This is a genomic window from Cupriavidus sp. 05N39 (assembly GCF_056397325.1).
Genome location: NZ_JBFTNE010000064.1, coordinates 1 through 42,720, shown reverse-complemented (window position 1 = coordinate 42,720; position 42,720 = coordinate 1). Strand labels below are relative to the sequence as shown.

The 42,720-nt window shown below is 64.6% G+C and carries 37 protein-coding genes and 1 pseudogene; 28 read left to right on the top strand and 10 right to left on the bottom strand.

Going from position 1 to position 42,720, the window contains the following annotated elements; all coding sequences use genetic code 11:
- The 3 genes from AC1DN0_RS26975 to AC1DN0_RS26965 all read left to right on the top strand — a co-directional run.
- A partial coding sequence (locus AC1DN0_RS26975; protein WP_477146142.1) for a tripartite tricarboxylate transporter substrate-binding protein occupies positions 1 to 460 on the top strand: 460 nt, incomplete at its 5' end.
- Entirely contained in the window at positions 457 to 1,764 is a 1,308-nt protein-coding gene (locus AC1DN0_RS26970; protein WP_441626096.1) for a 3-isopropylmalate dehydratase large subunit, read from the top strand. The genes AC1DN0_RS26975 and AC1DN0_RS26970, both read left to right, overlap by 4 nt.
- Positions 1,761 to 2,273 carry a LeuD/DmdB family oxidoreductase small subunit gene (locus AC1DN0_RS26965; protein WP_477146141.1) on the top strand — a complete coding sequence of 171 codons (513 nt, stop codon included), beginning with the start codon at positions 1,761 to 1,763 and terminating at the stop codon, positions 2,271 to 2,273. The genes AC1DN0_RS26970 and AC1DN0_RS26965 overlap by 4 nt, the downstream gene beginning before the upstream one ends.
- Positions 2,274 to 2,291: 18 nt before the next feature.
- On the opposite strand, the gene AC1DN0_RS26960 is transcribed toward AC1DN0_RS26965, so the two are convergent.
- A complete protein-coding gene (locus AC1DN0_RS26960) occupies positions 2,292 to 2,987 on the bottom strand; it encodes a phosphoribosyltransferase (protein ID WP_441626248.1) in 696 nt (231 codons plus the stop codon).
- A 563-nt stretch (positions 2,988 to 3,550) separates the two neighbouring features.
- On the opposite strand from AC1DN0_RS26960, the gene AC1DN0_RS26955 reads away from it, so the two are divergent.
- A complete protein-coding gene (locus AC1DN0_RS26955; protein WP_035875250.1) occupies positions 3,551 to 3,733 on the top strand; it encodes a hypothetical protein in 183 nt (60 codons plus the stop codon).
- A gap of 59 nt (positions 3,734 to 3,792) precedes the next feature.
- Here the strand turns inward: AC1DN0_RS26955 and AC1DN0_RS26950 are convergent, their stop codons facing one another.
- The 3 genes from AC1DN0_RS26950 to AC1DN0_RS26940 all read right to left on the bottom strand — a co-directional run bounded on the left by AC1DN0_RS26950 (position 3,793) and on the right by AC1DN0_RS26940 (position 8,067).
- On the bottom strand, positions 3,793 to 3,969 hold the full coding sequence (locus AC1DN0_RS26950; protein ID WP_477102853.1) for a CsbD family protein: 177 nt from the start codon (positions 3,967 to 3,969) through the stop codon (positions 3,793 to 3,795).
- A gap of 400 nt (positions 3,970 to 4,369) precedes the next feature.
- Positions 4,370 to 6,016: an EAL domain-containing protein gene (locus tag AC1DN0_RS26945; RefSeq protein WP_441626103.1), complete on the bottom strand. Its 1,647-nt coding sequence runs from the start codon at positions 6,014 to 6,016 to the stop codon at positions 4,370 to 4,372.
- Positions 6,013 to 8,067: an ATP-binding protein gene (locus tag AC1DN0_RS26940; RefSeq protein WP_477111414.1), complete on the bottom strand. Its 2,055-nt coding sequence runs from the start codon at positions 8,065 to 8,067 to the stop codon at positions 6,013 to 6,015. The genes AC1DN0_RS26945 and AC1DN0_RS26940 overlap by 4 nt, the downstream gene beginning before the upstream one ends.
- Positions 8,068 to 8,446: 379 nt before the next feature.
- On the opposite strand from AC1DN0_RS26940, the gene AC1DN0_RS26935 reads away from it, so the two are divergent.
- The gene (locus tag AC1DN0_RS26935) at positions 8,447 to 9,040 is read left to right on the top strand and encodes a response regulator (RefSeq protein ID WP_441626107.1); all 594 of its coding nucleotides are present in this window, start codon (positions 8,447 to 8,449) and stop codon (positions 9,038 to 9,040) included.
- Between the two features lie 142 nt (positions 9,041 to 9,182).
- Positions 9,183 to 9,626: a nucleoside deaminase gene (locus AC1DN0_RS26930; protein WP_276286936.1), complete on the top strand. Its 444-nt coding sequence runs from the start codon at positions 9,183 to 9,185 to the stop codon at positions 9,624 to 9,626.
- Between the two features lie 272 nt (positions 9,627 to 9,898).
- Here AC1DN0_RS26930 and cynS read toward each other — a convergent pair whose 3' ends face one another.
- Together cynS and AC1DN0_RS26920 are read right to left on the bottom strand one after the other, a co-directional pair.
- The gene (gene cynS / locus AC1DN0_RS26925) at positions 9,899 to 10,342 is read right to left on the bottom strand and encodes a cyanase (RefSeq protein ID WP_035875095.1); all 444 of its coding nucleotides are present in this window, start codon (positions 10,340 to 10,342) and stop codon (positions 9,899 to 9,901) included.
- A gap of 63 nt (positions 10,343 to 10,405) precedes the next feature.
- Positions 10,406 to 10,534, bottom strand: coding sequence for a hypothetical protein (locus tag AC1DN0_RS26920; protein WP_255350710.1), 129 nt, complete (start codon positions 10,532 to 10,534; stop codon positions 10,406 to 10,408).
- A gap of 511 nt (positions 10,535 to 11,045) precedes the next feature.
- Here AC1DN0_RS26920 and AC1DN0_RS26915 point away from each other — a divergent pair.
- From AC1DN0_RS26915 to AC1DN0_RS26830, 18 genes are all read left to right on the top strand, one after another.
- Positions 11,046 to 11,237, top strand: a complete 192-nt coding sequence (locus AC1DN0_RS26915; RefSeq protein WP_441626110.1) for an AtzG-like protein — start codon at positions 11,046 to 11,048, stop codon at positions 11,235 to 11,237.
- Positions 11,234 to 12,646, top strand: coding sequence for an AtzE family amidohydrolase (locus AC1DN0_RS26910; RefSeq protein WP_441626112.1), 1,413 nt, complete (start codon positions 11,234 to 11,236; stop codon positions 12,644 to 12,646). The genes AC1DN0_RS26915 and AC1DN0_RS26910 overlap by 4 nt, the downstream gene beginning before the upstream one ends.
- Positions 12,643 to 13,350 (top strand): GntR family transcriptional regulator, encoded by a 708-nt coding sequence (locus AC1DN0_RS26905; protein ID WP_441626114.1) that lies wholly within the window; start codon positions 12,643 to 12,645, stop codon positions 13,348 to 13,350. The genes AC1DN0_RS26910 and AC1DN0_RS26905 overlap by 4 nt, the downstream gene beginning before the upstream one ends.
- A gap of 659 nt (positions 13,351 to 14,009) precedes the next feature.
- Positions 14,010 to 14,342 (top strand): hypothetical protein, encoded by a 333-nt coding sequence (locus tag AC1DN0_RS26900; protein WP_441626116.1) that lies wholly within the window; start codon positions 14,010 to 14,012, stop codon positions 14,340 to 14,342.
- 319 nt (positions 14,343 to 14,661) lie between these two features.
- A complete protein-coding gene (locus AC1DN0_RS26895) occupies positions 14,662 to 15,699 on the top strand; it encodes a GDP-L-fucose synthase family protein (protein WP_477146140.1) in 1,038 nt (345 codons plus the stop codon).
- A 1-nt stretch (position 15,700) separates the two neighbouring features.
- Complete coding sequence (locus AC1DN0_RS26890) at positions 15,701 to 16,762, top strand: glycosyltransferase (RefSeq protein WP_441626120.1); 1,062 nt, start codon at positions 15,701 to 15,703, stop codon at positions 16,760 to 16,762.
- 38 nt (positions 16,763 to 16,800) lie between these two features.
- Positions 16,801 to 18,063 (top strand): glycosyltransferase WbuB, encoded by a 1,263-nt coding sequence (locus tag AC1DN0_RS26885; RefSeq protein WP_441626122.1) that lies wholly within the window; start codon positions 16,801 to 16,803, stop codon positions 18,061 to 18,063.
- An 832-nt stretch (positions 18,064 to 18,895) separates the two neighbouring features.
- Complete coding sequence (locus tag AC1DN0_RS26880) at positions 18,896 to 19,795, top strand: response regulator transcription factor (RefSeq protein WP_477146139.1); 900 nt, start codon at positions 18,896 to 18,898, stop codon at positions 19,793 to 19,795.
- Between the two features lie 211 nt (positions 19,796 to 20,006).
- Positions 20,007 to 20,939, top strand: coding sequence for a glycosyltransferase family 2 protein (locus tag AC1DN0_RS26875; protein ID WP_441626126.1), 933 nt, complete (start codon positions 20,007 to 20,009; stop codon positions 20,937 to 20,939).
- A gap of 265 nt (positions 20,940 to 21,204) precedes the next feature.
- Positions 21,205 to 22,413: a GDP-mannose 4,6-dehydratase gene (gmd, locus tag AC1DN0_RS26870; RefSeq protein ID WP_441626128.1), complete on the top strand. Its 1,209-nt coding sequence runs from the start codon at positions 21,205 to 21,207 to the stop codon at positions 22,411 to 22,413.
- Positions 22,406 to 23,398, top strand: a complete 993-nt coding sequence (locus tag AC1DN0_RS26865; protein WP_441626130.1) for a GDP-L-fucose synthase family protein — start codon at positions 22,406 to 22,408, stop codon at positions 23,396 to 23,398. Before gmd ends, AC1DN0_RS26865 begins: the two co-directional genes overlap by 8 nt.
- 49 nt (positions 23,399 to 23,447) lie before the next feature.
- Complete coding sequence (locus tag AC1DN0_RS26860) at positions 23,448 to 24,026, top strand: putative colanic acid biosynthesis acetyltransferase (protein ID WP_441626132.1); 579 nt, start codon at positions 23,448 to 23,450, stop codon at positions 24,024 to 24,026.
- A 277-nt stretch (positions 24,027 to 24,303) separates the two neighbouring features.
- Positions 24,304 to 25,566 (top strand): class I SAM-dependent methyltransferase, encoded by a 1,263-nt coding sequence (locus AC1DN0_RS26855; RefSeq protein WP_441626134.1) that lies wholly within the window; start codon positions 24,304 to 24,306, stop codon positions 25,564 to 25,566.
- Between the two features lie 255 nt (positions 25,567 to 25,821).
- Entirely contained in the window at positions 25,822 to 27,231 is a 1,410-nt protein-coding gene (locus AC1DN0_RS26850; protein ID WP_441626136.1) for a hypothetical protein, read from the top strand.
- 334 nt (positions 27,232 to 27,565) lie between these two features.
- Entirely contained in the window at positions 27,566 to 28,711 is a 1,146-nt protein-coding gene (locus AC1DN0_RS26845; RefSeq protein ID WP_477143656.1) for a glycosyltransferase, read from the top strand.
- A 133-nt stretch (positions 28,712 to 28,844) separates the two neighbouring features.
- Positions 28,845 to 29,933 carry a glycosyltransferase family 4 protein gene (locus tag AC1DN0_RS26840; protein ID WP_441626140.1) on the top strand — a complete coding sequence of 363 codons (1,089 nt, stop codon included), beginning with the start codon at positions 28,845 to 28,847 and terminating at the stop codon, positions 29,931 to 29,933.
- Between the two features lie 410 nt (positions 29,934 to 30,343).
- Positions 30,344 to 31,645 carry a glycosyltransferase gene (locus AC1DN0_RS26835; protein WP_477146138.1) on the top strand — a complete coding sequence of 434 codons (1,302 nt, stop codon included), beginning with the start codon at positions 30,344 to 30,346 and terminating at the stop codon, positions 31,643 to 31,645.
- A gap of 51 nt (positions 31,646 to 31,696) precedes the next feature.
- Positions 31,697 to 32,839, top strand: coding sequence for a glycosyltransferase (locus AC1DN0_RS26830; RefSeq protein WP_441626144.1), 1,143 nt, complete (start codon positions 31,697 to 31,699; stop codon positions 32,837 to 32,839).
- A gap of 188 nt (positions 32,840 to 33,027) precedes the next feature.
- On the opposite strand, the gene AC1DN0_RS26825 is transcribed toward AC1DN0_RS26830, so the two are convergent.
- From AC1DN0_RS26825 to AC1DN0_RS26815, 3 genes are all read right to left on the bottom strand, one after another.
- Entirely contained in the window at positions 33,028 to 33,732 is a 705-nt protein-coding gene (locus AC1DN0_RS26825) for a glycosyltransferase family 2 protein (protein WP_441626146.1), read from the bottom strand.
- A gap of 164 nt (positions 33,733 to 33,896) precedes the next feature.
- Entirely contained in the window at positions 33,897 to 35,252 is a 1,356-nt protein-coding gene (locus AC1DN0_RS26820; protein ID WP_477146137.1) for a lipopolysaccharide biosynthesis protein, read from the bottom strand.
- Positions 35,253 to 35,436: 184 nt separating this feature from the next.
- Positions 35,437 to 36,432 (bottom strand): ChbG/HpnK family deacetylase, encoded by a 996-nt coding sequence (locus AC1DN0_RS26815; protein ID WP_441626150.1) that lies wholly within the window; start codon positions 36,430 to 36,432, stop codon positions 35,437 to 35,439.
- Between the two features lie 32 nt (positions 36,433 to 36,464).
- Here AC1DN0_RS26815 and AC1DN0_RS26810 point away from each other — a divergent pair, with 32 nt between their 5' ends.
- From AC1DN0_RS26810 to AC1DN0_RS26800, 3 genes are read left to right on the top strand one after another with little or no spacing between them, the layout of a single operon-like run.
- Entirely contained in the window at positions 36,465 to 37,643 is a 1,179-nt protein-coding gene (locus tag AC1DN0_RS26810) for a polysaccharide biosynthesis/export family protein (RefSeq protein WP_441626152.1), read from the top strand.
- 11 nt (positions 37,644 to 37,654) lie between these two features.
- Positions 37,655 to 38,119 (top strand): low molecular weight protein-tyrosine-phosphatase, encoded by a 465-nt coding sequence (locus tag AC1DN0_RS26805; RefSeq protein WP_441626154.1) that lies wholly within the window; start codon positions 37,655 to 37,657, stop codon positions 38,117 to 38,119.
- Positions 38,116 to 40,377 carry a polysaccharide biosynthesis tyrosine autokinase gene (locus AC1DN0_RS26800; protein WP_441626156.1) on the top strand — a complete coding sequence of 754 codons (2,262 nt, stop codon included), beginning with the start codon at positions 38,116 to 38,118 and terminating at the stop codon, positions 40,375 to 40,377. Before AC1DN0_RS26805 ends, AC1DN0_RS26800 begins: the two co-directional genes overlap by 4 nt.
- Positions 40,378 to 40,560: 183 nt before the next feature.
- On the opposite strand, the gene AC1DN0_RS26795 is transcribed toward AC1DN0_RS26800, so the two are convergent.
- Positions 40,561 to 42,423: a serine aminopeptidase domain-containing protein gene (locus AC1DN0_RS26795; protein WP_441626158.1), complete on the bottom strand. Its 1,863-nt coding sequence runs from the start codon at positions 42,421 to 42,423 to the stop codon at positions 40,561 to 40,563.
- Between the two features lie 143 nt (positions 42,424 to 42,566).
- On the opposite strand from AC1DN0_RS26795, the pseudogene AC1DN0_RS26790 reads away from it, so the two are divergent.
- A pseudogene (locus tag AC1DN0_RS26790) lies at positions 42,567 to 42,720 on the top strand (nucleotide-binding protein); the annotation flags it as partial.

Below are 42,720 nucleotides of genomic sequence, written 5' to 3'. Positions count from 1 at the left end.
GTTCAAGATGATGACTGGCACCTATATCGTCAACATTCCTTACAAGGGCACCGCGCCCGCCATCACCGACCTGCTATCTGGCCATGTCGACCTGATGTTCGCAAGTACCTTCAATGTGCTGCCGCATGTCAAGACCGGCAAGCTCAAGGTGCTGGGCGTGACCAGCGCCGCGCCGCTGCCGCAGTTCCCCGGCGTGGCGCCGATCGGTGCCACCGTCAAGGGATTCGAGTCGAGCGCCTGGTTTGGCCTGTTCGGCCCCGCCGGCCTTACGCCCGACGTGCTGCAGGCGCTTTACCAGGCCGCCCGCAAGGGTCTCGACACACCCGCGGTGCGCAAGCGCCTGGAGACCGACGGCGCGCAGCCGGTCGGCAATCCGCCGGAAGCCTTTGCCGCCTTCGTGCGCAATGACGTGAAGCACTGGGCCAAGGTGGTCAAATATTCGGGAGCCACGCCGGAATGAAGCCGCTAGCCGGGCCCGCCCACGCACCCGCCACGCTGGCGCAGAAGCTGGTTGCGCGGGCTGCCGGGCTCGATGCGGTCACGCCGGGCACGGTGGTGACATGCCGGGTCGACCTTGCCATGTCGCACGATTCGAGCGGCCCGCGCCGGGTGGCGCCGCTGCTGCGCGAGCTGGGGGCGAAGGTCTGGGATCCGGAGCGCTATGTCATAGTGACCGACCACTACCTGCCCGCGGCCGATCCCGAGGCCGAGGCGATCGTCCGCTTCACCCGCGACTGGGTGGGCGAGGCGCGCCTTCCCCATTTCATCGACGGCGAGGGCATCTGCCACGTGGTGCTGCCTGAGCATGGCCACGTGCTGCCGGGACGCTTCATCGTGGGCGGCGACAGCCATAGCCCGACCGGCGGCGCCTTCGGTGCCTATATGTTCGGCATTGGCGCCACCGAGATGGCGGGCGTGGTGGCCACGGGCGAGATCTGGCTGCGCGTGCCGCACACTATCCGCCTGCAATGGGACGGCAAGCTTGGCGACGGCGTCTGCGCCAAGGACATCATGCTGTTCCTGTGCGGCCAGCTTGGACTCGACGGCGGCCGCTACGAGGCGATCGAATACACCGGCACGGCCGTGGCGGCGCTGCCCATGCAGGAGCGCATGACGCTGACCAATATGAGTGCGGAACTCGGCGCGCAGACCGGCCTGATCGCACCGGATGCCACCACGATGGCCTGGCTGGCGGAAGCGGGGGTGCCCGCCGCCACGCTCGACGCCATCGCGCTTGCGCACTGGCGCACCGAGCCCGGAGCCGCCGTGCTGGCCAGCCACCGCTTCGACGCGGCCGCGCTGGAGCCGCAGGTGGCCGCGCCGCATTCGCCGGCCAACACCGGCCCCGTCGGCCAGGCTGCCGGACAGCCCGTGGACATCGCCTACCTGGGCGCTTGCACCGGCGCCAAACTGGAAGACATGCGCATGGCCGCCAGCGTGCTGCGTGGCCGGCGCGTGGCGCCCGGCGTGAGCCTGCAACTGGCGCCCGCCTCGCTGCGCGACCAGCGCCAGGCCGAGCGCGAGGGCACGCTGGCCATCCTGCTGGATGCCGGTGCGCAATTGCTGCCCAATGCATGCAACGCGTGCGCGGGCTATGGCCCGTCCCGCTTCCCGGCCAACAGCCGCGCCATTGCCTCCACCGCGCGCAATTTTGCCGGCCGCATGGGCGACAGCGGCAGCGCGGTCTGGCTGGCTTCGCCGCTGACCGTGGCGGCATCCGCCGTCACCGGCAGCATCTCCGACCCGCGAGCATTGTTGCCATGAGTCCGGTACCCGTCCCGCCCCTGCCCGGTGGCCGCATCTGGCGCTTTGGCGACAACGTCGATACCGACCAGATGGCGCCCGGTATCCATATGAAGGGGGGCGTCAAGGAGATCGCCCGTCATTGCCTGGCCGGGCTGCGTCCCGAGTTTCCGGCCATGGCGCGCCCCGGCGACCTGCTGGTGGCCGGGCGCAATTTCGGCGTGGGTTCCTCGCGCGAGCAGGCGCCGCAGGCGCTGCGCGAGCTTGGCCTGGCCGCGGTGATCGCGCCGTCCTTTGCCGGCCTGTTCTACCGCAATGCCATCAACCTCGGCCTGCCGGTGCTGACCTGCCCCGACACCAYGCGGCTGGTGGATGGAGGGCTGGCGCGGCTCGAGCTGGACGGGGCTTGCCTGCTGCTGCCCGACGGCAGCCGCGTGGCGTGCGAACCGATTCCCGATTTCCTGCGTACCCTGCTGCGGGCCGGCGGGCTGGTGCCGCACCTGAAGGCCAGGCTGGCGGCGCAGCGTTGAGCCGCCGGCGGCCCGGGTTCACGCCGGGCGCCCGCAGGCGCACTGGCGCAGCAAGGCCATGACTTCCTCATCCGTGGTCTGGCGGAAATCCAGGTAGAAAGCGCTCACGGCGCCAAAGCTGGCCGGCACGTTCAGGCAGACCACCTGGTCCGCCGCCGCGCGCAGGCTGTCCAGGCCTTCCTCCGAGGCAACCGGCACCGCGGCCACCACCTGCTTCGCGCCCGCGCGGCGCACACCTTCCAGCGCTGCGCGCATGGTCGCGCCGGTGGCCACGCCATCGTCCACCACGATCACGGTATGGCCGGCCAGGGCAGGCACGCTCGCGCCGCCGCGATAGCGTTGCTGCCGGCGCGCGATCTCGTCGAGCTGGCGCCCGCGCTCGGCGTCGAAGGTGCCGCTATCGAGGGCGCGTCGTGTCCAGCGGTCGTCGTTGGCCACGGTATATGGAGCGTTACCGGCGGCGTCGCCCTCCACCACGGCACCCAGTGCCAGTTCCGGGTAGCCGGGCGCGCCGATCTTGCGCACCAGCAGGATATCGAGCCGCCCTTCCAGGATGAGAGCCACCTCGAAGGCGACAGGCACGCCGCCGCGCGGCAGGGCCAGCACCAGCGGCGGCTCGCACTGCGCGGCGGCGCCAAATCCGAGCCCCGCCAGGTGCCGGCCAAGGAAGATCCCGGCTTCGCGGCGATCGGCAAAGCATGGCGGCAACGGCATAACGCTGGACATGGCTGGCTCCTGCAGTGAGTCGGTCGGGCCGGGTTGCGGCAGGCCAGTGCCGTGGCAACGCTACCCGCGGCGCACGGCTTCGGGGCAGCGCGGCAGTGGCGTGCCCTAGCCAAATATAGACGGAGAAGGCGGGCGAATCGAGGTGTCCGGCGAGGTGTCCAGCGATACCGCGCACGACGCTGACATCGCCCCGGGTGCGGCCTGGCGTCCGCCTTGGCGGCGAAGGGCGAGGAGCGCACCTTTGCCTCGGCAAACAATCGCAGCACGGGGAAACGGCGCGTGGGACGGAAAAGGCACCACGGTCACATCACGGACGCCGCGAAGGCGCGCCACGTGATGCCAGCGTCCCCGCTGGCCCGTGGGAGGGTGCGATTGGGCGCGATTCCGCAACAGTGTATTTTGCCGGGCCTGGATTTTCTTTCGCGCGCATCTGGATAAGATGGCTCGCAACGATGGCAGCCAGCCGGCTCGCCATTTCACCAGCGCCAGCCATGCCGGTTGTTTACCGCGCGGCGCGACAGTCAGGACAGCCAGGATCAGCGAGAACGCACATGAGCACGCACCACAAATCCAGTCACGAAACCCAACGCACGGATCACGCCGCCACGGATGCGAGCAGTCTTGGCCTCGACATCCCTTTCGGCTCGCTTGATGCCGCGGCGCTGGCCGAACTGCCATATACCTTCCGCCCGGCCGGCACCTTCACGCGCTACTACAACGAGTGTTTTAGTTAAGCCCGGCTGTGCCCCGGGCCGGGCGACCTGCCCGGCCCGGCAGGCGCGGACTCCCGGTATCAGCGGGTACGCTTGGCATCTTCCTTGGCGTCACCGTAAGCGGCCTGCGTCTTGCCGGCTATCTGCTGCGCCTTGCCCTTGACCTCGGTAGTGGCGCTGCCCGTCACCTTTCCGGCGACCTCCTTCATCTTGCCCTTGGCTTCCTCGATACGGCCCTTCACTTGATCCTTGTTCATTGTCGGCTCCGGTTAGCGACGATACGGGATTAAGCCGCCCCCAGGCATCGGACTAAGGCTGGCTGCCGTGCCCGCGCCGCGTCCACATGCATGGACCAGGGGGCGCTGGTACCAGCTTAGGCAACCGCAGCCCCGTCGCCTGTCAGGCGGTGGCTGTATGCCATGTAGGACGAGTGCCCATCCATCAGGCAATCGCCTGGAAATGAAAAGAGGGAAGAGGAAAGAGGAAAAGAGCGCCTCGCGTTGCGACGCGAGGCACTGGCCGGCAAGGGGATTCCGGCAGGGAGTCGCATAGCCCGACGGGGAAGTGAGGCTATGCCCGAATTCTATATCATTTTTATCATTTGTTGGTATGCAATATGTTTCATATTTGCACTAAAAATAGTCTGCCGGTGCCAGATCACGTGCGTTCCGCCACGCCCAATACCTCGCCACGCGGGCCTGGTGGCGGCGTGACGCGTTCCAGGTGCGCCGGCAGCCAGTCGCGCAGCGCAGCCAGCGTCATCGGCCGCGCGAAGTAATAGCCTTGCCCCAGGCGCACGCCCTTGCCGGCCAGTTGCGCGCGCTGTGCCTCGCACTCGATGCCTTCGGCCACGACCGCAAGGTCAAGCGCATGGGCAAAGTTGAGGGTGACGTCGACAATCTGGCCACTGACCTTGTCGTCCTGATCGGCTTGCACAAAGATGCGGTCGAGCTTGAGGAAATCCACTTCGAACTGCTTGAAGTACGCCAGGCCGCAGTAGCCGGTGCCGAAGTCGTCCACGGCCAGCTTGATGCCGCGTGCCTTGGCACGCTGGATCGCGCTGCGCTGATGCTCCACCAGCGAAACCGCATCGCGTTCGGTGATTTCCAGCACCGGGGTGATATTGGCGCGCAGCAGCGCGAACAGCGGCGCATCGTCGGCCCAGAAGCCCACATCGTCGAAATGCTCGTTGGTGATGTTGAACGCGAGATGGAAGGCCGGGGGCAACACAAGCGACTCGAGGTCGCGCAGGACGCGGGGAATCAGGTCCAGGGTCAGCGCAACCGCCAGGCGCTGTTGCTCGATCGCCGGGATGAATTGCTCCGGCTCAAGCAGGCCGCGCCGCGGGTGTTCCCAGCGCGCCAATACTTCCACCCCCGTGCACAGCCTGCTTTCGAGATCGACCACTGGCTGGTAATAGGGGATGAATTCACCGCGGCGCAGCCCGCGCCGCAACTCCGCGGCGAAGGAGCGGCGCGCCGCGCGGCGCGAATGCAGCGCAAACACCGCCAGCGCGGCAAAGCCGGCGGTCAGCGGTAGCAGCACCAGGTATTTGAGGCTCTCATGCAGCACAAGACTGCGCGACGCGCTGGCGATCACGGCGATCGGGTGTCCCTCCAGTCGCCGGATATCGACGATACCGCGCGCGGCTGCCTGCGCGGCATCCCGCCTGACCAGCGTTGGCGCGCCGGCTGCCGCGGCCGCCTCACCCGCCGCGGGATCGCCGGCGTTGAGCATGAAGCGCGTGCCCGCCACCTCGATCGCGATATCGGGAAACCCCAGCTTGCCGGCCGAATGCACCATGTCGGCCAGGTAGCGTCCTTCCACCCAGACCAGCACGCCGTTGCCGGGAGCAGTACCAAAGAACACCGCCAGGGCCGTGTTGCTGCCGCGATAGGGTCTGGCGAGCCGGTATTGCAGGCCGGGCTGCCAGTTCAGCAGCTCACTCAGCGGCACCGCGATCTCACCCTGCACAGCCGAGCAATAGCGCATGCCGCGCGACACCAGCACGACGTCGCGGACATAGGCGGTATAGGCGCCCTGCTCCTGCAACTGGCGCGCCACGCTGTGGCAGGGCGCGCCCACCAGCGCACGATCCTGATAGGCGACGCCAAGCGTATCGGCAAGCGCAAACTCAAGGTTGTCGCGCACCGCCGAGGACACTCCCGCCACGCGTTCGCGGGCATCGTGCGCAGCCAGCAGCGCGATCAGCCATAGCGCCAGGCAGGCGCCCAGCAATGCCGCCAGCAAAGCGGCCCGGCGTCCTGCCGACTGGCCAGGTTCGCCCCACAGCCAGCGCCTCATGTTGCCGCCGGCAGGCTGAGAGTGACCACGGTGCCCTTGCCCAGTTCGCTGCTCAGCGTGATCTGACCCTGATGCACGGCCACGATTTCCCGCACGATCGCCAGGCCCAGGCCGTTCCCCGTTGTATTTCCCTGCCGGTTGGCCCGGTAAAAATTGTCGAACGCCAATCCGGCTTCTTCCTTCGTCATGCCGATACCTCGATCCTCGACCCGAACCGACACCTTGTCCTGCCCTTGCGCCAGCGGTGCGACGGTGACAGTGACTTCTTCTTTGCCGTCAGAATACTTCAGCGCGTTCTCAATGAGGTTACGCACCGCCTGCGTCAATTGCGCGCGGTCCGCCAGTACATGAAGCGGCGCGTTGGCAGCGATCACATGCACCCTGCCCTGCTCGGCGAACTCGGCCGCCACAGTCTCGCGCACAAGCGCGGCCACCTCCACGCGCTCGCGCTCCAGCAAGCCTCTGCTGCGGGCTTCGATGCGGGCCAGGTCGAGCAGGTCGGACAGCAGGGCATTGAGCTGCCTGGCCCGGGCATGGATGGCGTGGTAGATGCCGCTGCGCCGATCCGGCGCCACGACACCGGCGCTCAGCAGCTCGGCGTAGCCGGCGATGCCCGCCACCGGCCCCTTGAGTTCGTGCGCCGCCGCCGAGACGAAATGCGATTTCATGCGATCGTGGCGTAGTTGCGACGTGACGTCGCGCAGCACCAGCACCAGGCCGCCGCCGCTGGCGGCATGCACGATGCGCACCTCGTAGGCGGGCGACACCGCCATGTCGAACTCGACAATGCCTGCGAACTCGCCGCCTGGATGGGCCCGGTCCAGTTCAGCCAGGAGTTGTTCGGCATGGCATGCCTGCCCCGCCGGCCGCCGGCCCCGGTAAAGCCAGTGGACGAACTCGCGCTGGGTGGCGCCGCGCAGTTGCGGCAACGACACCCCAAGCAGTTCGCATAGCGCGGTATTGGTCTCGTCGATCACGCGATCGTGGCCAAAGACGGCCACCCCGTCCGGCATGGCCAGGAACAGACCGCGCAGGTGTTGCTTCTTCTCGGCCAGGATGTCGCGCACCACGCTCTCGCGATCGGCCAGCATCGCAAGCTCGTGCAGTGCGGAGAACTGCCTGACCTGGAAGAACATCACGAGTAAGGTGACCACGGCGGCAATCACGATCACCAGGCGCAAACGGTGGTGATAGCTGGCCAGCGCAACCTCGCTGCTCATGCCCACCAGCACCGCCAGGTTGCGGCCTGGCAGGCGCTGGATGGCGTAGATGCGCTGGCTGTCGGCGCGCCCGCCGGCGTCCGTGACGAGGCCGCCGCGCGCACCGGCCAACGCCCGGCGCAAGTCGGACCCGGGCATCAGGATCTGGCCAGGCTGGCGACTGTCCTCGCTCCAGCGCGCGCGCACCACGAAGTCGTCGGTGCCCGCCAGCAGCACGACGCCGGATGGCCCCAGCGCCGCCCGCGAAAAAACCTCGGACAAGTAGCCCGGATCGAGCGATATCACTACCGCGCCGGCGAAGTGGCCGGTCATCGGGGCTACGATGCCCCTGGATAGTTGCACGGACCAGCACCCGGTGACGCGTCCCACCAGGGGCACGCCGACGTATAGCGTCGGCAGCGCGCGTTTCTCGTGCACACGAAAATACTGGCGGTCGCTCAGGTCCAGCGGTTCGAAGCTAGCGTTGGTGGACGAGCGCAGCCCGCCCTCGCGGTCGAGCACGGACACTTCCAGGAAGGGTTTGGTGGAGAAATAGCCGCTGCGCATCCATTGCGCCAGCGGCAGCACGGGCCCGCGCTCAACCACCACGCCACCGACCAGCGATGCGATCTGGTCGGCTTCGGCCAGCGTGCGTTCGGCATGTTCGCCAAGCAGCCCGGCAATGCGCGCCAGAGTGGCATGAACGTGCCGCAACTCGGCTGCGCGATCCCATAGCGCCCAGCCAGACAGCGCGCCCCAGATGCCGATCAGGATGACAAGGCTTGACCAGAACGGACCCCCCACGGAGCGATGCGCGCCTGCCAATGCCTGTCGGTAGATTTCCAGCCTCATGGGAAAGCTACCAAAAAACGAATATATTGTTCATCACAGCCGTGAATCGCAGCCTTCCATCTAGTCCGCTGTCCGCGCGTGCGGCCGGCGCCCCCGGTGCCGCTGCCCCGATGGCAGCCTGCCCGCGGCGAAGCTTCACAGTATGATCTATTCGGCTGCGCCAGTCCGCACGTCCTGGCCTATCGTCGCGGTACGCCAGGCGCTGCCGGGCAGTTGCATCACGCGGCATTCCCTTCGACAGATCAGCGATGCTTTATCATAATTGCGTGTTTTCCTGGCATTAAGTTGCGCTTTGGCAGCTTTACGAAGAATAATGAAAACAATACGATGCGTAACGCCCCGACCGTACCGGGCGCGCCGCGGCAGTTGACAAGACTCTATGACCGATCTGCGTTTCTATTCCACCAAGACCGCCGCCGAAATGCTTGGCGTGTCCTTGCGCACGGTCCAGCTCTGGGTCGAGAACGGCCGGTTACCCGCGTGGAAGACCGACGGCGGGCATCGCAGGATCCCGGCCGACGCCGTCGACCGCATGGTGGCCGACCAGCGCAACCAGGCGGCGGCACCCACGGCGACTGCCGCAAGACCATTTCGCGTGCTGCTGGTGGAAGATGACGAACACCTGCTGCAGATTTACCGCATGGCGCTGGAAACCCTCAGTCCGCCGGTCGAGATACTCGACGCCACCAACGGCTACGATGGCCTGTTGCTCATCGGCAGCAGCAAACCCGACCTGGTCGTCCTGGATCTGATCATGCCCGGCATCGATGGCTTCCGCCTGTGCCGGACCATCGACGCGCAGCAGGAATTTGCCGCGACCCGGATCGTCGTGGTGACTTCTCTCGACAAGCACGCTATCGCGGACCGCGGCGGCATACCCGCGCACATCCGCGTTTTCTCCAAGCCGATCCCGATGTCGGTACTGCAGTCGCTGGTCGTGACGTTGCAGGTCAGCCCCGGCGCGACAGCTTAGGATAGGCGATGGTGGGCTTCAGCCCCGGCATTATATATCATTTTTTTCACAAAATTTTATAGGGCAGGTTTCATATTTACGCATTCCGCGCCCCGCGAAAACAGTTAGGCAAGCCGCATCGCCCTCACCCAGGAGTTCCCCAATGTCTATCCATGAGCAATATCTGCGCGAAGCGGTACGCCTTGCCCAGGCCAATCGCGCGCGCGGCGGCAGGCCGTTCGGCGCGGTACTCGCGATGGATGGCGAACTGGTTGCGACTGGCGTCAACGACATCGTGCACAGCTTCGACCCCACCACCCACGCCGAGATGGAGGCCATCCGTGCTGCCTGCCGCAAACTTGGACGGCCGAGCCTGAAGGGTGCGGTGATCTACGCCAGCGGCCATCCTTGCCCGATGTGCCTGGCCGCGCTAACCATGACGGGTGTGGAGGCGGTCTACTACGCGTTCGACAACGCCGACGCGGCCCCTTACGGACTCTCCAGCGAAGCCGTGTACCAGGCGCTGCGCCTGCCGTTGACGCCGCCGCCACTGCCGCTCACCCGCCTGCCGGCGGGCATGACGGCGGCCGAACTCTATGGTGCCTAAGGCGGCCACGCGCGGGCATCCCCCCGGCCATCACGTGGCGCGAAATCAAAGCGTACCCGTTTCTGCGTGAGTGCCCGGACCCTGCCGCGTACCCGTTTCTGCGTGGATTTTGCGCGCCCTGGAGGCTGAGCGTACCCGTTTCTGCGTGACATTTTGCGTGGCCCGGAATCCGGGCGTACCCGTTTCTGCGTGATGGAATCCAGGCGGCAATCCGGCCCGCAAACCCGCGGCAGCGCGCGGGACGACCGGTGCCGGACCTCTCCGGAGGATCCTCAGTAGGTCTTGTAGGGCAGGAATTTCCCCGACATTTCAATACGCACGCGGTCGCCGTTGGGGTCGGCCTCGCGTTGCAGGTCCATGCGGAAATCGATCGCGCTCATGATGCCGTCGCCGAACTCTTCGTGGATCAGTGCCTTGAAGGTGCTGCCGTAAATGCTGACCAGTTCGTAGAAGCGGTAGATCAGCGGATCGGTCGGCACCGGGGTCGGCAGCGAACCCTTGTAAGGCACTGTGCGCAGCCACGGTTCGGCCTCCGGCGGCAAGCCGAAGATCTCCATAACGGCCCGCGCGCCTGCCGCGTCGAAGGCCATCTGGCCCAGGCAGGCGGCAGTCGTCCACTCTTTGCTCTTGCCGACCTTCCCAGCTACGTCGGCCCACCGGATGCCCTTGGTGACCTTGGCTTCGATGATCAGGTCGGTTACGTCGCTACGGTTCATTTGCAGTCCTTTCGGTTGAATGTGTCAGGTGTCGCTGGCACGGACGCTTCCCGCTGCGCAAAGTCAGGGAAGCCCGTCCGGCCCGGTACAGGCGGCGGCGCGCGCGCTGTCGTATCGCGCCAGCGCGGAGAACGAGGTGGCGCCCGGCACAAAGGCCTGYAGCGCCAGCACAACAAGGACAATCGGCATCATCACGCCTCCGGCGCTTTCGTGCGCACGACCTCGAGACCCGGTGCGGCCGCGCGCGAATCCGCGTCACCACGCGCACCCCCGATGCGAAAGCCGCAGGCAATGTGGCGATCGCAGCGTCATGCCGGAAGCGGACCGGCATGGGGACGCTCCCGCCCCCGGCGCAAGGTTCGTGCCACTGCGCACGGTCGCTTGCGCCGTGCACCGCTCCGTCCCCGGCACTATCGGGCGCGCACTGCCACGGGGAATATCGGCGTGGATACGCACCCGCGGCCAGCCGCCGCGCCCCCATGCGGTGCAGCGCCGGGCACGGCCTCCCACGCGCGCGCCGCGGTCTACGTGGCACAGCCATTGCTTGCATACAAGACCGCATGCAAGCAAGAGCGCAACATGCCACGCGCGTGGATGCATCGCCTTTCTCGGCAATCTCCGTGCCGCATGGACTTTCGGATCCCAGCCTCCGCGCGCCTCTTCAGTCCCCGGCCTGGGAACGGCGAAACCCTGGAGAAATGCCATGACCAAGCTTTGCGACGAGACGCTGGCGCACTACGCCCGCAGTGCGCTCAGGCTGCACGGCCTGGAACTGCCGGCGGACGCCGAGGCCCGCGTGATCGAACAGTTCCTGCGCGTCGCCGCGGTGGCGGGGCCGATGCTGGCGCACCCGTTCGATGCGCATGACGCGCCGGCCCCGGTATACAGGCCATGAACGTCCATGATTTCCGCTTCGAGTCCGCGCTGACGATCCGCAGCGACATCGATACCGGCGCGCGCAGCGCACTGGATGTGGCCGTCGCCACGCTCACGCGCATCGAGGCCTGCAATCCGCTGCTGCATGCCTTCACGGCCGTCACGCGCGAACGCGCGCTGGCCGAAGCGCGCCGCATCGACACGATGCGTGCCCAGGGCGCGCGGCTGCCGCCGTTGGCGGGCGTGCCCTACGCCGTGAAAAACCTGTTCGACGTGGCGAATGTCACCACGCTGGCGGGCTCGCGCGTGCTGGCGGGCAGCGCTCCCGCACGGCGTGACGCGGCGTTGGTGGCCCGCATGCGCGAGGCAGGCGCGGTGCTGGTGGGCACGCTCAACATGGATGAATTCGCCTACGGCTTCACCACCGAGAACGCGCATCGCGGCACCTGCCGCAATCCGCACGATCTCGCCCGCGTGGCGGGCGGCTCCTCGGGCGGCAGCGCGGCTGCGGTTGCCGCGGGCCTGGTGCCGCTGTCGCTCGGCTCGGACACCAATGGCTCGATTCGCGTGCCGGCCGCGCTCACCGGCATCTTCGGCCTGAAGCCCACCTACGGACGGCTGTCGCGGCGCGGTAGCTACCCCTTCGTGCACAGCCTGGACCACGTCGGTCCCTTCGCGCGCTCGGTGGCGGACCTGGCTGCGGCCTACGATGTGCTGCAGTATGCCGACAGCCGCGACCCCGCCTGCGCGCGCCGTCCCATCGAAACCGTGAGCGGGCAGGCGCCGCTGCGCGTGCGCGCCGCGCGCCTTGACGGCTACTTCGATGACATGGCCGGTCCCGCCGCTCGTGCCGCCGCCCGGCGCGTGGCCGAGGCGCTCGCGGCAGCGGATGTCGTCAGCCTGCCTGGCGCGGCGGCCGCACGCGCGGCGGCCTTCATCATCACCGGCACCGAGGGCGGGCACCTGCACCGCGAGCACCTCAGGCACAGGTACGCAGAGATGGAGCCGCTCTCGCGCGACCGGCTGGCGGCCGGGCTGGTCCTGCCGGCTGCGTGGTACGTGCGCGCGCAGCAGGTTCGCGCAGCGTTCCGCCACGAAATGCTCGGCGTCTTCGCGCGCACTGACCTGCTGATCGCGCCGGCCACGCCGGTGGCGGCACCGCTGGCCGGGCAGGAGAGCATCGAAATCAATGGCCAGGTGCTTCCCGCGCGCGCCAGTCTGGGGCTACTCACGCAGCCCGTCTCCTGCGTCGGGCTGCCGGTGCTCACGGTGCCGCTGGCGGGACCGGATGGCCTGCCGCTCGGCGTGCAACTGATTGCGCCGCCATGGCGGGAAGACCTTGCCTTCGCCGCAGCCCATGCGCTCGAAGCCATGGGCGTCGCGGCCTGCCCGCGGCCGTCGGCGTTGCTGGCGCTGGCTGCCGCATGAGCAGCGTGGAAATCCGCGCCTCCTCGCGCGCCGAAGCGGTCTATGCGCAGTTGCGCGACGATATCTTCGAGTTCCGCATGTTGCCTGGCGACCGTTTCACCGAAGGCGAGATCGCCTTGCGGCTCGGCGTGTCCCGCACGCCCGTGCGCGAGGCACTGCAGCGGCTGCAATCCGAGGCGCTGGTGCAGGTGTACTTCCGCAGCGGCTGGGAAGTGGTGCCGCTGGACTTCACGCGCTTTGACGAACTGTACGAGCTGCGCAAGCTGATCGAGGTCAACGCCGTGCGCATGCTGTGCACGCACGCCACGCCGGCGGTGGAGCACGGCGCGCTGGCGCGGCTCGCGCAGTTCTGGCGCGCGCCGCAAAAAGAGCGGCTGGAAGACGGCCGCCTGGTGGCGCAGCACGATGAAGCCTTTCACGCCGCGCTGGTCGCCGCGGCCGGCAACCGCGAGATCGCCACGGTGCACCGGCAGCTGACAGAGCGCATCCGTATCATCCGCCGGCTCGATTTCACCTGCGCCGCGCGCGTGACCGCCACCTATGACGAGCACGCCGCCATCCTGGGCGAGATACAGCACCAGTGCGCGGAGCGGGCCGTGCTGCTGCTGTCCGGCCATATCGAGGAAAGCCGCGCCGAAGTGCGCAAGATCACGCTGCACCGTTTGCAGACGATACGCACCGGCGGCAGTAGCCCGCATCCATAGCGGAAGCCATCCCGGGCGCCCGACGAAGCCCGCCCTCCTCAAAGCGTACCCATTTCTGCGTGGGTCCGGAGACCACCGAAGCACGCCGACCGGCCCGCGGCCAAGAGAGTCGACTGCGACCTGAGACGGCTCCCCCGCTCAGGCTGAACGCCAGGGTTCCGCCACGCAAAGACGCCACCGCGCGGGCAGAATCTTTGCGCGAGTTATTTCCGATGTAACGCCACATTACGGGACCGGCCACGGTCCCGTTTTATTTTCAGCCTGCGACGGGCCGCTCGGCAAAGTCCGCGCAACCAATGCAGGCAAGGGCTGGCGGGGCACGTGCAAGGGCAGTCGAAGGCATGCGGCGCAGGATGCGGCGCCTTGCGCAAGTGTGAGCAAGCCTTACAAGTGCAAGCACAACGGCGCCGGCCCGATGGCTACAGTGAGGCCATGTTCAACGCGAAGCCAGTCACGGAGTCCCCGACATGAAACGCGCCATCGCCCTGGTTGTCTTGCTCTCATCCGCAGCGGCCCTGCTGTCCGCCTGCATCGTGGTGCCCCCGCGCGGCGGCCCGCCGCCGTACCGCTACCACGACCGCTATTAAGCGGGCCCCGGTAATCCACACTAAAAGCGCCGACCATACCCAATGCATCGTTCGCATCCCTGGAGCTGAATCATGAAACGCCAACTGCTGCTCGCCCTCACCACCCTCGCCGCCGGCGCCGCGCTTGGCCTGATCTCGCCGGCCCAGGCCCAGGCTTATCCGCCGGGCTATCACGGCAACCCATACATGCGCCCGGCCCCGCCCCCTCCGCGCTATGAGCCACGTCCGGCCGCTCGCCCCGGCCAGGCCTGGGTCCCGGGGCACTGGACAGCCAACGGCGGCCGCTATGACTGGCGCGGCGGCTACTGGCAACACGCGCGGCCGGGCCAGCGCTATGTGCCCGAGCGCTGGGTGCAAAGCCCGCGCGGCGGCTGGGTGATGCGCCCCGGCTACTGGGTACGCTAACGCGGATCCCGCGCCATCGCGCAATCGTCCCCGCCGAGGCGGGGACGATTTCATTTCAGGGCGCGCGGTCTGCGCGCCTGCCCGGCCGCCGCCAAGTGTGTGCTAGGGAACAGTCCCTCCCGGGACCGGGCATTACAGTCACCTCACTACCCGTCACTCGGCTCGCCGCGAGGGCGAGCCAGGCCTCGTGCCGTGTGAAGGAGACGTGCCATGCCAGACGACATGCAGATCGTACCGCTCATCCTTTGCGGCGGCACGGGCGCTGCGGCACGCCGCGATGCGTTCGGCAAGCTGGCAGCCTTCCAGGCCCGCCACCATCATGCGTGAAGCCGACACCGTAGTGCCGCCGGACGCACCGCCATCGCCGCTGCCGCGGCGGCCACGCGTTTTCGTGGCGGGACATCGTGGCATGGCCGGCTCGGCCATCGTGCGTGCGCTCGACGCGCGCGGACAAGCGGAGACGATCACGCGCGGCCACGCCGAACTCGACCTGGCCGACCAGCACCAGGTGCGCCACTTCTTTGCCACGGAAGCCGTCGACACCGTCTACCTGGCCGCCGCCCGCGTAGGCGGCATCCACGCCAACAACACCTATCCCGCCGAGTTCATCCATCAGAACCTGATGATCGCGGCCAACGTCGTGCACGAAGCGTGGCGCGCTGGCGTAAAGCGCCTGTTGTTCCTCGGTTCGAGTTGCATCTATCCGAAGCTCGCACCCCAGCCCATCGGGGAAGCGGCGCTGTTGACGGGCCCGCTTGAGCCCGCCAACGCGCCCTACGCCCTGGCCAAGATCACCGGCATCGCACTGTGCGAGAGCTACAACCGCCAGTACGGCACCGACTACCGCAGCGTGATGCCGACCAATCTCTACGGTCCCGGCGACAACTACCACCTCGATAACAGCCACGTGATACCCGCGCTGCTGCGGCGTTTCCATGAAGCCGGCATGGCGCACGCGCAGCAGGCGCCGGTGTGGGGCAGCGGAGCGCCGCTGCGCGAGTTTCTCTACGCCGACGACCTGGCCGCGGCGTGCCTGCATGTGATGGAATTATCGGAAGACACCTACCGGAAAACCGCGCCGGCCGGCTTCCTGAACGTAGGCAGCGGCGAGGAAGTCAGCATCCGGGAGTTGGCGGGACTAGTGGCAAAGACGGTGAGCTTTCGCGGCGAGGTTGTCTTCGACAGCGGCAAGCCAGACGGCACCCCGCGCAAGCGGCTCGACTGCACGGCGCYCTCGGCGACAGGCTGGCAGCCAGCCGTGTCGCTGCGCGACGGCCTCCGGCTGGCCTACCTCGATGCATTGCAAAGCGGCACGCTGGCCCACGGCACGGCACCGGCGCAACCTGGGGAGGCCTGACATGAAACCACTGCTTCGCCATTTCGCAAAACGTGACCCGTCCCCGCTCGCCGCGGCGAACGGCCCGGCAACAAGCACTGGCGCGCTATGGCCGGGCCAGGTGGTCTTTCCCACCGGCAGCGCGGAAGCCGGAACCTGGCGGCGGCGCCTGCAACTGGTGCGTGCCATCACACTCAGTCCCGGCGCGCTGGTGGTACTGGCCGGTCAGAGCCGGCTGGACAACTGGGCCATGTTGCTGGCCAGCATGGTACTGGGACGGCGGCGCGCTGCCTTCTTCCACGGCGCTGCCTTTGCCAGCATGCCCGGCCGTTTCGGCGCGCTGGCCGACGCGGTGCTGCTGCGCCATTGCCATGGCGTCTTCGTCGGCAGCGAGCGCGGGTGCGCGCGCGCCATCGCCGCCGATGTGCCGCCGCGCAGGATCTTCGCCTGCCGCCCGCCCGCGGTACTGCCGGACCGGTTCGATGCCGGCACCGCGCTGCGCGAGCGCATCGAGCATGCGCCAGCGCCACATGCGCCRAATTTCCTGCACATCGGCACGCTCACGCACGCACCGGCCTTGCTGCTGCTGCTACGCGCCTTCGCCGCCGCGAGACAAACGTGGCCGGCCGCCACGCTGTCGCTGGTCGGCACCGGCCCGGGCTACGGGCGGCTGCGCGCCACGGCCAACGCGCTGGGGCTGGGCGCATCGGTACGCTTCCTGGGCACGATGGCGCAACCGGATTTCGCGACCGAATATCGCAAGGCGAGCTGCCTGGTACTGCCCGATGCGGCCCAGCGCTGGCATCCGCTGGTGCGCGAAGCATTGAGCTACGGCTGCCCGGTGGTGGTCAGCGTCAACAACGACGATGCCGGCGAACTGGTCCGCGATGGCGTTACCGGCCTGTACTTCAAGGCCGGCGATACCGCCGCGCTGGCGGGAAGCCTTGCGCAAGTGCCCAGGCAATTCGGCGATGCCGCCGCTACCGCCGCCCGTTGCCAGGCGATCGCGCTGGAAGACACGCCCGCATCGGCGGGCAGGGCCATCGCCGCCGGCTGCATGCGGATCATGGCTGCCGAGGAATAAGTGCGCACCGAACCCGAGCACCGAGGCAACCCGATACCATGAAGATACTGATGTACTGCCTCAACTACGCGCCGGAACTGACCGGCATCGGCAAGTACACCTGCGAGCAGGCCGAATGGCTGGCCGCACGCGGACATGAAGTACGCGTCGTCACCGCGCCGCCGTACTATCCGGCCTGGCGTGTCGGAGAGGGTTATCGCGCGTGGCAGTACCGCCGCGAGCAACGCGGCCCGGTGGCGGTGTTTCGCGCGCCGGTCTGGGTGCCGCGGCGGCCCGGCGGGATCACGCGGCTGCTGCACCTGGCGAGCTTTGCCTTGTCCAGCCTGCCCAGCGTCATGTGGCAGCTACGCTGGCGCCCGGACGTGCTGTTTGTGGTGGAACCACCCCTGATGTGCGCGCCGGGTGCGTTGCTCTTCGCCCGTTTGAGCGGCTGCAAGACCTGGTTGCACGTGCAGGACTACGAAGTGGACGCGGCCTTCGCGCTGGGGCTGCTGCGCCGGCCCTGGCTGCGCCGCCTGGCACTGCGCGTGGAGCATCAACTGATGTCGCGCTTCGACCGGGTCTCGTCGATCTCGCAAGCCATGGTCTCGCTGGCGTGCGGCAAGGGTACGCAAGCAGTGCGTACGGCACTGCTGCCCAACTGGATCAACCTGCAGGAAATCGGCGCCGGCAACGCCGCGATGGCCCGGCGTGCGCTGCAAATCCCTGGCGAGGCCATAGTGGCACTGTATTCCGGCAACATGGGGGCCAAGCAGGGCCTGGACGTCATGGCCGAAGCGGCACGCCTGCTGGCGGGCCACGAGCGGTTGCACTTCATCTTCTGCGGCGACGGTGCCGGGCGGGCGGGGCTCGAAGCCGCCTGCGCGGGGCTGCCACGGGTGCGCTTCCTGCCCTTGCAACCGGCCGGGATGTTCGCGTCGCTGCTGGCCGCCGCCGATATCCACCTGCTGCCGCAGCGCGCCGGCGCCGCCGATCTGGTCATGCCGTCGAAGCTGACCGGCATGCTGGCAAGCGCTCGCCCGGTCGTCGCCACTGCGGAGCCGGAAACCGAACTTGGCCGCGTGGTCGCCCAATGCGGCGTGCTGGTGCCACCCGGCGACGCCTCCGCGCTCGCCGACGCCATCGACTCGCTGGCCGCGCAACCCGCGTTGCGCGCGCATCTGGGTGGCGCCGGCCGCCGCTGGGCCGAACAGCACCTGGATCGCGAAATGGTGCTGGGCGACCTGGAAAGCGCACTGTTCGCGCTGGTCAGCCACCACCCCGCGGGCGCGGCCAAGGCGGTCGGGCTGGGCGGCGAATAGCGCGCGCCGCTCCGGCGTTCACGTCCTTCCACGGAAAGTGCCTGCCGGTACGCCGGGACAAGTGCGCTTTCGTACGTCCCGGCGGCGGCACGCTTCACCCCGCCTCGCCGGCCCGGGTTGCCGGGCCTTCCGAACCACATTTACCAGAGCAGCCCCCGACGTTCTCCCCTGCGAGTCGGTAGCAAATCCGCCGGCCGTCCATCAGACCTCCGCCACTCGTCCAGAGGTAGGAAACCGGACTCATCCTTTTGCATTAGTCCTAATTGGCCATCCTCCCAGCCATTGGCGCAAGACCAGAAAAATTACGCCCGCAAGCCAAGTTTCAATAGTGGAGCAAAGCGGTATCAGGTGATATTCAGCCAACCCCCGAAAGGGTGAAATAAAGTCGAAAGTGGACCTCCCGGCGAGAGTATCCGTTTCACCGCTGAAACTTTCGCAAAACGATTTGTTTCACCTCTGAAACTCGGTCCGGAGCTATTTGAATGACGCTTGGCTAACACCGCCAAGCCAGTCCCATCAACGCTTTCCGGATTGTAAAAACTCTCTCAACCATCCTTTTGACAGGTTGAGAAAGGAGCGCTTGCATTCCCTCCAACCAGCCCATAAGATGATTTTAAGCCTGTTATGGGGCGAGATTTCTCGGGGTAGGGTTCGGGTCCTTCTTCTGGCTGCGCTGACATAGTTCCACCCAAAACGGAGCACAATGCAGCACGGAAGCACGGGGTTACAGCGTACTTTGCAGGCGCCGCCAGCGTGCGCCATGCAGGCTGGCATTCCGTAACGCAAAAGCGTCCCGCACTCCCTGCTCCGATTAACGGGGAGTCATAAAAGCATGAACGCGTTGCTGATAGAGGAGCATCCTTTGCTCAGTCTCGGGCTGTTTCAAATGCTCGAGAACATCCACGGTACCGGGCACGTCGTCAACCTCTCGCCCACCGACATCGCCCACCTTGATGGTAGTCATCGCAACGCCGACCTGATGGTGTTCGGCATGCCCGCCGATACCGTTTCCGGCTGGCAGCAACTGGACCGCGTACGCGAACTGATCGCGCCCAAGCGCATCCTGGTGCTGGCCGACGCACTCCCGCTGTGGGTACCTTCCGCCGACAGTGCGCGCAATATCTGCGGCTGCCTGCCCAAGTCGGCATCGTTGCCGGTAATCGAAGCCGCCATCCGGATGGCGGCTTCGGGTAGCCATGGCCTGCTGCTCGCCACCGAGCCGGGTGTGGGAGCGGCCCCTGCCGCATCGCGCTCAGCCCTGCCGGCAACGGCTTCGCTCGCGTCGGCAGCGCYCCTGCCGCTGGCTGTCGCCGTGCAGGCCGATCCGCACGCGGTCGCCGCATGTGCCGCTACACCGCGCTCGGCACTGCGCAGCGCGCTGGCCAGCGCGCAATCGCTGTCGTCCCGCACCGACGACGCGGAGCCCAGTTACGACGAAGCGGAAATGCTCAAGATCACGCCGCGCCAGTATGAGGTACTGGTACTGCTCGCACGCGGCCATCCGATCAAGACGGTCAGCCGCATGCTCAATATCTCGGTGGCGACAGTCAAGAGCCACGCCTGCACGCTGTACCAGCGGCTCAAGGTCCGCAACAAGGGCGAGGCTGTCTATGCCGCCCTGCAGCGCGGCGCGACGCTGGATTGGGTCAGTGGCGACGAGCGCGTGACCACCATGGCGTCGGCAAGCGCCCGGCGCACCGAGGCGCACAGTGCCGGCAGCGCCGCGCTCTGACGACGCCAATGATACGGCGGCCGCGCCAGCAGTGCGCGTCGCCGGCCATCGCGGCGCCTGACGCCGCGACGGCGGAGACAGCACGCCGCCTCTGAGAACCGCTCGGCGAGGAAATCGGCAAACGCAACCGGTCCATGGCAAACCTGCACCGGCCATGGCGTGCGTTGCCGCGAATCGATCGGCCCGCCAAGTACCTGCCATGGAGGGCATCATGCCAGCCAGCACATCCCTGCCGAGCTTCTCGCTCTGCATCTGCACCCGGAATCATCCGGCCGGTCTGCGTCGCGCGCTGCATTCCGCGCTTGCGTCCTCAGTGCCGCCGCACCAGCTACTGGTATCCGACGACAGCACGAACTATGACACGCGCCAGATGATGCGCGCCGAGTTTCCTGCGGTGAGATACCTGGAAGGGCCGCGACGCGGGAATGCCGCCAACCGCAATCGCATGCTCCCGGTCATCACGGGCTCCCACGTGCTGTTCATCGACGACGAGACGGTGCTTGGTCAGACGTTCCTGCAGCAGGTGGCCGAACGGATCGCGGATGACGATGTCTATCGCCGCGGCGGCACCGGCGCCGCCACACCACTGATCGTCACCGGCCCCAGCCTGAGCGACGGGCAGAAGTGCAAGCCGAAGAAGAGTTCATTCCTGGGGTACCCTTCGCTGAACTATTGCCACGGCGAGCGCCTTTGCTCGGTGATGCTGCACAGCACGGTGTTTCCATCCGAACTGTTCCGGCATGTCGCATTCGACGAGAGGCTGGCCGGTGGCTATGACGTGATCGACCTGGCCAGCCATGTCGTGCTCGACGGCGGGTGCCGTATCGAGTGGCTGCCGAGCGCCGCCAACCAGCATATCCCCGGCGCCGAACCCCTCGACGCCGGCCACCTGGCCGAAGCCTCCCGCATCTATGCGACGCTCCACCGCTACAGCCACTACCAGCACCGCCGGGTAAAAGCCGGGATCTTCCTGCTGCTGGCACTGACGCACAGTCTCGCATCCAACCTGCATCGATCCGGACTGCGTGGCGCGACCGCGTTTTGCGCCACAGCCCGGTCGTTGTGGAACCATCTGCGCAGTCCCGCCCGCGCTGGTATTGCCACCACATCGGGCGACATCGGCGCAAACCTGACGCAAGGCTGAGGCCGCTGGCCGCGGCGGCCCTTGCGTACCCGTTTCTGCGCACGCCTGCGGCAGGCTGTTCCCGCACCGGCCAAATGCGGCACCGCACTATGTGTGCTAGCAAACGGTTATCCGTGCACACCGGCAGTACAGTCCAAAAACCGGCCCTCGTCCGCATTGCACGCGGCACGGCAGGTCGCCCTGGCATCGTGCCGAGATCCGGCTCGCCGCCCGGCGCGCTTTGGGTTGCTTGGCAAGAATCACACTCATCGGACATCGGAACGCTATGGGCGCAAACGAAGTGGAACCTCTCGGTCATGTGGCGGCAAGCAGCCAGGACAAAGCACAAGGCTCGCCACGGGATGCGCGCCGGCGGCGCGCGCTGATTACCGGTATCACCGGCCAGGATGGCTCGTATCTGTGCGAGTTCCTGCTCAACAAGGGTTATGAAGTGCACGGCATCAAACGGCGCAGTTCGCTGTTCAACACCGACCGCATCGATCACCTCTATGAGCATCCGCAGGCAGAAGACCGCCGTCTGGTACTGCATCATGGCGATATGACCGACACGGCCAGCCTGGTCCGCGTGGTGCAGCAGTCGCAACCGGACGAGATCTATAATCTGGCGGCGCAAAGCCATGTGCAGGTCTCGTTCGAGGAACCGGAGTACACCGCCAACACGGACGCGCTCGGCACACTGCGTCTGCTCGAAGCCGTTCGGATCCTGGGGCTGGAAAAACAGACTCGCTTCTACCAGGCGTCCACCTCCGAACTGTACGGCCTGGTGCAGGAGATTCCTCAGAAGGAGACCACGCCCTTCTATCCACGCAGCCCCTACGCGGCGGCCAAGCTGTACGCCTACTGGATCACCGTCAACTATCGCGAGGCGTATGGCATGTATGCCTGCAATGGCATCCTGTTCAATCATGAGAGCCCGGTACGCGGAGAGACCTTCGTGACCCGCAAGATCACGCGCGCGATCGCCCGCATTGCGCTCGGCCTGCAGGACACGCTGTACCTGGGGAATCTCTCGGCGCTTCGTGACTGGGGCCATGCGCGCGACTACGTGGAAATGCAGTGGCTGATGCTGCAGCAAGCCGTGGCGGAGGACTTTGTGATTGCCAGCGGCGAGCAGCATAGCGTACGCGAATTTGTCGAGCGCTCCGCGGCCGGACTCGGCATTACCGTGCGTTTCGAAGGCGAAGGCGTGGACGAAGTCGGCGTGATCGCGCATGTCGACAAGAGCCGGCCGGAGCTGTCCTCGCATTGCAAGGCCGGAGACGTGATCGTACGCGTGGACCCACGCTACTTCCGCCCGACGGAAGTGGAAACCCTTCTGGGCGACGCCACCCGCGCGCGCGAACGGCTGGGCTGGTCGCCGCGCATCGGCTTCGAAGAACTGGTGCGCGAGATGACCGAGTCAGACTTCTCCGCGGCGCGCCGCGATGCCCTGGTCAGGATGGCCGGCTTCCGTGCCTACAATCATCATGAATAGGAACACACGGCGTATCTTCGTGGCGGGCCACCGCGGCATGGTGGGATCCGCCATCGTCCGGGCGCTGCGCGCTGCCGGCGAAACCGACATCGTCACCCGCTCCCACGCGGAACTCGACCTGACCGACCAGCAACAGGTGCGCGAGTTCTTTGCCACCGAAGGCATCGGGCAGGTCTACCTCGGCGCGGCACGGGTCGGCGGTATCCACGCCAACAACACTTACCCGGCGGAGTTCATCCAGCAAAACCTGATGATCGCGGCCAATGTCATTCACGAGGCCTGGCGCAGCCATGTCGAGCGCTTGCTGTTCCTCGGCTCGAGCTGCATCTACCCCAGGCTGGCCACCCAGCCGATCAGGGAGACCGAGCTGATGACAGGCGCGCTGGAGCCCACCAACGCGCCTTACGCCATTGCCAAGATCGCCGGCATTGCCATGTGCGACAGCTATAACCGGCAATATGGCACCGACTATCGCTGCGTCATGCCCACCAACCTGTATGGTCCCGGCGACAACTACCATGCCGAAAACAGCCACGTGATACCGGGCTTGATCCGGCGGTTTCATGAGGCGCGGATCGCCGGCGCCGCCACGGTGGCGGTCTGGGGCAGCGGCACGCCAATGCGGGAGTTTCTCCACGCTGACGACCTGGCCGAAGGCTGCCGCCACGTGATGGCAATGTCCAAGGATGCCTATCAGGCCTGCGCCGCGCCCACGGGGATCCTCAATATCGGCAGTGGCGATGAACTCACGATCCGCGAACTCGCGATGGAGGTGGCCCGGGCGACCGGCTACCGCGGTGAAATCCGTTTTGACGCGACCAAGCCGGATGGCACGCCGCGCAAGCGGCTTGACTGGAATGCACTGGCGCAAACCGGCTGGAATCCGCGCGTCAACCTGGCAACCGGTCTGCGCGGGGCCTACGAGGACGCGTTAGCCAGCGGCCTGCTGGGCCCCGCGCAGACCGAGGCAGTTCCCATAACGTAAGAGGCCAGCGGTGYGACCTGTTGCCACGCGATGGCCCGAGGAGACCGACATGATGCAAGATCTGTCATCGTTCAAAATGCCAGAGGGCTTCCGGGGACGCTCAGCGTTTATCGTACAGCTGTGGTGGATCGTCGAAGCGACGCTGTTCCGCCACTCGCTCCGCCGTGCCGACGGCTTCCGGCGATGGTTGCTAAGGCTCTTCGGCGCACGGGTAGGCAAGGAGGTCATCATCCGTTCCACCGTGCGCATCACCTATCCGTGGAAGATAACGATCGGCGACCATTCCTGGATCGGTGACGATGTGGAGCTCTATTCCCTGGGCGAGATCATCATCGGAAGCAACACCGTGATCTCTCAGCACAGCTACCTCTGCGGGGGCGACCACGACTACCGCTTGCCGGACTTCCCGATTCGCTCCCGAACGATCCGGGTGGAAGACGAGGCGTGGGTTGCCTGCCACGTCTTCATCGCACCCGGTGTCACCATCGGCCACGGAGCCGTCATCGGTGCCCGTAGCGCGGTGTTTGAAGACATGCCGGCAAAGATGGTCTGCGTAGGCAGCCCGTGCCGTCCGATCAAGCCACGACTGCCGGAACCGGTTCTGAAGTTCGTGGAAAGCGCGGCTTAGCCCGCGCCTTTTGCCGTCATTCCCATGCGGTGTCGCGCGGCCGGCAATCTCGTTGCCGAGCCAATGGAATGCCGCGGCCTGCCGTCGTCGCCCGGGACCCGCATGGGCGCCCCCCGGACGCACGGACCGGTTCAATCCATCTGTGCGCTCCCACACAGTATCGGCAAGACATAGTTCTTGCCTGAAGAAATGCTGCACTGCTACATTCTTTACTGGCCAGGGTAATTCCAGAGCCGCTACAAAAGCCAGCAAATCAATCGTCGCCTGACATTCCGCGATGGCCAAGCGCAAGCTTGCGTCGTTGCAACACAATGCCATGCCGACTCAGTTGATATTGGTCCGCAATGGCATCGGGGTGAACGGCATAAGCCGCGAACCCAGACCGGGGATGCCGACTTTCATCTGTTTTCTCGGCAACCACAGGCAACCAGGCCTGTGGCGGACTTCTTTTGCGCGTATCTCGCCGTGGGACAGGTATCTGAAAATCGTTATTTTCATGGACTCGACCCCGCCGATGAATACCCTATCCTATCCAGATATCGCCCACCCGACGGACAGCAGCACACTGGCAAAAAGGGAGCCGTCCGAATTCACTTGGTCGCCAGGCCATCGCGATGACGAAGGTGCGGGCACCGCCGTCAAACCCTATTTCGAGCAGCTCCGCCCCTACCTCGCCGCCAACACCATGCTGCGCGGCACAATGATCCCTGCGGTGGATATTCCGCACGCAAGCGCTGGCATGAAGGCGAACGCACACTATTTCAGCCATCCCCGGTGGATGGAGGACTGGCTTGCAGCCGTACACCGCTACCCGGAACTGCGCGAGCGCTGGCATGCCGCCGTGGGTACGCTGGATGGAAAGGTGCTGATCGACATCGGTTGCGGTCCGGGGAATTTACTCGCCACGCTGGGAGGTCGGCCGCGCATCGCAATTGGCGTCGATATCGCGCACGGAAGCCTTGTGCACGCTGCCAGGGTCGGCTACGTGCCACTGCTGGCGGACGCGCACAATCTGCCGTTAAGGTCGGGGGTGGCGGATATCGTTGCCATCAATGGGTCGCTGCACCATTGCGATGACATGCCAACGGTGCTCAGGGAGGCGGCACGCCTCGTGCGGCCCGGCGGCACGCTGATCCTAGACCATGATCCCCAGCAGTCCGCCTGGGACTTTCGCGGCCTGGCGTTGATCCTCTGGAACCTGCGCCTGCCAATCTACCGCTGGCTCAAGCGCGGGGGGCATTGCGCCGAGGACGATGAGCAGTCCTGGGCGCAGGCAACGGAGTTGCATCACAGGCCGGGCGACGGCATTTCCGAGCAACTACTCCGCTCCACGCTGGAAGGCCTCCGGTTCCGCATCGACATCTATCCGCACAACCACTATGTGGGCAAGGAAAGCCTGGACGGTGTCATGGGCCGCCAGCCGCTGAAAATCAGGGTGGCGCAAAGACTATCCGGCATCGACCCCAAATCCCGAGCCGCTGCGCTGAGCCTGCTCTGCGTGGCCAGGCGTGAGTTCGCAGACCGCGCCGCGCCGGGGTAAGGCGACGCCCCCGCCAGCCAAATGATGGCTGGTGTGTCCTGCCGAACATACGCCCTCCCGCACCAAAGGCAACACTTGGGACCATTGCGAAGGCCTGGGGCGAGGCGCCCCAGGCGCTTCATCGGGAGAACGCCCGCAGGCCAGGGGACGCGGGGCGCTGCCTACGGCCCGCCGGACAACATGCCGGCTTTGTCCCTCCCATCCGCGAGCAGGCTGCCCGGCGGTCTGCCTTGAAATAGTGAGAGGAGTCAGCACATGCGTATCCCGCTCAACGCGGTGTGGGACATGGTAATGATCGCGCTGATCGTCTCGCTGGTCAGCATCTGCCATTCCGTGTCGCACGTCAGCACGCCCACGTTGCTGGCTTCGTCGTTCATGCTGGCGGCCGTCATCGCCGCACACTGGGTGATGCACAACAATGAGAGGCTCCCGTCGATGGCGGACGCGGCCGTTCTGCTTTTCGAGTTGATGTTTCTGCTCCTTGCGCCGAATGTCCAACTGGCCTTGCTAGAGGAGAACCTTGTCAACACCTCGGTTCTCAACGAGACGTACGCCGTCATCACGAACCTGCTTTGCATGACCTTCGTGCTGAGCTACCTGCTCGCCAGGCGTTACATCCTCATCCGCACAAGGCGCCATTCCGTTCGTCCGCCGACGCGCCATCCCTCCACCCGGCTATCGGTGCGTCGAGCGCTCTTGCTGGTACCGGTTGGCCTTCTTACCGTCTACTTGTCAACGCGGTCCATCGAACTGGTCACGCTGGGGACGTTCGAATCATCGCCCGCCTACCTCCTCGAGCAAAAGTTCTTCTGCTTCATCCCGGTGCCGATGTTGTTCATGATTGTCGCGGCAAAGCGGACCCGCTTTCTGAAGGAACCGGTCTGGATTCTTTTCTTCCTCTTCTTCCTCGCCTGTGTACTGGTGAACCTGAACCCCGCAATCGAGAAACGCAATACGCTCGGTCCGGTCTATTTGGGGCTGCTGTTTCTGCTGGTTCCCGGGCTGGCCCGCACGTCACGCGTCCAGATCACCGTGCTCCTGCTTCTGATGGGGGTGTTCTTCCCCTTGTCTTCGGCCTTCACGCACAATCAAGTGGAGTCCTGGGATCTCAAGGCTATACTCGATCCCGATCTCTACTTCTCCCACTTTCTGCAGTTGCACTATGATGCCTGGGCGAATCTCCACACCATGGTGGAGCTCGTTGACCGCCAGGGAATTCAATTGGGCAGGCAGCTGCTTGGCACGTTCCTGTTCTTTGTTCCACACACCCTCTGGGAAACCAAACCGCTGGCCACGGGCATCGTAATCGGACAGTACTTGTCAGCAAACTACCAGATGGATTTCGACAACTTGTCGGCACCTCTGGTCGCGGAAGCCTATGTCGACCTCTCCGTGTTTGGCGTCGTCATCGCAGCGGTGGCGCTTGCATGGGTAACGCGCTTGCTTGATAAGTTCTGCTACTCGGACAATCCTCTGGCGCAGGCCGCGGGAATCTATTTTTCCCTCTATCTGATCTTCCTGCTGCGCGGCGCGTTGATGGTCGCCGTCGCCTACGGCTCGGGCGCGGCGCTGGCCTTCTTTGCGGTAGACCGTGTGATGCGTTACCGCCGAAAGCGCGCGCGAGCGCGCATTGACTCGCTGCCGGCACACCCGGTCACATCCTGAGCAGCGTCGGTCTCGCTGATCGACTCCCGAATGCCGCCGTGGCCCCTGGACCGCGGCGGCGACACCGCGCTACCGCCATCGCCAACGTCGAGCAGTGACTCGCCACGCGAGTCGGTTCGGCGTCATGCCGCAGCTGGCGCGCGCCACGCCGCAGCCGTCGTCGATGCAGATGCGCGGCCCGCGTTCCGCCCCGAAGCCGCGCTGAATCTGTGTGCTAGCAAACGGTGCTGACAGCATGGCAGCCGTACATTGGCGTCAAACCGCCATTCCGGAGTTGGCGCCACTCGCGTTGCAAGTGGATATCCGAGGCTGAGGGAACTGAGAGGCAGGCAGGATGATCGACATCTATCACAACATGCTATGGCCCAAATACAAGGGCGCGGTCTTCAGCGAGGCGTTCTCGCATGCACGCCAGCTTGGCCGGAGCGTGCGCTTTTCTCACGTAGTACCGACTGACGGCGGCCGCACGTCAATGAGTAACGTCGACGCGAGCTATCACAAGTATCCGCATCGAGTGCTGTTCGACCTCCCCTATGAAGCGATCCCCCGCTGGAAGCTCTGCCTGCGGCTGGTGCAGGAGGTGTGGCGCTCGCCGGCTGACATCGTGGTGATGCCCGGATATCACCTGATCGAGTACTGGGCCATGCTGCTTGCTTGCATGGTGCGCGGCAAACGGCGCGCCGTCTTCTGCGACGCCACGGCCATGGATCAGCCTAGCAATCCGATCAAGCATCGCCTGAAGGTATTCTTCTTCCGACACTGCGACGGCGTATTCGTCTACGGACAGCGCGGCTACGCCTACGCCGTGTCGCTAGGGGCCGAGCCGTCGCGGGTATTCGGCCGTTGCCAGGCGGCGGCCCTGCCACATGGGTACCGCCCGGAACACGCAGAGAAGCGTCGCCTGGAACTGGCGCCATCGCCTTCGTCGCCCAGGTTCCTCTTTGTCGGACGAATCTCGGAAAAAAAGGGGGTCAAGGACCTTCTGCGCGCCTTTGCCCTGGTCCTGCGCGAGCATCCGCTCGCCACCCTGGTCCTGGCCGGCCCGTGTGATGACAGGCCATCGCTGGACCGGCTCGCCGGCGAACTCGGCGTGACAGCGGCAACGGAGTTTCTTGGCCCGATGGCCATTGACAAGCTGGCCGCGGAGTATGGCCGTGCCACGTGCCTCGTGCTGCCAAGCCATAGCGAGGCGTGGGGCCTGGTGGTCAACGAGGCATTGAGCTATGGCTGCCCCGCGGTGGTCAGCGATCATTGCGGCTGTATTCCGGAACTGGTGCTGGAAGGAGAGACCGGCCTGACGTTTCCGGTTCGCGACATCCAGGCACTTGCCGGCGCCCTTGGGCAGGCGGTACGGATCTTTAGCGATGTCGAAGTCACGGCCCGCAGGTGCCTGGAAGTCATTGGAGAGTTCACGCCGGCGGCGGCTGGACGCACCATCGTGGACGGGTGCATCACGATCCTTGAGGAGGCACGACGCTGAACGTTGCCGCGCAACGCACCGGCGGGCTACGCCGCGTGGTGCCGCGGCCCGAGCAGGCGCACCTCGGCAAAAGCCGCAACAGCGGCGCCAGGCACGCCACGGAAACACAAGGCTATCGATGCTGAGGAACAGCATGTCCAATCGAGTTATCTTCCTGGGTCCACTGCCACCGCCCGTGCATGGCTATTCCGCGGCCTGCCTGCGCATGCTGGAACACTTGCGCAAGCAGGCCAGCGTCATCACGCTGGACACTGGCTGGGCGGGCACCGGCAAGCTCGCGCTGGCAGGTAGCCTCTGCCGGCGGTTCATGCTCTGGATCCGGCTCCTGTACGCCTGCCTGTCGCAGCGGCCCCGCTCTTTCTACATGGGCATATCAGGCGGGCTCGGGCAAATGCTCGATATCCCCTTTGCACTCACGGCACATCTCTTTGGCTTGAGGATCTTCATCCATCACCACAGCTTTGCCTACATCAGCAGGGCGCGCTGGTACACGCGCGCGCTGCTATGGTGCGCGCCGGGGGCCACGCATCTTGCGCTGTGCGACGGCATGGGCGAGAAGCTGATGCAGATATACGGCCTGCCCGCCACGCAGGTACGCGTTCTGCCCAATTCGAGCCTGGTTGACTTCGAGCAGGAGGATGTCCCCCAGCCATCGCAGCGCCACAAGCTCACGATCGGCTTTCTTTCGAATATCACCACGGCCAAGGGCATCTTCACCTTCTTTGCCCTGGTGCAACGCGCCCAGGAACTGAACCTGGACATCGATGCGCGCATCGCCGGGCCTGTCGCGCAGGAAATCCTTGCGGATTTCAACGCGGAGCTCGCCCGGACACCCGCCGCCCGCTACGTCGGCGCGGTACATGGCGAAGCCAAGCATCAGTTCTTTTGCGGCATCGACGTGCTGGTGTTCCCCAGTACATATGCGAACGAGGCCTCTCCGCTTACCGTGCTTGAAGCCCATAGCTATGGCATTCCGGTCATCGCCAACGACCGCGGCTGCATTGCCTCGATGATTCGCGGCGACGGCGGACTCGTAGTCGCCCAGGGAGCCGACTTCGTAGCTGGCGCGCTTGCGTTCCTGCGCAAGCAACAACCCCAGCTTACGCAAATCACTCACTTGCAGGCATCGCTGCGCGACCAGTTCCGGATCGATCGCGAGCACGCGGGAGAAACCCTGGGTCAGATCGTCCAGATGATATGCCACGCTGAACATGCACGCTAACGGTCCTGAATCTGAAATTCGTTGAGTAGATAAGCCTGCCGAGACGGCGTGCACGCCTGGGCATGAAGCGCGGTAAGGCTAGAGCCCTGCGAGCTAGCGCTGCAATAGCAGTTGGACTCCATGGCACCCACTGCAAACCGCCTATGTGTGGCTTGCCGAACGGTGCAAGCATCCGCGGCGCGGTACGTTTGTGTAGAGCAATAGGAAGTTCGTGCCGGTTGTGCAGTGTTCGATGCGATGGCTGTAGAAATGGCAGCCCACGGGAAACGCGACCAACGCTCCCCAGTGGACACGATCGACACCTCCACCCAACTAGATCCTGACCTATTGCCCAAACTATGCGCCGGCACCGTCCTTGCATTTGAACGTCCTGTGAGAAGCGTCAAATCCGAGCTTTGGGGTAACTGTTAATGCCGCTCATTCAAGCCGAAAAGGCGCCGAAGTCTCTCGCTCGGCTTTCCTCATATCTCTTTCTTGTTCAAATCGCGGCCTATGCCTTGCCGTTGGTGACAATACCGTTGCTGACGCGCGCCCTGGGCAGCGATGGATACGGTCGCCTCATTGCTGAGCGTCTGCCTTCTTCCAATTATGTTGCGCGCCGAAGGCGCAGCGATGAATTGGCTGATTGTGGAAACAGGAATCGCCATTTGCATGATTCTGATGGTGAACAAATCAAACATCCCAAAATTGGCTCCAAGATGAAGATCTCCATCATTATTTGCTGCTTCAATTCCGCAGACCGGATCACGCAGACGTTGAAGCATTGCGCCTATATGGCGCAATCTTGCCTGCCCGCAGACCAGTGGGAGATAATCGTTGTCGACAATAATTCCAGCGACAATACTCAAATGCTTGCCAGGCTCGCGTTGAATGAGCCTGATTGTTCCGCACTTAGAATTGTCAAGGAAGGACGACAAGGATTGGCATATGCGAGGCGGACGGGCGTCTTGGCATCACGCGGCGAATTCATCTGCTTTATCGATGATGACAACCTGCCCTCGGAGGATTATTTTCCGGAAATTATACGGATCTTTGAAAATGAGCCAAATATCGGACTGATCGGCGTTAGTACGCGATTGCCCACTGGCTCACGATTTCCCGACGATGTTCAGGTACATGCCACGAGCTATGCCGTGGGACGGCAATACGATCAGAGCGGCCGCCTCGATCATGGCTCTCCAGTCTGGGGCGCCGGAATGGCTTGTCGAGCAGCCGTTATCATCAGGCTCTATTGCTTTGGTTTTGTTCCCATTCTCAGCGGGAGAGCAGGGAAATCACAATTGGCTGGCGACGATACGGAACTATGCTTGGCAATTAATTTGGCGGGCTATGACGGATGGTACCAGGATAGCGCGCAAATTGTACATGCGATCGATCCTCGCCGGATGAACCCGGTCACCCTGAGGAAGATGATTTCCGGCTTCTGTGCAAGCCGCCCGATTATTTCGCGATACGCGAAAATTGCAAATGGGATGACGCTGGCAAGAACCATCGGATTTGTTCCGCTCTATTATCTTTCGACCGCCATCCAGATAACAAAGCTTACTTGCATCTCCCTAAGAGAGCGAGCGGAAAAATCATCAGACATGGATCTCTTATGGCCGAGAGTCAGAGGGCTATTTATTGGCTRCTTGCTACTCGCAAAAAAATACCGAATGCAATCCGTGAACGTGAAGAGAATTGATATAGTCAAAGCGACATTCAAAGAATGAGTGAGGAGTTTCTTGTTTCAATGCTGCCTGCGACGGCGACGGAGTAGTGAAATGAATATACTTCATGTTACCCCAACACTCAATCCCGCCACTGAAGACGTTTCGGCGTACGTATCTCAGTTCTGCCTTCAACTTGAATCGATGGGGCATACATGCAACGTCATAACCCTCGATAGCAGCAAGGAAGCGCGCCATTGGCCCCCAGATATCTCCTGGGAGGCGGTTGTCGATAAAAATTCCAAGTTCGGTTTTTATTCAGATCTCTGGCACCTACTGAGTCGGCGTGCAGCCGCGGCCGATGTAGTGCTGATTCACGGCCTTTGGCAATTGCACTCCATCATTTCCGGGCATATTTGCAGATCGCTTGGCGTCCCATACTATGTTTTTCCACACAGCACGCTGGACCCGATCATAAACAAAAAATACCCATTAAAATACATAAAGAAAATAATATATTGGCTCGCCTTTGAATGCAAAAATCTAAATTCGGCCAACGATATATTTTTCACGAATCCCGAAGAACAGAGAAAGGGAATCACCGCTTTCCCATTTACAAAATTCCAGGGAAAAATTGTTCCGACAGGAATTAAAAATTCCGCAAAAGATTTGGAGCAGCTCGCCGACTCCCTGGCGCAGCACAGACCGAACGGCACTCATGCGAGAAGGCTCTTGTTTCTCGGTCGGCTGCACGAAAAAAATGGCTGCGATATATTGATAGATGGATTCTCCAGAGCACTCTCCTCCGTGGAGGATATCGAACTCGTTTTCGCGGGCCCGGGGCCGGAGGAATATATCAAGGAATTGAGAGTCCGCGCGGACGCCGGCGCCGGCCTGGGGAGAATACATTTCACTGGATTAGTCGAAGGCGATGAAAAGTGGGGACTCCTGTCAAGCGCGTATGCCTTTATATTGCCGTCACACCAGGAGAACTATGGCCTGGCCATTGCTGAGGCATTAGCCGCTTCAATACCCGTAATTATTACCAACCAGGTAGATATTTGGCGAGAAATACAGAGTAGCGGTGGAGGAATTGTGAGTTCGGACGATGCAGAAGGGGTCTGCTCGGCAATCATCCGCATGATGCTATTGCCCCGGGAGGACTGGATAGCGATGCGTAATAGTGCGCGACGCTGTTTCGATCGAAATTTCGATATCTCCGCTGCGGCGTGCAGGCTCATCGAGGCTATGGATTGAGGAAGATTCCGATATACGGAATCAAACGACGGAGAGGGCACTCATTTTTCCGAGTCGACAGATTCCAAGGAAAGCCAGCTCCGCTGCGATCGCGGGCATGCCGCACGGAGCGGGTATCCTGAGCACGGCAGGCCGGTCATCCGCCCGGCCGCCCCGAATCGCGCCTGGCACGACAAGGACCGTCCTTCCTACAGGAACTTGCGCAGCACCGCGCTTCCAAGGGCGCGCAGCGTCGCCAGCGGGCCGAGCCTGGTCAGCAGGATTCCGAATTTCTCCAGCCGCTTACGGTGCGGGTGCGCTGCGCTCATTCCGCTTTCCTCTGTCGACGACAGCGTCACGCCGAGATAGTAGAACGCTTGTTTGGAGAAGCGGAGGTAGTACTGCAGCACAAAGTCCAGGTCGGCGTAGATCGGCCAGCGCTCGTCATACCGCAGATCGCAGATCCAGAATGCCATCGCCTGGTGGCAGGCATGGATGATCCCGGCCTTCAGCACATCGACGACATCCGCGGACTCGTGCCCACGCACGCTGATATTGTCGCCATACACGAGACGGCATTCCGGCTTTTCCCCGACCGCCTCTGCGATTCTCTTCAGGGCGAACTCATCCGCGAAACAGTCGCCCGAGTTCATGAAGTTGACCCAGTCCCCGGTGGCATGGCACAGGCCCTTGTTCATGGCGTCGTAGATGCCGCCGTCCGGCTCGCTGATCAACACATCGATTTCCTGCCGTCGCGCCTGCATGAGTTCGACCGACCCATCCTTCGAGCCGCCATCGATCACAAGGTACTCCAGGTCAAACCCAACGCGTTGCTGACTGGCCACGCTGTCCATGGTGCGCGCCAGACCATCGCGATTGTTGTAGTTCACGGATATGACGGAGATTCTTGTCATCTCGAACCCTGAAAAAAAGCGGCAAAAAAATAATCGCTGCCATCAGGAAAGGGCGGCCCGGGTTGCGGGACGTCTCCAGACAGACAACGACATGCTCTCCCGGTTTCCCGCCGGCGTCAGGGTTTCGGCTGCGCACGAGCCGGCAGCAGCCGAGCGCGGTACAGTTACCTCGGCTGACGAAGAATCCGTAGCGCGCCCCTTGGCAGCATCCATAGCGTGGTGACTGAATTGGCGACAATCAGCGCGATCACAACGTACTGGAAATTGATGTTGCCCGTGAGCAGAAGCAGCGCACCCAGCACGCCAGCAACCATCAGCTCGGACATGCCCACCCTACTCAGACTTGCGAACGCCTTAGCCCCCATTAACACCGGAATGYCCGCCTGCGTTGACACGATGATCGCAAAATATAGCGCGCATAGCGATGCCGTGGCATTTGAGATCACAAACTCGGACGATGTCCAGAACGTAATGACATAACCACCGAGAACCGCTGCCCCGGCAATCACCAGGACGCCGTAGGCGGTATAGAGCAGGCTCAGCTTCTTGTAGAGCGCAAGGAGCCACTGTGTATTCCCGTCGAGAAGATGGCGATGGGCTATCGGCCAGAGCGGCTGGTTGATCATCCATACCGCGCTGCTCAGCAGCATGTTGGCCCTGAACATCAATGCAAGCAGGGCCGCATCCTGCGCGCGTCCGGACTCATAGCACAGAAGCACCGCGCCCTGCTGCAAGCAGGCGCCAGAGAGTTGCGCCAGCAGGAAGGCCCTGGAATTCACAATCAGTTCCCTGGCCAGGCCCGGCGCACGAACCCCATGCGGCAAGCCAACCCGTTTCAGCACACTGGCGAAGCAGCCGAATTTTGCCAGGATGAAACCCAATTGGCTGGCGACGAACAGGGACACCACGTCCGCCGTGGCGTCCGACTGGGACGCCACGTAGATGAAGAGGACATTCAGGATGTTGGACGCGGCACCAATGAGGTTGTTGACATGCTGACGGTTTTGTCCCTGGTTGACCGACTCTCCGAGCGAGAATACGAAGATCAGCGCATTGCAGCACAATGCGGCAACCAGCAGATTGAAATACTCCGCCGAAAACAGCTTGGCGCCGCTGCCCTCCAGCACCGGCCGGAACGCCAGCGCCAGCACGATGACCGCACCAAGCAGTGCGCTGAGCCATAGTGCCGACTCAAGCACCACGGCCGGCAGTGTGCCTTGTTTGCGTTTGTCCGCGGCATGCGCCGACACCGTCGGCCATACGCCGATCGCCACCAGGGTCAGCCAGGTCGTGATGCCGTAGTAGACCATGATCGCGCTGAAATCCTCAGGATTGAGCACTCTCGCGAACAGCGGGATGCTGATCACCTGATAGGCAACGCTGGACCCCTTCGAGACAAAGGAGCTCATCACGGCGAGCCGGATCGACCTCATATCCTGCTTCTCTTCCGCGTTCGCCATGGCATCGCCGAACTCAACGGCCGTAGCGGATTGGGCGTCCGTGGCTCCCTTTCCTTGCATCGTTCATTTCCTCGTGATCGGCTCGCCTGCCGCGCATCACTGGCGCTGATTCCGCCATGGTGCGGGATGCCGTTGAAACTAAAAATGTGCGCCAGCAAACAATGCGCGCGGCGGGCCCCATGGCGCAGCGGCGTGCCACACGAGCCGTGTTGGCATGGCGATCAATTCGGGCGCGGGCGATGTCCTATAAGTCTCCATAGCGCCGCAGCGCGATGCCGGCGCTCTTGAGCTTCGCAGCCAGTTCGGCGGGCTGGAGCAACGGCGCGGACTCGTCCCGCCGCCAGGGTTCGGCGAAGCCGGGATGAACCGACATCTCTGTCACGCCATCGCGCAGGATTGCCGGCAACCGCAATGCCCAGCCGGGCTCGCGCGGGTCCGCCGCGATGTAGTAATCGGTATGCCGAAGTCCGGAAAAGTGATGCAGCAACCATACGTTCAAGGCACCGCGTATCGCATTCTTCTGGAAATAGCAGTTTTGCGGCCGGCGGGCCCATTTGATGCCAGCCTGCAACATCTCCTGTTTGATCGCGCGGATGACCGCGGGGTACTTGTGCAAATGCCCATGCCCGTCGACATGCGTGACCTGCACGCCGTGATCGCGCAATTCGGTGAGCTGCTGGCGAAACGCCTCTCTTATATCCTTCTCCGCGAGCAGGCCTGCCATGGCGCGTACCCGCTGTGCCTTGCACGGCCGAAGCATGCCGTCGCCGCCGCAAAGGGACGACTTCCCAGCCTGTGCTGCAAGCCGCCCTTCGACGATATTGAAATGCAGGCCGAATGACAGCTGCTTGCGATGCTGCCTGGCGTAGTCATAGGCCAGCCTGGACGCGGGACACCCGGCCAGGATGGTCGCGCTGGTGAGAAGACCGCCTTCGAAGCAGGAAATGGTCGCCTTGACGGTGTCTTCGTCATACCCGAAATCGTCGGCGTTGATGATCAAGCTTCGCATCGTCTTCTCCAGCGCTAGCCGGGTTGCAGGAAGGGAGAAGGCGTGGCCCGAGGGCAACCCCGAGCCATGACACGCCCCTGCACGCAGGCTACGCAACGCTACTGCCTCAATCCGTGCGGCCGCCCACACTCCATCCCGATTCCGGCCACGCGGCGCAACCCCGCGGCCAGTGTGCGACAGCGCACCGAATCTGAACGAGCGGCTTTCTAAGATGCGATCATCCGTGGACATGGCATGCCTTGCGATGTCCGTTTGGAACAAGCATGGAGAATACCGTGAACGCATGCAATGATGAGCCAGAATTCCGCACCGGCGCTTCGCTTCGCAATACGATTCTCTCGCGCCTGACCTTGCTCGGCGCCTCCGCTTTGCTGGCAGCCTGCGTTGCCGCCTCGCCAGGGATGACGATGAGTTCCCGGGCCTCTACCACCGCGATGGGGTCGGACGCCGAGGTCGACGTGACGCCGATCACCCTGGACCTGGTTCGTGAACTGAAGGGCAAGAGCAGGCCGACCAATCAAAGTGTGGAAGAACTGTACGCGACACCGCAGCCTTACCGGATCGGTCCCGGAGACATCATTTCGGTGGTGGTCTGGGATCACCCTGAACTGGTGTTCCCGACGCAGACGTACAGCATCGGCGCCGCGTTCGAGATTCCGACCTCCAGCGGCGGCTCCAATGTGCCCGGCTATGTGGTCAGCGCCCAGGGCGATATCCAGTTCCCGTATGCGGGCGTGCTGAAGGTGGCCGGGAAAACCGCCAACGATGTGCGCGACCAGATGGCGCGCATCCTGTCGCGGGTGGTGAAGGATCCCCAGATGACGGTCCGCGTGCTGGGCTTCCGCAGCCAGCGCATCTATGTCGACGGCGAGGTGAAGACGCCGGGCATGCAAGCCATCGACGACGCGCCGATGACCCTGGTGGAGGCGCTCAACCGCGCTGGCGGCGTATTGAACCTGACCGGCGACAACAGCCGCGTGCGCGTCACTCGCGGGGAGCAGAGCTGGTACGTCAACATCCCTGCCCTGCTCGCCAAGGGAGTGGATCCCGCACGCATCATGCTGCGCTCCGGCGACATCGTGCGCGTCGAGCAACGCGAGGACAGCAAGGTCTTCGTCACCGGTGAAGTGGTGCGGCCGGTTTCGCTGCTGATGCGCAACGGGCGCATGTCGCTTAACGAGGCGCTGGGAGACGCGGGCGGCGTCAACCCCGGATCCGCCAACGCCGAGCAGATCTTTGTGATTCGCAAGTCGGCCACCGATGAACCGAAGGTGTTCCACCTGGACGGGACCTCGCCGATTGCGCTGGCCATTGCCGAGGGCTTCGAGCTCGAACCCAAGGACGTGGTCTATGTCGACGCAAAAGCGGTGGTGCGCTGGAGCCGGGTCATGAGCCTGCTGATCCAGCCGGTCGTGGGCACGGCAAGCATCGCTCGTCCGTAGTGGAGACGGCGATGATCCGCTCGATCCTGGTCGTTTGCCTGGGCAACCGGTGCCGCAGCCCGATGGCGGAGAGCCTGCTGCGGCGCGCCTTGCCCAACTGCCGAGTGCGCTCGGCCGGACTCGACCCGCCAGTGGGCGCCACCGCCGATCCGCGCGCCACCAGCCTGCTGGCGATGGAGGGCTGCACCCTGGAGTCCCATCGCGCCGTTACCGTCGACGAATCACTGATCGCCGTCTCCGACCTGGTGCTGGTGATGGACAACGAGCAACGCGACGAGCTGGAACGGCTCTACCCGCAGGCACGCGGAAAGACATACAGGCTGTGCGAGTTCTCACATGTCGATGTACCAGACCCCTACGGTGGCTCACAAGGCATGTTCGTGCTCGTGTTGGGGTTGATCAAGCAAGGGGTTGAATCGTGGTCGGCTCACATACAAGCGATCACGCCGGCAAACAGCTACGGGGAAGCGTCATGAATATAGTCAATTCGCGGAATCAGGCTCCGGAGACGTGGGACGATGGCGGCAAGCCGATCGACTTTACGTCCTATGTCGATGTGCTGGTCCGCTATCGCCGCACATTCCTCGTCGTCGCCGGGGGGGTGATCTGCGCCGGGCTGGTTTATGCGATGCTGGCCAAGCCGGTCTATCGCGCGGACATCGTCGTGCAGGTCGAGGACAGCAATGCCGGCGCTGGCGCTGCCGGCAAGCAGACGGCAAACGTCACGCCCGTGTTTGACGTCAAGCCGGCTGCCTCCGCGGAGATCGAGCTGCTGCGCTCACGCATGGTGGTGGGCAAGGCGATTGACAGTTTGCATCTCGACATCAAGGCCTCGCCCCGTTACTTCCCCGTCGTTGGGCAAGCCATCGCCAGTTTCAACAAGGAGTTGTCGACGCCCGGGCTGTTCGGCTGGGGCGGCTTTGCCTGGGGCCAGGAAAGCATCAGCGTGGCGAGCCTCGAAGTCCCGCCCAAGCTGGCCGACAGGACGATCCAGCTGACCGCGCTGGGCGGCAAGCAGTACCGCGTGAGCTTCGCCAGCAACGATGTCAGGTCGACCGGCACCGTGGGACAGCCGCTAACCATCGACACACCGCAAGGCAAGGTCAGCATGTTGGTCAGCGAGCTTGATGGCCGACCTGGCAGCGTCTTTTACGTGCAGCAAATACCCCGCGCCGCGGCCATCGAGGAGTTGCAGGAGAGCCTCATGATCCTGGAGCGCGGCAAGCAGAGCGGCGTGATCGGCATGACGCTCGAAGGCAACTCCGCCGAGAAGACGGCCGCCATCCTGAATGAAATCGGCGCGGAGTACGTCGAGCAGAATGTGCGCCGCAAGGCTGCGGAAGCCGAAAAATCCCTGGCTTTCCTCGATCGTCAGCTGCCCCAGCTGAAGCAACAGGTGGAAACCGCGGAGTCGCGCTACAACGCGATGCGCAATCAGCGCGGTACCATCGATCTGAGCGAAGAGTCGAAGCTCATCCTTGGCCAATCCGTGCAAATCCAGACGCGCCTGCAGGAACTCAGGCAAAAGCGCCAGGAGCTGATTGCGCGTTTCACGAGCAATCACCCGACCATCGAGATCATGGACTCCCAGATCGCCAGCCTGAATGCACAACTGAATGGCGTGACCGGGAAAATCCAGAAGCTGCCGGATGTCGAGCAGAACGTGTTGCGCCTCATGCGTGATGTCAAGGTCAGTACCGAGCTCTACCAGTCGCTGCTGAACGACACCCAGCAACTCAGGCTGGTGAAGGCAAGCAAGGTCGGCACGGCACGCCTGGTGGATACCGCCGAGGTACCGCTCAAGCCCGTGCGGCCCAACCGCAGCATGATTGCCGGCGTGGCGCTGGTGCTGGGCTTGCTGCTGGGCCTGCTGGCGGTTGTCGTGCGGCGCTTGCTCGACGGTGGCGTCAGCGATGCCGACGAGGTGGAAAAGTCGACAGGACTGACGGTGTACTCCACCATCCCCTTCAGTGCGCAACAAGCACGCCCGGAAGCCGCCAGGAAGGCGGGCGGCAAGGACGGCGGGCGCTGCGATGTGCTGGCTCACCTGGAACCCGGCGACCCGGCCATCGAGAGCTTGCGTAGCCTGCGCACCGCCCTGCAGTTTGCCCTGGCCGGCAGCCGCTCGCGCGTCGTGGTGGTCACCGGTCCGGCGCCGGGCGTCGGCAAATCGTTCGTCTGCGCAAACTTCGCGGCGGTGCTGGCCTCCGGCGGCAAGCGCGTCGTGCTGGTTGACGCCGACCTGCGCCGGGGCAGTCTCAATCATCGCTTTGGCGTGGCGCGTAGCCCGGGCCTGTCGGAGGTGTTGACCGGCACGCCGCTGAACCAGGCGATCCGCCGTCAGGTCCTGCCTGGGCTGGACGTCATCCCGACCGGCACCGAGCCGCCGCACCCGGCGGACCTGCTGCTCAGCGAGCAACTGGATACCCTGCTCGATACCTTGAAGGCACAGTACGACGTTGTGCTGATCGACACGCCCCCGGTGCTTGCCGCTTCCGACGCGGGCATCCTGGCAGCCAGGGCGGGCGCGGTCTTCATGGTGACCCGCGCCGACCAGACCACTGTCGGCGAGATCACGGCGGCGGACAGGGCCATCCAGCAAGCCGGCGGTGAGATCAAGGGGGTACTGTTCAACGGCCTGCGTATCGATGGCCGCTGGTACAGGGCGCACTACCACTTCGGCAAGTATCGCTATCTCAACCAGTACGGCACCTCACGCATCAAGCGCGCCTGAACCGCCGCTACGCGCAAAGGGCCGATGCCGTGAGGGCATCGGCCCTTTTCCTTTGATGGCCGTGCGCAAGACAAGCCTCGCAATGGCAGTCGAAAACAATGACTGGGGGACAGGGCTTCCGGCGCTCCCGGCTGGACGAAATCCAGCCCTCGCGGCAGCGCCAGGCGGTCTGCCGCGGCAGCCCTATGGATTCGCGGAGTTGAACAGCCCCGCGGTGCGGTAGGCGGGCTCGGACGCGAGGGGCGGCGCTTGTGGCGATTCATCCGTGGCCGCGGTGTCGGCCGCCAGTTCGGCTTCGTGCCGCATGACGTGCCGGACCAGGAACTCTGCGAATGCCTGGCGGCTCGCGGGCAGGAACAGCGAATGGTCCAGGCACGGCAGCGTGTGCAGCTTCACCCGCTCCAGCTCGCTGAGAGCCTTCATGTCGCCCCCGAAGCAAAACGCTGCTTCCTCCAGGCCGAGATCGCCCGTGCCATAGAGAAAATCGGTATACACGCCACGCCGGTTCAGCTCGCCCATGGCATGGCAGGCGAAACCGCTGACCGTGGCGATGTCGGCCGCGCCGCGCAGCCGTGCCATCAACCTGGCGTGGCGCTCGGCGGCACGGCGCGCGACCCGGCCAGCCAGGCTCGACACAATCGGCCATGCGTGAATCTCGCCGCTCAGCAGGCGCTGCCAGTTTTCCGGCTTGCGTGCCGCCACGAGGTAGCCTCGTATCGATTGCAGCTTGCTTCCGGCCGCGGCGTCGTCCGCAAGATCCCAGCGGAACTTGACGAGATTCGCCATGACCAGCCCACTGACACCCGCGTTGGCAAGCGCCGCGTGCAAGCTGAGATAAGCGCCCGAGCAGACGCCCGCAAGCACGATGCGCCTGAAGCCCCGGGCTCGCATCCACTCGACCGCGGCGCATACGTCCGCGCACGGCGGCGGCGAATAGATGGAAGGAATGCTCATCTGCCTTGCCGCTGCCGGGCTGTCGCCAAGCGCGGCTACGTCGAGCCGCAAGGCAGCCACGCCCAGGCGGGCGAGCTGGCGCGACAGCGTGACGAAGATCCTGCCATCGCCAACATGATGGTTGCCACCGGTATTCGGGAAAATCACCGCGGTGCCGGCCGGCAGGCGCTCGCGTGGCGCGCAAAGGATGCCGAACAGGCGCCCCCCGCCCAGCCAGACCGGCTGTTCGAAGCCGCCATCCACCTGCAAGCCCTGTGTCTGCCTGACGCGCGGTTCGCCGCGGTGCGGCCGCAGCCGTGCGGGCGCGGCGCCGGGCCGCAGCCAGTCGAGCAGTCTCCGCCAGGCCCGCTCGGGCACGGTGGCATACTCGGCCGACTGCATCATGGCGGGGTATTCGTCAAACCCGCCAAGTTCGACTTGCACTCCCGCCGCTTCGTAGCTCGCCGCCAGCGACGCCACCGCCGAGGCCGTGCCAGGCCAGGCATCCAGCATCAACACGCGCGGCGCCGGGCAAGCCCGCCGGCGCGCCAGGTTCAACGCGCCGATCCGGGCCACGGTTTCCGGTACAAGGCGGAATGCCAGGACTTGCTGGGCGCCGTCCTGCGCAGGCGCCACGGCGAGATCGGGAATCGCCCTGCTCAGCCAGTTGCCGTGGAGTGCCCGCAACTCGCGCAGGTAGGTACGGCCATTGGTCGCGGGCGCCAGCAGGATCAGGCCAGCGGCAGCCGTGCTGTGGTGGGTAGCCATGGCTTCAGCCGCAAGCACCGCAAGGGTTGCCCCGAGGCGCAGGCCGCAAAGCACCACCCGTTCGACGCCGGCCAGTTCGCGCAGCCGTGCCGCGGCCGCGACAATGCTCGCCACGGCCTGCTCGACGAACCTGGGGTCATCGTCGCCGCCGCCCGAGTCCCCGCTGCCCGGATAGTCAAAGCGCAACGCTGGCAGGCCCGCGGCGGCAATATCATCAGCCAGGTGGCGCCAGGCGCGATGCGACCACATGGCTTCGTGCCCGCCCGGCGCGCAGAGGACCACGCCGGTTCTCCCGGTCTCGCCGTGAAGCCAGCCGGCACAGCCATGCAATATGACGCGCTTCATGCCGACTCCCCGCTCGCGCCCGCCCGGGCGCTGCTTTCGCCTCCGATTGCGGCGCTGGCAAAGCCCACGCAGAAACGGGTACGCTCGCCAGCGCCAGGCACTATGCCATCCGCTCCACGCCGGCTGCGCGCTCCAGCTTTGGCACGCTGGGCGCGGGCAAGACCTTCGCCGCCATCAACCTGGCGGTGCTGTTTGCCGAAGCCGGCCAGCGTGTGCTGCTGATCGACGCCGACATGCGCCGGGGCAAGGTGGCGAGCTGGTTCGACCAGGGGGCTGAAGGCGGTCTGGCGGAGATAC

What these genes read in the sequence shown, in the direction of transcription:
- AC1DN0_RS26825 (WP_441626146.1), bottom strand. Translation starts at nt 33,732, where the DNA reads ATGACAAGAATCTCCGTCATATCCGTGAACTACAACAATCGCGATGGT.
- AC1DN0_RS26940 (WP_477111414.1), bottom strand. Translation starts at nt 8,067, where the DNA reads ATGAGGCTGGAAATCTACCGACAGGCATTGGCAGGCGCGCATCGCTCC.
- AC1DN0_RS26960 (WP_441626248.1), bottom strand. Translation starts at nt 2,987, where the DNA reads ATGCCGTTGCCGCCATGCTTTGCCGATCGCCGCGAAGCCGGGATCTTC.
- AC1DN0_RS26945 (WP_441626103.1), bottom strand. Translation starts at nt 6,016, where the DNA reads ATGAGGCGCTGGCTGTGGGGCGAACCTGGCCAGTCGGCAGGACGCCGG.
- AC1DN0_RS26830 (WP_441626144.1), top strand. Translation starts at nt 31,697, where the DNA reads ATGAATATACTTCATGTTACCCCAACACTCAATCCCGCCACTGAAGAC.
- AC1DN0_RS26885 (WP_441626122.1), top strand. Translation starts at nt 16,801, where the DNA reads ATGAAGATACTGATGTACTGCCTCAACTACGCGCCGGAACTGACCGGC.
- AC1DN0_RS26850 (WP_441626136.1), top strand. Translation starts at nt 25,822, where the DNA reads ATGCGTATCCCGCTCAACGCGGTGTGGGACATGGTAATGATCGCGCTG.
- AC1DN0_RS26795 (WP_441626158.1), bottom strand. Translation starts at nt 42,423, where the DNA reads ATGAAGCGCGTCATATTGCATGGCTGTGCCGGCTGGCTTCACGGCGAG.
- AC1DN0_RS26970 (WP_441626096.1), top strand. Translation starts at nt 457, where the DNA reads ATGAAGCCGCTAGCCGGGCCCGCCCACGCACCCGCCACGCTGGCGCAG.
- AC1DN0_RS26800 (WP_441626156.1), top strand. Translation starts at nt 38,116, where the DNA reads ATGAATATAGTCAATTCGCGGAATCAGGCTCCGGAGACGTGGGACGAT.
- AC1DN0_RS26855 (WP_441626134.1), top strand. Translation starts at nt 24,304, where the DNA reads ATGGCCAAGCGCAAGCTTGCGTCGTTGCAACACAATGCCATGCCGACT.
- AC1DN0_RS26900 (WP_441626116.1), top strand. Translation starts at nt 14,010, where the DNA reads ATGAAACGCCAACTGCTGCTCGCCCTCACCACCCTCGCCGCCGGCGCC.
- AC1DN0_RS26815 (WP_441626150.1), bottom strand. Translation starts at nt 36,432, where the DNA reads ATGTCCACGGATGATCGCATCTTAGAAAGCCGCTCGTTCAGATTCGGT.
- AC1DN0_RS26805 (WP_441626154.1), top strand. Translation starts at nt 37,655, where the DNA reads ATGATCCGCTCGATCCTGGTCGTTTGCCTGGGCAACCGGTGCCGCAGC.
- gmd (WP_441626128.1), top strand. Translation starts at nt 21,205, where the DNA reads ATGGGCGCAAACGAAGTGGAACCTCTCGGTCATGTGGCGGCAAGCAGC.
- AC1DN0_RS26845 (WP_477143656.1), top strand. Translation starts at nt 27,566, where the DNA reads ATGATCGACATCTATCACAACATGCTATGGCCCAAATACAAGGGCGCG.
- AC1DN0_RS26950 (WP_477102853.1), bottom strand. Translation starts at nt 3,969, where the DNA reads ATGAACAAGGATCAAGTGAAGGGCCGTATCGAGGAAGCCAAGGGCAAG.
- AC1DN0_RS26875 (WP_441626126.1), top strand. Translation starts at nt 20,007, where the DNA reads ATGCCAGCCAGCACATCCCTGCCGAGCTTCTCGCTCTGCATCTGCACC.
- AC1DN0_RS26915 (WP_441626110.1), top strand. Translation starts at nt 11,046, where the DNA reads ATGACCAAGCTTTGCGACGAGACGCTGGCGCACTACGCCCGCAGTGCG.
- cynS (WP_035875095.1), bottom strand. Translation starts at nt 10,342, where the DNA reads ATGAACCGTAGCGACGTAACCGACCTGATCATCGAAGCCAAGGTCACC.
- AC1DN0_RS26910 (WP_441626112.1), top strand. Translation starts at nt 11,234, where the DNA reads ATGAACGTCCATGATTTCCGCTTCGAGTCCGCGCTGACGATCCGCAGC.
- AC1DN0_RS26865 (WP_441626130.1), top strand. Translation starts at nt 22,406, where the DNA reads ATGAATAGGAACACACGGCGTATCTTCGTGGCGGGCCACCGCGGCATG.
- AC1DN0_RS26935 (WP_441626107.1), top strand. Translation starts at nt 8,447, where the DNA reads ATGACCGATCTGCGTTTCTATTCCACCAAGACCGCCGCCGAAATGCTT.
- AC1DN0_RS26810 (WP_441626152.1), top strand. Translation starts at nt 36,465, where the DNA reads ATGGAGAATACCGTGAACGCATGCAATGATGAGCCAGAATTCCGCACC.
- AC1DN0_RS26860 (WP_441626132.1), top strand. Translation starts at nt 23,448, where the DNA reads ATGATGCAAGATCTGTCATCGTTCAAAATGCCAGAGGGCTTCCGGGGA.
- AC1DN0_RS26955 (WP_035875250.1), top strand. Translation starts at nt 3,551, where the DNA reads ATGAGCACGCACCACAAATCCAGTCACGAAACCCAACGCACGGATCAC.
- AC1DN0_RS26930 (WP_276286936.1), top strand. Translation starts at nt 9,183, where the DNA reads ATGTCTATCCATGAGCAATATCTGCGCGAAGCGGTACGCCTTGCCCAG.
- AC1DN0_RS26905 (WP_441626114.1), top strand. Translation starts at nt 12,643, where the DNA reads ATGAGCAGCGTGGAAATCCGCGCCTCCTCGCGCGCCGAAGCGGTCTAT.
- AC1DN0_RS26840 (WP_441626140.1), top strand. Translation starts at nt 28,845, where the DNA reads ATGTCCAATCGAGTTATCTTCCTGGGTCCACTGCCACCGCCCGTGCAT.